We start from the raw sequence: 45564 nt of genomic DNA on the forward strand, positions 1-45564 counted from the left end.
AGAGGTATCGTATGGCTCATAAAGAAACGAATTTGACAGACAATGAGATATTGCGCCAGAAGATAGTGAACCTCCAACACGCATTGTCTTTGGAGAAGATGCGCAGCCGTGCCTATGAGAAACTCATAGAGATAGCCGAATCCGAGGAGGGTATCAGCATCTTAAAAAAAGATGGTGCCAAACAGTAACGGCGCTGCGTGAGGAGTTTCCCGGTGTATCCGTGGAATTCCTCTGTGGGCTGTTTGGCAAGAAACGCCAGTGGTATTACGCAAGCAGCAAGCTTGTGATTTCTGAGCGGCAAAGGCGTAAACTGATAGTTGACAATGTACTCTACTATCGTGCCTGCTGTCCCGGGATAGGCGGTGTGAAACTGCACGTCCTCCTCAAGTCGGAGCTAGGTGAAGATGTTACTCATGGTCGCGACTCCTTCTTAAAACTACTTGCTTCAGAAGGACTTATGCTTCCCAAGAACAAGCGAAGACGTACAACGGACTCCAATCATCCTTATAGGAAGTATCCTAATCTTGTACAAGGTGTTACGGCAATGTATGCTAACCACATTTGGGCAGCCGACATAACCTACGTTTGGATTTACGGCAACGTCCTGTACCTCCATCTCATTACAGATGTTTACTCACATGCTGTCATAGGCTGGTGCTTATCCGAAACCATGGAGGCTATAAATACGAAGGAGGCATTGCTAATGGCAGTTAAGGCAGCCGGAGGAGGCAACCTCTGCGGAACGATACACCACTCTGACAGAGGTTCGCAATACGCCTGCCACCTATATGTTGAAACTCTTATGTGCCACCATATCAGGGTTAGTATGACAGAACGGTACAATCCTACGGACAATCCTGTGGCGGAAAGGACGAATGGAACCTTTAAGGTTGAGTGGATTTACCAGCAGGAGATGTACCGAGATTATGACCAGGCCAACATGGAAATCTCCAAGGCAATAGCCTTCTACAACTACAGACGACCGCATATGAGCATAGGAATGAAATGTCCGATGGATGTCTATAGAGGCGAACAGCCCGGGAGAAATCTTTGGAAAAAGAGATAAATGCTTGCAAAAAAGAAAAATATAAAGTATCTTTGGAACGCCGAAAATATGGCGAACGACGGTCTTATGCCATCTTCACCAAAGGTCCCAGGGGGCATCGAGCCCCCTAAGACCTTGCCGAAAATATGACGGAACTTAGGTGTTGTCCATCTTCTTTTATGCAAGTGCACTGACTTCAAATTTAAACTATATAATGTTAATGTCAAGTCATTCAGTAAATAAGAAAATATTTGACAAGTAAAACAGAAATACATCGTCAGATCTGACAAGTGAATTCAGGAAAAGACAATATTCTTCATCCATCTATCCAAAGCTCACCTTTCACTTTCCAAAAGCTTACCTTTTGCAATGCAAAAGGTAAGGAATTGAAGTGCAAAAGCTTACCTTTTAAAATCAGATTAATATTATACTGATTATCAGTGAGTTATAGGCGGACTTTCGGATGTTGCATTTGTCATGTTATTTCGTAATGATGATAGAGGTGAATGCTCTGTGTCAAGAATCTGTTTGCCACCATCTGAATACGATTGGGGATATAAGGAGGTATACGCCATATTATAGTTAGAGAAAAACACATCACGTCTTAAGGTTTATGCGATGTAGTGTGAGTTTCCTAAAAAATATTAGAACACTATTGGATGTAACTGTATCTTTTTACGTTTTTTTCTTGGATTATCGTTTTTTTTGCAATAACTTTGCGATTATAAAAAGAAAGAACTGGTTTTATAAAGCAAGATGAAGCAAGCGGAAGATATAAAAAATGCTATAGAGGTAATGAAAAAAGGTGGCGTAATTCTCTATCCCACTGATACTGTATGGGGAATTGGATGTGATGCCACAAATCCGGATGCTGTAGCTAAAGTCTATAAAATTAAGCATCGCGATGACTCAAAAGCATTGGTCTGTTTGGTTGATTCTGATGCTCGGTTGCAAAAGTATGTCAGGAATGTTCCGGAGGCAGCTTGGCAACTTATTGATGCGGTGGTAAAGCCTACGACGTTGATACTTGATGGAGCTGTGAATTTGGCTTCTAACCTCATTGCACAGGATGGCTCGATAGGGATTAGAATTACGAAAGAAGCATTTTCAAAAGAATTGTGTTTCAGATTTCAGAAGGCTATCGTAAGCACTTCCGCGAATATCAGCGGTCAGCCTGCAGCACAGAATTACAAGGATATCTCGGAAGAAATATTAAACGCGGTTGATTATGTCTGCGAAACACGTCGGCAGGAACATTATCCCCATCAACCTTCTACCATCATTAGAGTGGGGACAGAGGGAGAAATCAATATCATTCGCAAGTAAAACCAAAGTGAACTGCCTTTTTTAGCATAAAGATAAATAACGATAAAGTTACGAATAAACAAGCAATGCTCGCTGAAAATGTCATTGTACAGATAAACGATTGGCGCAAAGAACACATTTCTGACCGTCAGTTCGTGTTGTTCTTGGCTTTTGTCGTGGGCTTTTTCGCTTCCGTGGCGGCATACGTACTTCATGTGATAATCAAGGAGATAGAAACACTTATCACTTCCGGATTTAGGGTAATGACCATTAACTGGTTGTATCTGTTGTACCCTGTTATCGGGATATGGCTCACAAGTCTTTTCGTAAAGTATGTGGTTCGCGATAATATCTCGCATGGCATTACACGTGTCTTGTACGCAATTTCCACCAAACGCTCAAAACTTAAAGGACACAATACTTGGACTTCGATAGTAGCTTCTGCCATCACCATAGGATTTGGCGGTTCCGTCGGAGCCGAGGCTCCTATTGTGCTAACGGGCTCGGCAATAGGAAGCAATCTGGGAAGCATCTTTCATATGGATAAGCGCACCTTGATGTTACTCGTTGGGTGTGGTGCTACTGCTGCCGTATCCGCAATTTTCAAAGCTCCCATTGCGGGACTCGTGTTCACGCTTGAGGTCTTGATGGTCGATTTAACCATGGCATCGTTGTTGCCCATACTGATAGCATCGGTAACTGCGACGTGCTTCTCTTATTTTTTCACGGGCAGCTCGGCAATGTATGATTTTAGGGTGGATTATTTGTGGAGCTTGAGCAGAGTTCCTGCCACCATTCTATTGGGTATAGGATGTGGCTTCCTCTCATTGTATTTCATGCGCGTGATGTCATGGTGTGAGGATGGCTATTCCAAACTTTCCACGCATCCTTATAAACGATTGCTTGTGGGAGGATTGGTACTTTCCTCTCTAATCTTTTTATTTCCGGCGTTGTACGGAGAAGGTTATGGCAGTTTGGGCATTTTCATTGAGGGCAAAACGGAGGCAGATTGGAATCGGGTGTTAGGCAACTCGATGTTTGCGGGTGAAAGCAAATTTCTTATTCTTTATGTGGGCTTGGTGATGATTACCAAAGTCTTCGCTACCAGTGCTACAAATGGTGCAGGCGGTTGTGGAGGAACATTTGCCCCATCGCTCTTTATAGGCGGTTTCGCCGGTTTCTTCTTTGCCAGAATATGGAATATGAATCAAGTGGGAGTTTATATCCCGGAGAAGAATTTCACGTTATATGGCATGGCAGGTGTAATGGCTGCCGTTATGCACGCTCCACTCACCGGAATATTCTTGATAGCAGAATTAACCGGTGGCTATAATTTGTTCATTCCACTTATCATTGTGACTATCAGCTCTTATCTTACCATTAACATTTTCGAACAACACAGTATTTATGCTGTTCGGTTGGCTCGACAGGGGAAACTCATTACCCATCATATTGACAAATCGGTATTGACATTAATGAGTATGGACAGTCTTATTGACAAGAATTTCACGTCCGTTGACCCGAATATGGAAATGGGGAAAATGATTCATGCCATTAGCGCGAGCAGAAACAGTTATTTACCTGTGGTTAATGATAATGGAACTTTGCTTGGTGAGGTGGACATTACTAAAATACGTCATGTAATATTCAGAACTGAATTATATAAACGTTTTGTAGTCGGACAATTAATGACACAGCCGGCTGCCTTGTTGAGCGTTAACGATCCTATGGCACAAGTAATGAAAGTGTTCGAGAAAACCGGAGCTGAAAATCTTCCGGTGATAGATGTGGACTCCAGACTTGTTGGATATATTTCTCGTACACGATTGTACAATACCTATCGTCGCTATGTCGCCGATTTCAGTGCGGAATAGATGAGGCTCATCATACTACTGATATGCAATAACTATGAATAAGGAAGACTTGAGAATTGTTTTCATGGGAACACCGGAGTTTGCCGTGAGTTCTTTAAAAGCGTTGGTCGCAAACGGATATCATGTTGTGGCGGTGGTTACTCAACCGGATAAACCGGTGGGGAGGCATCACGACACGGTTCAGTTTTCTGCCGTGAAGCAATATGCGCTTTCAATAGGATTACCGGTTTTGCAACCGGAAAGAATGAAAGATCTCCAGTTTATAAATGCCCTGAGGGAATATAACGCTGACATGCAAGTTGTTGTGGCTTTCAGGATGTTACCTTATGAGGTTTGGTCTATGCCACGATTTGGCACATTCAATGTTCATGCAGCTTTATTACCACAATATCGAGGTGCAGCTCCCATTAACTGGGCTGTCATCAATGGGGAATCTGAGACCGGGGTAACAACGTTCTTTCTTGACGATGACATTGATACGGGAAGAATTATTCTTCAGAAGAAATTCACTATCCCGCCAACGGCAAACGTAGAGTATGTATATGACGGATTAATGGCTTTAGGAGCAGAAGCTGCTTTGGAAACCATTGATTTGATATTGGCACGCGTAACTGCCGATATGAGCAAACAGGGGTTTGGAGAGGTCTTGAAGAATATCAGTAATCCTCAAATTGGGGATGATAAGGATTTAAGGATTGCTCCCAAGATATTCAAGGAAACTTGTGAGATAGATTGGAATTGCAGCTCAACGGATATCAATAATTTTGTACGAGGTTTGTCGCCTTATCCGGGTGCATGGTCTAAGTTACGTCTTATTGATGAGAAAAACTGTAAAACGAAATCTTTGCCTGATAGAAATGCAGTGATGAAAATATTTGAGGTTGCAAAAACAGACGAGAGAAGTATTGGTGAACCGGGAACATTTCACGTGCTTCGGAATAAGTTGTTTGTAAATACAGAAGATAACCTTTTGGAATTGAAGTGCGTTCAGATGTCCGGTAAGAAGCGCATGGATGCGCAGTCTTTTTTGAATGGTTTTCAATCTGTTTCAAGATATATGTTAGAAAGTGTAGGTAAAAAATAATAATTAAAAATATCTGTTATGAATAGTTTTATTGGTTCGTTAATTGTTGGTGGTTTAGCCGGATGGTTGGCAGGCTTTTTTGTGAAGAAAAACAAGTCGGGTTGCATCTGGAATATCATTATTGGTTTGTTAGGCGGTGTAATAGGAGGGAATATTCTTTCATGGCTGAACGTTGATTGGGGCGGTGGCTTTTGGGGTTCTTTGGGAACTGCCCTTTTTGGTTCTGTCCTGATGCTTTGGATATGGAATAAAGTTAAAAAGTAAGCTACACCCTGCTTATTGGTTTATTTTTTAGTGGCGAGTATCAAGCGAAACATCAAAGTATATGATGTAAGTTTGTTTTATTGTCGCCGCATCTGTTAGTCCCTCATCCGTGAAAGATTTTATAATACAAAATTATGGTCATGTTTAAGAAAATATTTGATTGGTATTTCACAAAGAACGCTCTTCCTTATTGGATAGTGTTGCTAATTGACTGTTTGATATGCTATTTTGCCGGAATTTTTGTTTTTTGGTTATATTACCATGGTGTTGTTACGTTTGCAAATCTTGGATTGTTGTCTAAAACAATCTTAATTTATATGACGCTTAATTTAATAGGTTTCCGCATTTTCAGAACCTATTCCGGTATCATTCGTTATTCTTCTTTAGCAGATATTCGGCGAGTAACCTATGCAATGCTTTTCTCATTGATTCTTGCGGAGATAATTCATTATTTTATTAATGAAGTGCATTACCCTTTTGTACATTTAGAGGGCAGGCAAATTATCGTCATGTACATATTTGCGACAATCGGTATGAGTGTATTCCGGTTATCAGTGAAGTCTCTGTATGATTTGATGATAAGTTCCAAGCAAGGTGTACGAACGTTAATCTATGGCATTCAGGAGGGAGGATTAGGATTGGCAAGAAACCTTGAGAATGATCGGCAGACAAAATACTGTCTTAAGGGCTTCATAGCTCATGATAGTACTTTTAAGGGGCGTGTCTTGATGGGGACAAAGGTATATTCCGTAAACGAGAAACTATCCGACTTTTTGAAATCCATGAATATTCAAGCGGTGTTGGTATCCCCCATACAGATAGATCGCTTCCGGGCAGATATGCAGTTGCAAGATATTTTGTTAAATGCGGGAGTTAATATATATTTAGCGCAAAGAACAAGGGAATGGTCAGAGACGGATGATGACCTTTCTCACATTCAACTCCAAGAAGTAAAAATAGAAGATTTACTTCCACGTGATGAAATATCTGTGGATATGAACGCCATAGAAAGCCTGTTGAAAGGGAAACGAATCATGATTACGGGTTCCGCAGGTTCGATAGGAGCAGAGATGGTAAAACAAGTAGCAGCTTACGAACCATCGGAATTGATATTGGTGGATCAGGCTGAAACGCCTCAACATGACATTCGCCTGATGTTAAATTTCAATTTTCCACATATCGAGGCTCATACCATCGTGGCAAGTATTGCGAATTATGACAGAATGGAAATGATATTTTCAGAGTATAAACCGGAATTCGTTTTCCATGCTGCCGCCTACAAGCATGTTCCGATGATGGAGAATAATCCTTCTGAAAGTATTCAGAATAATATTTTGGGTACTAAAGTGCTTGCTGATCTTAGCGTGAAGTCCGGAGTAAAGAAATTTGTTATGATTTCTACTGATAAGGCGGTAAATCCTACCAATGTGATGGGATGTTCGAAGCGAATTTGCGAAATCTATTGTCAGAGTTTGAATGCTAAGATAAAGAAAGAAAATTCGCCTTCCGGAACTCAGTTCGTTACCACGCGGTTTGGCAATGTATTAGGGTCGAACGGCTCGGTTATCCCTTTGTTTACGAAGCAGATAAAAAGTGGTGGACCTGTTACGGTTACCGATCCGAACATCATCCGCTTTTTCATGCTTATTCCTGAAGCTTGCAAACTTGTATTGGAGGCAGGAACACATGGGAATGGTGGGGAAATTTTCGTGTTCGATATGGGCAAACCGGTTAGAATTGCAGATCTTGCCATGCGTATGATTAAACTTGCGGGCGCGAAGGGCGTGAAGATTAAATATACAGGGCTGCGTCCCGGCGAAAAACTCTATGAGGAAGTTCTAAGCACAACCGAAAATACACTTCCCAGTTTCAATAAGAAAATTCGTATTGCCAAAGTAAAGGAATATGATTATGACAATATCAACCGGCAAGTAGAAGAGTTGATAAAAATCAGTCATGGTTATAACAATATGGATATAGTTCGAAAAATGAAAGCCATCGTTCCCGAATATATCAGTAATAATAGCGTATATTCCGTATTGGATAAGGAGGGAAAATAGTTGAAAAGGGGATAGGCACGAAAACTTCGTGACTCAAAAGCAAGTTCTTGTAAAGCAGCTCTTCTATCAACGTTCTTCATTTTTTCATGATAGACGTGAAGAGGTACTTTAAACATATTGTATGTTCAAGAGTTTACAACTCCCATTCAGTGCAGTCGCTTATTTGTTAATGCCGGCTTTCCAAGGTTTTGACACAGAATGCCGTATCTTGTTGAAACTACCACCTATTGGTAATCCAATTACCACCCATTGGTAATCCAATTACCACCTATCGGTAATGTAGTTGTTCTGTGGAAAGTGCAGTGGCGAAGCGACTGATTTGTCAGGATGCTATTATCTATTCCACCAATGTTTTTTCTTTTTAGGTTTCTCTCCGTACGATGGATTGGGGTGATTATAGCCCATGCTTTCCCACGTTTCGTGATTTTTCACCATTCTGTATATGGTTCCCCAATCGGGTAAGCCACCGAGGTTTCTGTCATCAATGAACATATCGGCTTTCAGTTTGCGTGAAAAATGATTGTTTTTTCCTTTCTCTTCTTCCGGGTAGTCTTTGTTTACGGCCCAGAAATCAACTCCTCTTTCGTGGCACCAGTCAATAGCCTCTTGGAGTAACTCTCCTTCTCTCACGCTCCATAGTATGAGCTGATGCCCATCTTTTATGAGTTCTTTTAATGTTTCTGTTGCAAAGACAATTTCTTTCCCAATCTTGGGATATTCATGTTCTACTATCGTTCCGTCAAAATCAACTGCTATTATCATTTTTATTTTGTTTAAAGCAAAAAGTGTGTTGCTCCAATATGAGCAACACACTTTTTAGATTTGTGTTTTTATCGTTTTACCGAATTATCATTCTTGTTGCTGTAATGGCTGTAGCTGTAGCCACCATATTTACCATATTTGCCGTATTTGGAAATGCCGTATTTACCATATTTGCCATAACCGTAGTAATAGCCATACTTCTTCTTCGACATATCTATTCCATTGAGTACCAGTGCCATATTTGGCAGCTTGTTTTCTGCTGATAGTTCGTTAATCATCTCAAATGTAGATTTCGGCGTGTAGTCGGCGCGGCACATATATACTGAAGCATCGGCAATTCGTCCTATTTGCAGTGTATCAGTTACCAAGCCGACGGGTGCTGTATCTATAAGTATGTAGTCATACTCTTGTTTCAGTATATCGAATATAATCTTTAGAGAATTTCTCTCAATTAATTCGGATGGGTTTGGAGGAACCGGTCCTGCCATCAAAAGGTCGAGGTTCTTGTTTACTTCGGATGGGAGAATTTGCTCTCTGACCTCCTCTGCGGTAGGCTGATTCTTGACAAGCAAGTTTGTTATTCCGTGTTTATGATCTCTGATGCCGAAGAGTTCTGCCAATCGAGGCCTTCTGATGTCAAGTCCAACCAAAATAACCTTTTTGCCTAAGAGTCCGAAACTGATGGAAAGATTGGAGGCAGTAAAGGTTTTACCCTCACCTGATGTGGACGAGGTGAACAAGATGACTTTCTGTCCTTCGGTGAGCATGAATTGTAAGTTGGTTCGCAAAGAACGGAAAACTTCTTCCATCTGGTTATTTCTGTTTTCATGAACCACGATGTCAGCCTTGCCTTTTGCCTGGTTGCTGGCAATTGGCACATCCGCGATAATCGGCAGTTTGGTAAGTTGTTCTACATCATCACGTCCCTCAATGCGATATCTGAAGAATTGTACGATGAATATGAATCCGGCAGGTAAGAATAATCCTAACAGGAAAGCACCAAGCATGATTATCGTAGTTCTCGGGCGCACCTTGCCTATAAATTGTGGTTCATCAATCAGTTTGCCTTTGTCCACGGTGGCAGCTAATGAGATGTTGTTTTCTTCACGCTTTTGTAGAAGCATAAGATAAAGTCCTGCTCTTACTTCTTGCTGTCTGCCAAACTGGGTGAGCATTCTTTCTTGTTGTGGTGTTTGGGCGACATTGCTGTTGTATTTGCTGAACTGTTCCGCAATGCCACTCTTTTGGACTTCCAAGTTTTTTCTTGATGTCTCAATGGCAGTAAGAATGTTGGTGTTTAAGGTGCGCAACTGGTCGGTGAGCGGCTCTACCACCGGAGACGTTTCCGAAGCACTCCTTAGCAATCTGTTCCTCTCGAGAACAATCTCATTGTATTTCTGTATTAAGTTGGACGTGCTTGCATCGTTGATTCCAACATTCGCAGGAATGACGTGTGAGAAATTCCTTGCAGCACTTCTCACCTCTGACGCGATATTGTTGAACAACTCTATTTGCACATCGGCATCGGCAAGTTTTTGCTCGTATGTGTTTTGGTTGGACACGTTGGCACTTGAGTTCATTTGCAGTTCAACCATACCGTGATCTTGTTTATAGTTCTGCATCTGTCCCTCAGTCTTTCCAAGCTCGCTGTTGATTTTCTGCAAGCGATTATTGATAAACTTATCGGTCCTTAACGCGATGAAATTCTTGTCCTCGTTTGCCTGACGATTATAGACAATAGCAAGTTGTTTCAAATAGTCGATGGCGCGTTGTGGTATCTTGTCCGTTATTTGTAGTTGGGCAATGGAAGTCATCTTGGATGTTTGTGCCACTTTTAATGCACCTACATATCTGCTTGCGACATACTTGGGGGATTCTATTCTTACCAATAGAGATTCTCCATCTTTCAAGCCATGTCCCGAATTGGTGTCAATAGTGATGACTCCTGCACGTGTGTTGATTCTCGCAGGTAGCGAGGAGAAACTTTTTTTCAAGGAGAATGGTCCCTCTGACTCTCGTTCATCAATGGGCACCGAATATATGCCGACAACATTATATACCGACCCTTTCCTTGTTATGGTTAAATCAATGGGTTTGTTCAGTAGTTCCAAGTGAGCGGCATCAATATCTACATTTAGGGGCTGGTTCTGGTAATAGGGTTGGTTTACCACTCGTCCCTTGCTGCTATAGCTTACATAAATTTTCATATCCCTAATGGCGTCTTGTGCCAATGAGCGCGAGGCCAATATTTCCATCTCGTTGTCAATACCTGTGGAATTAGATATGATGCCCAAATTCGCCATATTTTGTAGGGATGACTTCCTGCTGTAACCATTGTTGTCGTCCTGATCCTTGATTAATAATTTTGCAGAAGCCTCATAGATGGGTGTGGCATATCGCAAATAAATGGCAGCTAAACCAGTGCAAATAATGATTGAAAGTATGAACCAATACCAATATAGAATAACCGTACTGATGATTTTCATGAAATCAAAAGAAGATTTTCCTTCCTGTTCTCTGTTTTCCTCTTCGCTGTATTTTTTATCTTCCATAAGTTTCTTGTTGTTGCTTTTATTTATTATGTTCAACCATTTTCAGTAAGTATTGTCCATACTGATTTTTCGACATTATCTGTGCACTTTTAATTAGTTGTTCTTTACTAATCCACCCTTTTTTAAAAGCAATTTCCTCCAAGCATGCTATTTTTAATCCTTGTCTTTTTTCGATACATTCTATGAATGTGCTTGCCTCATATAAGCTGTCGTGTGTTCCTGTGTCCAACCATGCAAATCCTCTTTGCAATGTTTGAACTTTGAGCTTGTTTCTTTTAAGAAATTCTTGGTTTACGGAAGTGATTTCTAATTCACCTCTTGCTGAAGGCTTGATGTTCTTTGCGATTTCAATAACGCTATTGGGGTAGAAATAAAGTCCTACAACGGCATAATTGCTTTTAGGATTTTCCGGTTTCTCTTCAATGCTCAGGCAATTACCGGCTGCGTCAAATTCTGCGACCCCATATCTTTCCGGATCATTGACAAAGTATCCGAATACAGTTGCCTTGTTTTCTTTCGCAGCTGTATCTACACTACTTCTAAGTAAGCCCGTAAAGCCCGACCCATAAAAAATGTTATCACCCAAGACAAGGCAGACGCTATCATTACCTATAAACGGCTCTCCTATAATAAACGCCTGTGCTAATCCGTCAGGTGATGGTTGCTCGGCATATTGAAATTCAACCCCAAACGCACTTCCATCGCCCAATAATCTTTTAAAACTTGGTAAATCGCTGGGAGTTGAGATAATCAAAATCTCTTTTATTCCTGCCAACATCAAAACCGAAATAGGGTAGTAAATCATCGGTTTATCATAGATAGGAATCAATTGCTTACTGACACCTTTTGTAATAGGGTAGAGGCGTGTGCCTGAGCCACCAGCAAGAACAATACCTTTCATTTCAATGCTCTGTTAATTGTTTTCTGAAATAGATTAGACCTTTTGCTTTCATCTTTTTACGGCTGAAGCCATATAATACTTCGAGGCGTTCGGTCCTATCTGTTTCCGAGTTATTCATATACTGCTCGCAAAGGTAATAATTAAAATTGATATTTTAACATTGTAATAAAAAAAATATCCAAGGTAATCAAAATCTTATTTTATTTTATTAACTTTGCATTTGAAGAAAAACTAACGAATTAAAGAACATTATTAATAACAAACTTAAATGGGAATAATTTCTAAGATATTCAAGAAGAATAAAGGCGATGGTGAAAAAATCGGTGGCATGAATGACTACATGGCATTGGTGAGGGTCTATTTTCAAGCTGCTTTAGCTTCTAAGTTAGGCATCACCAATTTGGCGATGTTGCCGGATTTACGTACTTATAAACAAACTTTCCATGTTCCAACGGTCAATAATAAATTGGGGGTGGGAGAGAAGAATAGTGTGCGGAAGACAATGAAAAACCTATATGGGACAGAAGATCTGTTTTTCGACGAAATTGATGTGAGTATTAAGAAAAACTGTAAGAAGTTGCAGGATTCGCAAACTTATTTATATCAATTTCAGGCATTGACACAAGACTTGATGATGCTGATAGGAAATTTGATGAAATTTAAGTTGCGTATGCCCGGCTTTTTTAAGAAAGCGATTTACAGTATGACGGAGAAAACCGTGAACGATATCTTTGACAAGAACGACTATTCCGATTCTGGTGTGATAAAGACGATCGCTTCCATTCGTCAAATCAACAACAGGCTTGGATTTTCTAGAAAATGGATTACCGACTTCGTGTTCCAAATCATACTGTTAGCAAAAAAAGAGCCGAAGCCTGAAGCGGAAAACCAAAAAGAGATTAAAAGATAATAAGCAACTACGCTCTAATACTTTCAATTGAAAATAAGTGTTTAATAATTTTGTTAAATTAAAACTTTAATGTAAATTTGTAGCCAAAATTATTGTGAGTGTATGAATGCTAATGAGAAAACACTAAATACGTTTGCGACTCGTGTAAGGCAAATGATTCTCCAATACGAAGAGATGAAAAATGCAAATACCGAGTGGCGAGCAAAAGTGGAACAGAGTGAAAAGAAGATCAAAGATCTTGAAGCACAACTGACTCAAGCACACAATGACTACAATTCATTAAAAATGGCTCGGATGATTGAAATTTCTGACGGTGATATGGAGACTGCTCAGAAAAGAATCGCCAAGCTGATTAGAGATGTTAATAAATGCATCACACTCATCAGTGAGAAATAACCTTGAAATATGTCAGACGATAAGTTACATATAAGATTACACGTTTATGATACGGAGCTCTCTGTCAATGTACCTCGTGAAGATGAGGAATATTATCGTTCTGCATCCAAACTAATTACCGATACGGTAAATACTTATTCTACGCTTTTCAAAGGAAAGAAAAACGATAAGGATATCTTATATATGTCAATGCTCGATATAGCTTTGCGATATAAGAAAGAAGGTGCACGCAATGATACTGCACCTTTTAATGAAATTCTTGGTAAACTCACTTCTGAGATTGAGGATGTGCTTAAAGGGAATCAAGAATAATAATCAAAAACAATAATAAATGAGTCCAATTTTAGCAATTATCATTGCTGTTATATGCCTTGTGTTAGGCGGTTTAGGTGGGTATTCCTATTTACGCTATGTGGCAAAAGGAAAATATAATGAGCTAATGGAACAGGCTGATAAAGATGCCCAAGTAATAAAAGAAAAGAAACTTTTAGAGGTTAAGGAAAAGTTCCTTAACAAGAAAAGCGAACTCGAAAAAGAAGTTCATCAGCGAAATCAGAAGATTCAGCAAAGTGAAAACCGTTTGAAGCAGAGAGAAATATCTTTAAATCAACGGCAAGAAGAACTTGCTCGTCGGAAACAAGACGTAGAACAAATGCAGCAACGCATTGACAATGAGAAGAAATTACTCCAAGTGAAGCAAGAAGAACTGGTAAAAATGCAGCAGCTTGAGCGAGCTAAACTTGAGGAATTGTCCGGGTTGAGCGCAGATGAAGCAAAACACCGATTAGTAGAAAGTTTGAAAGATCAAGCCAAGTTGGATGCCGCTTCATATATAAATGAAATCGTTGACGAAGCCAAATTAAATGCCAATCAGCAAGCAAAGAAGATTGTTGTTCAAACTATCCAGCGTGTAGCAACGGAAACTGCCATAGAAAATTCGGTTAGTGTATTTCATATTGACAGCGATGAAGTGAAAGGGCGCATTATTGGTCGGGAAGGACGTAACATACGTGCGTTAGAGGCAGCTACGGGGGTTGAGATAGTTGTTGATGATACTCCTGAAGCTATCGTCATTTCCGCTTTCGATCCTGTACGGAGAGAGATTTGTCGTTTGGCTTTGCATCAGTTGGTTGCGGATGGCAGAATTCATCCGGCAAGAATAGAAGAAGTCGTTTCAAAGGTTAAGAAGCAGTTGGATAATGAAATAATTGAGACAGGAAAACGCACCGCCATCGATTTAGGCATTCATGGCTTGCATCCGGAGCTGATTAGGATAGTGGGAAAGATGAAGTATCGCTCCTCCTATGGACAAAATCTATTACAACATGCTCGTGAGACAGCCAACCTCTGCGGAGTAATGGCAAGTGAGTTAGGGTTAAATCCCAAAAAGGCAAAGCGCGCCGGACTGCTGCATGACATCGGGAAAGTACCTGATGAAGAAACAGAATTGCCTCATGCGCTCTATGGTGGCAAAATAGCTGAAAAATATAAAGAAAAACCGGAGATATGCAATGCCATCGCTGCCCATCACGATGAAATAGAAATGACCAGTTTGTTAGCTCCAATTGTTCAAGTTTGTGATGCGATTTCCGGAGCGCGTCCGGGAGCTCGACGTGAAATAGTGGAGGCTTATATAAAACGTTTGAACGATTTGGAAGCGATTGCAATGAGTTATCCCGGAGTAACTAAAACCTATGCCATACAGGCCGGGAGAGAGTTGCGCGTGATAGTGGGAGCAGACAAGATGGACGATATGGAAAGTGAGGAGTTGAGTTCTGAAATTGCGGAGAAGATACAGAATGAGATGACTTATCCCGGACAAGTCAAGATTACTGTTATTCGTGAAACGCGCAGTGTTTCTTATGCGAAATAATGTCTATTGAAGAGAAAGGGGACATGTTTTTTATGTCCCCAATTTTCTTTCATGGGTAGCACTTCTTTTTTCTAATTTGTTGTGAGTTGTTTTTATTATTTATTGTTTGGACAGCGATACCCTAAGATTATAGATGGATTGAAAGTCAGAAGAAATACGTGCGTCTCCCACTAAATTGCGGATATTACGATAGTTAAAAGTGTTTTGCTTTCTCATATATTATCAATTACATTAAACTTATAAAACACTACAAAGTCGATGAAGAATCAAAAAATGTACGAGGCTGATGATAAAATGATAAGCCTGATTGCCGATAATTACGCCTTGTTACAAGCCTTGGGAAGTTTTGGTATCAATCTCGGTTTTGGCGATAAGACCGTTCGTGAAGTGTGTGAAGCGCAAAATGTTGATACCTACACATTCCTTTCGGTTGTAAACTTTTCCATAAATGGGTACAAAGAGTACGATGATACTGATAGATTGTCTATACCGACTTTGGTTAACTATCTGAAAGCTTGTCACACTTATTATTTAGATTATGAACTTCCTTTCATTCGTAAAAAGTTACTTGATGCGTTGGATGTAAGTGATAATTTCGCGCGTCTGATATTGAAAATATACGATGAATATGCGTTTGATATTCATCATCACATGGAATATGAAGAGAAAACGGTTTTTCCTTATGTCGAATCTCTGTTGGCAGGTAATGCTGACGAGAAATATGACATTGAGACGTTTTCCAAGCATCATACGCAGACAGATGTGAAGTTGCGCGAACTGAAGAATATCATTATCAAATACCTTCCTTCAGATACCAGACACAACAACCAATTGACATCTACTTTGTATGATATATATAATTGTGAGAATTGGCTGGATTTGCATGCTCGGGTGGAAGATGAAATATTCATTCCGGTTATTCGTCATTTGGAAATGAAAAGTAAGCAAAATGATGTTTCTTTGAAAATATCCAATATGATTAAGCCGAGTGGTTCAACGGAAACTCTGAGTGACAGAGAAAAAGAAGTCATTATTTGTGTTGTGCAAGGTATGACGAATAAGGAAATAGCCAATCATCTCTGTATCTCTACGAATACGGTTATCACCCATCGACGGAATATAGCTCGAAAGCTTCAAATTCATTCTCCGGCAGGATTAACCATCTATGCCATTGTCAATAACCTCGTAGATATCAGCAGTGTTAATTTATAATTGTATTCACTTAAGAAAAGTATGAATAAATCTATGATGACAGAAGAACATTTTGAAATTGAGCATGGAAAAATGCCTCATGGTCATCCGCGTATGGCTATTATTGATCCCAATACATTGGCAGTATTGGGGTTAAAGTATATTCTTCAGAAAGTACTACCTATTCTTACGGTTGAGACTTTTTCCAATTTTAGTGATTTCTATCATGCTTCCCCCGATTCGTTTTATCATTATTTTGTAGCTCAAACTGTAGCTTTAGAAAATCGTGCTTTTTTTACTGATAGAATTAATAAGACTATCGTGTTATCCATGACTAATGATCCCAATTCTCAGCTGTCCGGGTTTCATAGTTTTTGCATTAATGTTCCGGAAGATGAGTTAGTGAAGAACGTTTTGAAAGTGGAGCAACACGGACATGCGGGGGGGAAGAATTTTCCTCAAATGCCTCAAATCTTCAAGAATAAGGTTTTGGGAAATCGGGAGATAGAAGTGCTTTCTTTGGTTGTTCAAGGCTACATCAATAAAGAAATTGCTGCAAAACTTTGTATTAGTCCCACGACAGTAATTACGCATCGAAAAAAAATAACGGAAAAGTTGGGAATAAAAAGTGTTTCGGCTTTGACTATATATGCTGTCATGCACGGATATGTTGATATCAATAAGATATAGTTTATAGAAATGCTGCCAGAAGGTGAGCCACCCATCCCTTGAATTTCTGCCATGGTGTTCTCCATTCATTCCAAGTTTTTTCCGTGAGTCTGAAACTCTTTTTCTTTTCGTTTTCGAAGAGTGTGTCCAGCTCTTTTGTTGTTTCTTTGTCAATGATGACGGCATTAACTTCTCTGTCCCACCTTAAACTTCTCGCGTTTAAGTTTGCCGATCCCACCGTGCAGAACTTCCCATCCACCATTATGATTTTTGTGTGATGAAATCCGGGCTTATAAATCCAGACGACACATCCTCCCTTCATTAGTTTATGCGCATTGTAAAAGCCACAATCCGGTGTTAAGGGAATGTCGCTTTTTTCACTCAATAAAATTTCTACCTTCACCCCTCTCTTTACCGCATTTCTAAGAGCGTTTATTAATTTCCGGCTCAATGTGAAATATGGATTGATGATTTTGATACTATCTTTCGCATCATTAATCGAGTTAATGTAGAAGTAGCGAATGATTTCATTTGAAATGCGTGGTTTCCTATTGATGATACCCACCATTTTTTTTCCTGCCGATTTACAAGTATCCGGTATTAGCCCTTTGATATAGTCGGCATTGGATATTCCGCGAAAATATTTACTGCCGATTATTTTTTCTCCTGCCACCATCCACCACATATCTATAAAAATCTTTTGAAGCGTGTTCACTTCATCTCCCTCTATGCGACAGTGCAAGTCGTGCCAAGAACCTATTGCTTTCTTACCTTTTATGTAATAATCGGCGACATTCATCCCACCCGTATATGCTATTTTACCATCTATGATAACGATTTTTCGGTGATCGCGATTAAAAATATCGTGTATCCAAGGAAATCGTATAGGTTTAAACTGATATATCTCTATACCTTTTTTTCTTATCGCATCCAAATGATGTTTTTTCATTGGGCGATTGTTACTGGCATTTCCAAATCCATCGAATATGGCTCTTACCTCAACTCCCTGACCGGCTTTCAGAGCCAATCTCTTCAAGAGCTCCCCATTGATAGAGTCGTTCCTGAAGTTAAAGTATTCCAAATGTATACTCGATTTGGCTTGTTCTATGGCTTTGAACAAGTCATCGAATTTCTCTTGTCCATTAGTTAGCAGCGTAACGGAATTATTTTTTGAGAACCGAATCCCCTTTGCGCGTAGTTGGTGTGCTATCAGTGAATCGGAACTTATGAATACACTGTCTTCTGTTGTGCGATGCGATGAGAGAGTTGATGAATTTGCCCAAATCGCAATCGCACACAAGAACAAGGTAAAGATATATTTTATCTTATTTTTCAATCTTATTTCTTTAATCTGTCATTTTTGTTCGGTTCGTCAAATCATGCAACTGTAATGATCCACAACCCCCAACAATTTCTTTTCCTCATCGCAGACAAGGACCGTGTGAATTTTATATTGATGCATCATTCTTTGAATTTCTGTTATTTTTGTTGTTGGTGCCACCATTTTGGGGGCGGTTGTCATGATGTCCTCAACTTTATGGTCAAAGAATTTCGCTTGCCATTTTTCCATTGCGCGTCTGATATCGCCATCGGTTATCAGTCCGATAACTTTTTCTTCTTCGAGTGAAACTCCTAAGCCCAATTTTCCTTTGCTCACCAATATGATAGCATCTCCCAAGTGGGTGCATTTTGGAATTATGGGCAATTCATCCGACCGCATTACGTCTTGAGCTGTAGTCAGTAAACGTTTGCCAAGCTCTCCTCCCGGATGAAATTGGGCAAAGTCTTTTGGTCGAAACTTTCTGACTTCCATCAGTGCCACAGCCAACGCATCGCCCATTACCAGTGCGGCAGTGGTTGAACTTGTTGGAGCGAGGTTCAGCGGACATGCTTCTTTTTCTACCCACACCTTTATGTGTACTGTGGAATATTTTGCCAATAAGGATTGTGCGTTCGCGCTCATGCCAATGATGGGGATGTTCATGTGGAGCACCATGGGGATGAATCGCAGCAATTCATCTGTCTGTCCCGAATTGGAAAGCGCAAGTACCACGTCATCTTTGGTCATAACTCCCAAGTCGCCGTGATATACGTCCAAGGGATTGACGAAGAATGCAGGCGTGCCTGTCGAAGACAAGGTCGCAGCTATCTTTGCGCCTATATTCCCACTTTTACCCACTCCGGTAACAATGATTTTCCCTTTGCAATGGAACATCAGGCTGACAGCTTTATCGAAGTTCTCATCCAGTTGGTCGATAAGTGCCAGAGTTGCATTTGCCTCTTCCTTAATGCATTGGCTTGCATATTCTCTCACCCTTTCAAGTCTGTCTTCTGCTTTTTTCATAGCAATTTTTCTATTGTTCTTTCAAGGTTTGACAATTCCAACATATTCGCAGCATCGCTCAGTCCCAAATCCGGTTCGGGGTGCACTTCAAAGAAATATCCTGTGGCACCAAAGGCCTTTGCTGCCAATGCCATTGCGGGAACAAACTTCCTGTCGCCTACGGTCTTTCCGTTTCCCGCGCTTGGTCGTTGAACGCTGTGCGTGCAGTCCATTATTACCGTGGGAACTATTTCCTTCATGTCGGGAATGTTCCTAAAATCAACGATTAGGTTATTATATCCGAAACTGTTGCCTCGTTCAGTGAGCCATATCTCTTGGGCACCGCTTTCCCGGCACTTCTCAACAGGATATCTCATGTCTTTTCCACTAAGGAATTGAGCTTTCTTGATATTTACCACCTTTCCGGTCTTTGCAGCCGCTACCAGTAAGTCGGTCTGCCGGCACAAGAATGCCGGTATTTGTATCACATCTGCCACTTTGCTTACGGCTTCAGCCTGACTGCTCTCGTGAATATCGGTCAGGATTTTCAAACCATATTTCTCTTTTACGGCTTTTAGCATTGCCAATCCTTCCTTTAGTCCCGGTCCGCGAAAGGAGTGTAGGCTTGTACGGTTTGCTTTGTCGAAACTGGCCTTGAAAATAATGTCAGTATCAAATTTATTATTCAGGCGAACAAGTTCCTTCGCAACCGTATCAAGAAGTTGCATATTTTCTATCACGCAGGGACCTGCGATAAAAATGTTGTTTCTTTTCATATCTTAATGGATAAACTCCCAAAATGCAGATGTTTGCACCTGTCTTCTTCAATTCTTCATGCAAAGATACTAAAGTTTAATGTTTTACATTGAGCAATATCGTTTTTTTTATTACTTTTGCAATAAATACACATACTTATGATACTTGTAGCCGATAGCGGAAGTACGAAGACGGATTGGGCATTATGCTCCAATACTGTTTCAAGAGAAAAATTCAAACCGGATGTTTTACGAATTCAGACGCAGGGGATTAATCCTTTTCATCAATCTCGTGATGTCATCATGGGGATTATTCGTGAGGAATTGCTGCTGAAATGTTTCGAGAAGTTTCAACTGAACCGGATATCAGAAACTATTTCAGAGGTTGCCTTTTATGGTGCCGGTTGTAACACAACCACAATTCCTTTGATGCGCTATTGTTTACAAGAGGTGTTTCCCCAAGCTGTTATCGAGGTTGCCGGAGATATGTTAGGTGCGGCTCGGGCACTCTACGGAAAGAGCGGCGGGGTGGCTTGCATTCTCGGAACGGGGTCGAACAGTTGTTTCTATGATGGTAGAAAAATAGTGCGCAACGTTCCTCCGCTTGGTTATATTTTGGGTGATGAAGGAAGTGGAGCGGCATTGGGAAAACTTTTTCTTAATGGTATTTTCAAAGGCGATATTTCCGGTAGAATACGTGATAAATATCTGGAGCAAGCCGGACTTACCTATACCGACGTGATAGAACGTGTCTATCGCAAACCATTGGCAAACAGGTTTCTTGCCAATACATCAAAATTTATACTTGAGAATATTCAGGAAGACGACTTGAAGCGTTTGGTGAAATTTAATTTCTATCAATTCTTTTCAAAAAACATTCGTCATTATGATGATTTGGGAAATAATAAAATTTCCGCCATAGGAAGTGTTTCTTATTATTTCAAGGATTTTTTTCAGGAAATAGCTGATGACTTTGGTTATGAAGTGGTAAAGATTGAACGCTCTCCGTTAATGGGTATGTTGAATTATCAATTACTTTCATTCTGATTTTTTTTGTAAAATAAAACGACTGTTTTTTAACATTTGCAAAATCGTGAAATAGCTCTGAAATTTTGAGTTCTCATCGGTTGAAACCCATTTTCTCGATGTTTTTTATACTGAAAACTGTTTTTAGTGTTGCAACAGCTTACCTTTTGCGAGCCAATAGATGAGCAATTACTCAACGATTGATAATCTTTTAGACTGTAATGGCTAAGCTTTTGTGGGCTTTTCTATACAGAATAAATATGGCTTTTTTATATGTTTCGTCAATATATTGAAATACAGCAAGTTATGAAAGCATTGAGATTGCGCTGTTTTCTCACCGTTTCACATTCCTTTCAGAAAACGTTTGTAATTTTATGTCGGTTGTAAATAAAATTCACATCGCAGACTTATATAAACAATAAATGGAGTAGAGGATGCGTTATCAAAATATGTTGAAAAAAAATAAGTCGATACTCATCATCATCTTGTCCCTGCTAATCAGTTTTTCTGCATTTGGACAATCGTTCACGCTTCAGGGCAAGGTGTCCGACAAGGATGGTAACCCGATAGAATTGGCTTCCATCATGGTGGTTTCTCAAGGCAAATTAGCCATGAGTAACTTGAAAGGTGAATTCAGTCTGACTTTGCGAAGTGAAGATTCTGTGAAGGTCAGATTTTCCATGATAGGCTATAAGACTAAAATAAGAACTTTGCATCGACCTCGGGGAAAGCAAACCCTGCTTGTGCAATTGGCCGATGATAACGAGTTGCAAGAAGTGGTGGTTGAGGGGAAAGCGCGCGTTCATGGAACAACGGAGAACCTTGATTTGGAAAAGAACAAGCAAGCTCCATCAGCGACAGGAAACGCGGTTGAGGAATTGGTACAAACACAGGCGGGTGTTTCCACACATTCGGAATTGTCATCTCAATATAACGTGCGAGGGGGGACTTTTGATGAAAATTCGGTATATATCAATAACGTCGAAGTGTATCGCCCATTCTTGGTGCGTAGCGGACAACAGGAAGGACTTTCTGTCATTAATCCCGATATGGTGGAAAGTGTTGGCTTTTCTACCGGTGGCTTTGAAGCTAAATATGGCGATAAGATGAGTTCGGCATTAGACATTCAATACAAACGTCCTAAAGAAACCGAAGCTGCCCTCTCGGCATCGTTGCTCGGCGCAAGTGGATATTTGGGATTAGCCACTAAAAAGCTGACATGGAGTAATGGCTTACGCTATAAAACTAATAAATATTTGTTGGGAACATTGGAAACAAAAGGTGAATATAAACCTTCCTTTCTTGATTATCAAACTTACTTGTCATGGTTGCCTAATCGGCGTTGGAGAATAGATTTCATTGGGAATATTTCCAACAACGAATACAATTTCCAACCCCAAGACCGAGAAACACGCTTTGGAACCATGGAAAACGTGAAATCGTTCAAGGTATATTTTGATGGTAAGGAAAAGGATGATTTCCGTACATTCTTTGGCACGCTCAGTGTTACCAATCATCTGTCCGCAAAAACTGAAATATCGCTCATTGCTTCCGCTTTCTCAACTAAAGAAAATCAAAGCTATGACATACAAGGACAATATTGGCTTACTCAAACTGAAACATCGGAAAATCTTGGGGTAGGTACGTATTCGCAACACTCTCGAGATTATTTGCGAGCAAATGTACAGAGCCTCAAGTTGATGTTGAAGCATAAGGCAGGGAAACATAATATTGAAGGTGCGTTTACTTATAAGATAGAAAGTATTAAAGAGAACTCATCAGAATACGAATATCGTGATTCCGCAGGGTATAACATACCGCATACGGGGAACGATCTGAATCTGATTTACTCACTCCGTGCGCGTAATAAACTTGACGCAAAAAGAATAGAAACATATTTGCAGGATACATGGCATTTCCAAACTCGCGATTCAATTCCCACGTTGTTCACGCTTAATTACGGAGTACGTTTCGCGCATTGGAATTACAATGGAGAAAGCATCTTCTCGCCACGTGCCTCTTTATCCGTCACACCCGGATGGAATCGCAATCTGTCGTTTCGTCTGGCTGGCGGATTATATTATCAAGCACCTTTCTACAAGGAGTTGCGCGATACAACTGTTGTTAATGGCATTACTTACGCATTGTTGAACAAGAAAATAAAGTCTCAACGTTCCATTCACATTCTTGCCGCAATGAATTACAACTTCCGAATGATGAACCGACCATTCAAATTCACGGCGGAACTATATTATAAAGTTCTTTCACGGCTCATCCCCTATTCTGTGGATAACGTGAAAGTTACCTATTATGGCGATAATCGCTCTTCCGGTCATGCAGCGGGCATTGATTTGAAGTTATTCGGAGAGTTTGTCCCCGATGCTGATTCATGGCTCACTTTTAGCATTATGAATACAAGAATGAAACTGAATGGCAGGAATATTCCATTACCTACAGATCAGAAGTTTTCCGTAAACTTGTATTTCACCGATTATTTCCCGGGAACCACACGCTGGCGGATGTCGCTAAAATTGGCTTATGCCGATGGACTTCCTTTCTCAGCACCTCATAGAGAGTTGGAGAGAAATTCTTTCCGAGCACCGGCATACCGGCGTGCCGATATAGGTATGAGCTATCGGTTGTTTGATAATCACGACCGTTCAAAACATTCGGTTTTTCGCAATATATGGCTTGGGGTAGATTGCCTGAACCTTTTGGGGATTAATAACGTAAATTCTTATTATTGGGTTACGGACATTGCCGGGCAACAGTATGCTGTTCCTAACTATCTTACCGGCAGGCAGATTAATGGAAAAATAACGGTGGAGTTCTAACCCCTCCTAACATACACAGAGCTATACAGGGAAAATCTTATGTCTTTTCATAAGTCGTCGGATCTTTTACACCTGCGGCAAGGAAAGCTTCATGACGCTCTATGCACGTGCCACATGTGCCACAATGTTGTTCCCCACCTTTATAGCAGCTCCAAGTCATAGAATAATCCACACCTAATTTTATTCCCTTGCGAACAATATCAGCTTTTGTCAGCAAAGTATAGGGTGCTTCAATCCGAATGTTGTTGAAAGTGCCGGCGGAACCGGCAGCTCTTATGGCAGCGATGAACTCCGGTCTGCAATCAGGATAAATCGTATGGTCGCCTCCGTGGTTGGCAATGTAGATGCGTCGCATTTTTCTACTTTCGGCAATACCTATGGCGATGGAAAGCATGATACCGTTACGAAAAGGGACAACAGTAGATTTCATGTTCTCCTCATCATAGTGCCCATTCGGAATCTTGTCCGCACCTTCCATCAAAGAACTTGTGAAGTACTGTTGCATGAAATTGAGGGGAATGACAATATGAGGAATTCCTAACTTTTCGCAATGATATTTTGCCAAAGGCAACTCTTTGCATGCGTGATTTTGCCCATAATCAAAAGAAATTCCAAGTGATATTTCTTCTTGCTTCTCATAAAGTAAAGTAACGGAGTCAAGTCCGCCACTAATAATGATAATAGAATCTTTCATTGAAGTGTATTTTCTGCAAAAATACAAAAAAGATTGTATTTGATTTCATAAATCAATTAAATATGCTTATTTTTGCGGTAAAGATGTATTCAATTCTAACTACAAAACATAATCAGATGAAAATTAATGATTTTAACTTCGCAGGACTGAAAGCTATCGTTCGCGTTGATTTTAATGTGCCATTGGATGAAAATGGCAACGTAACTGATGATACTCGAATCCGTGGAGCTTTGCCAACATTGAAGAAGGTGTTGGCTGATGGCGGTTCCCTGATAATGATGAGTCACATGGGAAAACCGAAAGGTAAAGTAAAACCGGAGCTTTCATTGCGACAGATTGTAAAAAATGTGAGCAATGTCCTTGGGGTAGAAGTAAAATTCGCAAAGGATGCCGCGAATGCTGATGCAGAAGTAGCAGCCTTAAAAGCCGGAGAGGCATTGTTGTTGGAAAACTTGCGCTACCATGCAGAGGAAGAAGGCAAGCCCGTCGGTATAGAAAAAGGTACACCGGAATATGACAAAGCCGCAGCGGAAATGAAAGTCAGACAAGCTGATTTTGCGAAAAAACTGGCATCTTATGCGGATGTATATGTTAATGATGCTTTTGGAACCGCACACCGAAAACACGCCTCTACTGCTGTTATAGCCGACTCTTTTGACGCAAATCACAAAATGTTGGGCTTCTTGATGGAAAAGGAAGTTACGGCCATCAACAATGTTTTGAAAAATGCACAGCACCCATTTACCGCGATAATAGGAGGCTCCAAGGTTAGTTCCAAACTTGGTGTTATCAAAAACTTATTGGACAAAGTAGATAACCTTATTATTGGTGGCGGTATGGGCTACACTTTTATTAAGGCTCAAGGAGGAAAAATTGGGAACTCTCTTCATGAGGATGATTTAATGGGAGAAGCTCTGAATGTTATTGCCGCTGCCAAGGAAAAAGGCGTTAATCTTTCGCTGTCCGTAGCTACCTTGTGCGGAAAGGACTTTTCTAATGATACCGAGCGCAAGGTATTCCCAATAAACCAAATCCCGGACGAGTGGGAGGGAATGGACGCTTCGGAAGAAAGTTTGGCAATCTGGAAGAAAATCATCCTTGACTCAAAAACAATTCTTTGGAATGGTCCGGTAGGTGTGTTTGAGTTGGAGAATTTTGCTCACGGTACCGGTGAAATTGCAAAATATGTAGCTGAGGCTACAAAGAAAAACGGTGCATTCTCACTGATTGGTGGTGGCGACTCGGTTGCCGCGGTCAACAAGTTTGGACTGGCAGGGGAAGTTTCCTATGTTTCCACCGGTGGCGGTGCCATGCTTGAAGCTATTGAAGGCAAAGTGTTGCCGGGAGTGGCTGCCATAGAGAAATAACCTGTTATATATAATTAAAGAGGGCGTATCATAACTCGTCTTTATGATACACCCTCTTATAAATTATCACTCGTATAAATCCCTGTTTATGCAACCCTTTTGGTCAGAGGGCATCAGGTTCACCCATTTTGAAGATAAGAAAGGAACATCCCTCGGTGGAAGCCATGTTGCAGCCTTTGAGTTTACAATAGCCGAGTATCTGTTCCGAAGGTCATTGGAGTTGTCACATATAGCGGGTGATGTGGTTCTTTATTTCTTCTGTAAAGCGCGGTTCTTGCGAAGACGCTCTTATGGACACTTGCAAGCATCTGCGCATGAGAGTAACTATACGTTTCATGTTTATTGCGATTGCGCTTAAATTCCCGACTTACGACAGATTTGTTTAGAGTACTATTGTTTTGTTTGTGAAATAATGCGACAAAAATTTGCACGTTTAGAAATTATATAGTATCTTTGCACCGCATTTATAAAATGCTTGGCTTCTCGGTTCTAACTTATTTCCGGAAGGATGGGTGAGTGGCTGAAACCAGCAGTTTGCTAAACTGCCGTGCGCGTTAGCGTACCGGGGGTTCGAATCCCCCTCCTTCCGCTTTTATTGGTCGGTTCATCTAACGGTTAGGATACAAGATTCTCAATCTTGGCATACGAGTTCGATTCTCGTACCGACTACTTGAGGTGTGATTAAAGTATTTGATTATAGGTAATAGCGGGTCAGTCGTAAAACCCAGTTGCATCCCCCTCCCTCTCATGCACATAATTTTATAAGCCTGTAAAGGAAGAAAGGAATATCCGTTACTCCCCTGAACTGTGCCCTGAAGGCTTTGACTTTTGCGTTGAAGGATTCAGCATTGGCATTTGTGACTCTATTGACAAAGAAATTGAGTATGGTATCATAATGGTTCTTAAAGGTGTCAATCACCGTATAGAAGTTGTCCACCCCCAACTTCTCTACCTCGTTAAACCACTTAGCCAGTTTCAGCCTTGCCGCGTCCTTGATGCTTTCGGCATTATAAATATCGGTAAGTTCCATGGCCAGGTCATAGGCTTTTTTGAGTTCTGGGTAGTTTTCAAAGATTATTTCCACCCTTAGCCTTTGCGATTCCGTCCACTTGGACTTGTGTTTAGTCAGTATAAACTTCGCTCTGGCAAGCAGTTGCTTGCGTGTGTCACCGTTGCTGTATCTGAATGGTTTGTAGGTTTCATTCTTGGCTTTGGCTTCCTTCATCTCCTCATTTTCTCTGTCCCTTGCCATCCACCGGTAGGCTATGCGCATGTCGTCCAAAGCGTCATAGTAAAGTTTCTGCACATGAAACCTGTCACTGGTGATGAGTGCCTTGGGGAACACCGTGCGCGCAATGATCATCATAGAGGAAGACAAGTCGAGCGTTATCTCCTTGACAGTCTTTCTTTTGGAAAGGTCAATCTTTTCCAGAACACGGATCACATCTTCGGCTTTTGTTCCCCTGACCACAGCTACCAGCGTACCCCTGCCACCTTTGCCGGCCTTGTTGGTCAGAAACGTATAGACCTCACCGCTGCTCAGACAAGTCTCATCGATACTCAGGCTCTCTCCCAGGTTCTCATCAAACAGCAGCCAGTCTCCCGCATGCGACAACTGCTCCCACTGGCGATAATCACTGAAATGCTCCTTGTATTGTGTGGAAAGCTGCTTACCGTCTACGCCATAATGAGAGCCGATACCTGTAATGCTCTCCGCAGTAGACTCAATTCTATTCTTTTAAAAAAGAAACGAACTCAGGGGATAGTTTGCTGCCCTCAGCCGTCAAGTCATCGTAAGAATAACTGAATATCTCACCCGTGGAACTGTCATGCCATTTTCGACGGCGGACATGAAGGTAAACGGGCTTGCCACGAAGGGGAAAGTCATGGACAACCCGTTCGGCGGTAAAGCCGTAACAGCTTACTTTGCCGGCCTTGCGGTCTGCCTCTTCCATAAAGTTACGCTCATCCAACCAGAAGTCTATCCGGGAAATGCTCTCTTGGATATCTATCACATCAAAATAATCTGCAAGTATCTCTGGAAAGATACAACGCAACAATTGCTCGGTCTTCATGATGCAAAGATAACAAATACTTATGAAATTATGTGCATGAGAGGGAGGGGATGCAACTGGGTTTTACGACTGACCCAAAACAACCGCTTTAGTAACTATAATTTGGCGTTAGGGAAATAAACGATACCTTATGTTATATGTTCTTCATGTTGTTAATGATGTGAAAGCTTTTGCTTTAAAATGTATGAAATAGTCTTACTTTAGGTTGTATCTCGTGATTTTTCTCTATCTTTGCAATCTATAAAATAATTTTAAAAGTTTATATAGTATGAAAGCATTTGTTTTTCCAGGTCAAGGTGCTCAATTTGTTGGTATGGGTAAAGAACTCTATGACTCTTCTCCATTGGCAAAGAAACTTTTTGATGAAGCTGACAAAATACTCGGCTTTAAAATTACAGATATTATGTTTGCAGGAACCGATGAACAGTTGAAAGAAACTAAAGTTACTCAACCGGCAGTATTCCTCCATAGTGTCGTTTCAGTTCTTTGCCTGGGAGAGAAGTTTAAGCCGGATATGACAGCTGGTCATTCTCTTGGCGAGTTTTCTGCCCTTGTAGCTTCCGGAGCTTTAAGTTTTGAAGATGGTTTAAAGTTGGTTTCGGCTCGTGCGAATGCGATGCAGAAAGCATGTGAAAAGAATCCCGGCACAATGGCTGCGATTATTGGGTTGTCTGATGAAAAAGTAGTAGAAATTTGCAAGCAGGTCAGTGATAACGGAAGCCTTTGTGTAGCTGCAAATTATAACTGTCCGGGTCAGTTGGTGATTTCTGGTATAAAAGAGGGTATAGAAAGTGCTTGTGATAAGTTGAAAGCTGCAGGTGCGAAACGCGCTTTGCCTTTGAAGGTAGGTGGTGCTTTCCATTCTCCCTTGATGCAACCTGCAAAAGATGAACTACAGGAAGCTATAGAGACAACACATTTTATGATACCAAAATGTCCTGTTTATCAGAATGTGGACGCGAAAGCGCATACTGATGCTGCTGAAATTAAAGCCAATCTTATCGCACAACTAACATCAAGTGTTCGCTGGACTGAAAGTATTCTAAATATGATAGCATCAGGTGCTGATGAGTTTATTGAGTGTGGACCCGGGAAAGCTTTGCAAGGTATGATAGGGCGTATCAACAGGGAAGTTGTTGCTCATGGTTTGGTGTAGATCGTATATCTTTTTCGTTTGAAGGAAACGATAAAGGCGTATAAAGTGTTATTCAAATGTTTCCTCTAAACGATAATATCCTAATAATTCTAAGAGGAAGATTTAAATAACACTTTTGTCCCCTTTTTGCCACTTTGGATAATTATAATATGAAGCAAGAGAAACTAATAATTTATCAGGTTCTGACCCGAACATTCGGTAATAAAAATCAAACCCGGAAAAAAAATGGAAGTCTGCACGACAATGGGGTGGGGAAGATGAATGATTTCAGTTATAAGGTTCTACGGCAAATTGCAAATCTTGGTGCAAATAGTATTTGGTTTACCGGCATATTACGTCATGCAACCACAACCAATTATGCGTCTTATGGTATCCCACTTCAAACACCAATCATTGTCAAGGGAAAGGCTGGCTCGCCCTATGCTATAACTGATTACTACGACATCGATCCAGACATATCTGTGAATGTTCCTCGCAGAATGCAAGAGTTTGAGGCTTTAATTCATAGATGCCATCATATAGGTTTGAAGATAATAATAGATTTTGTCCCTAATCATGTCGCTCGTGAATACAAAAGTATTGCGAAACCGGATGAGGTGAAGGATTTGGGCGAATCCGATGATAAAAGTAAACATTTTGATGCTCAAAATAACTTCTATTATTGTCCGAATGAGCACTTAGACTTGTCTGCTGTTACCAATGATTGTGATTTTTTGTGCACGCCTTATGAAGAATATCCGGCCAAGTGTACCGGCAATGATAAATTTGATGCGTATCCACAACGGAATGATTGGTATGAAACAGTTAAGCTTAATTATGGTGTGGATTATTGTGATTTAGGAGGGAGGAGTTCCCACTTCTCTCCCATACCATCTACTTGGCTAAAGATGACAGATGTCTTGCTTTTTTGGGCTGGAAAAGGAATTAATGGTTTTCGATGTGATATGGCAGAGATGGTACCAAAAGAGTTTTGGTCCTATACCATCAAAAGAGTAAAAGAGCGTTATCCCGACATTCTATTTATAGGCGAAGTGTATAATCCTTCCTTGTATCGAAGTTATCTACATACCGGCTTTGACTTTCTTTATGATAAAGTGGGTATGTATGATTGTCTTCGTGAAGTAATCTGTAACAGACTTCCTGCATCATCTATAACTCAAGTATGGCAGAACACGGATGATATTCGGGATCACATGCTTTACTTTCTTGAAAATCATGATGAACAGCGTGTCGCATCCAACTTTTTTAGTGGGAATGCTCTAAAAGGTATCCCTGGCATGATAGTTTCGGCTTTGTTGCGTACTAATCCATTCATGATATATGCTGGACAGGAATTTGGCGAGCGAGGCATGGATGAAGAGGGCTTCTCCGGATTAGACGGTCGCTCCACGATATTCGATTATTGGTGTGTTGATGGTGTATATAATGGCTATTTTTCACGTAAAAACCTTACCCCCCGGCAGCTTTATCTGGAAACTATGTACAAAAAAATATTGAATATCTGTAATGTTGAGAAAGCTGTTCGCGAGGGTAAGACCTTTGATTTGATGTATGCGAATTTGGATAATCATAATTTTAATGATAAAAAACTCTTTGCGTTTCTTCGGAAATCCGTTGACGAAACCTTATTTGTTTTGGCGAATTTTGACAATGAAGCACACCAATCTGACATAATCATCCCTACTCACGCTTTTGACTATCTTGAACTGAAAGAAGGAAATGTAAACATGACAGATCTTTTATCAGGAGAAAAGCTCAAAGTTAGACTTTCTAAAGATGGCTTTTGCAAGATTCAGGTTGATGCATTGTCAGGAAGAATTTATAAATTTTAAGAATATGTTTTTAAGCGATTATCAATTTAATTCTCATTGCAAAGAGGATTTTCCACCTGCACATACATGCGAACATCTTCTCAATCAGCTGATGATAAGAATGTTTGGTACTACGAGAAGCCACAATTCTCACATTGAACGCAAGAAAAGTATGATGTCTTTCGTGCTTGAAACGAAACCCGGACGAAAGGAAGAGAAAGTAATTGAACAAGAGATGAATAGGCTCATAGATTTGGACATGCCCGTAATTTGCGAAATGGTGAATACATCTTCAATGGCAGAAAAGTTTCCTATTGAAAATAACTCTTTAAATGCTTCTGAGAAGATACGTGTAGTGAAAATTGGCGACTATGATGTGTGTCCTTGCATTGGCAAGCATGTACGTTCGACTCGACAGATAGGACGGTTTGAATTGTTAGGTACAAATTGGGACGAATATTCAAAGACGTACAAGTTACGTTTTAAAGTCATACCATCATGAACTTCAATCAAAACAATGACGATACACGTAAGGCGGAGTTGATTAGAATGATTGAGCACTCGGTGGAAAATTTAACCATTGATGAACTCGAAGCTCTTTATTATGACCTTGTAGCGAAAGATTACATTAGATATTGAAAAGAGCGCGGTTACAGCCTCTCGCCGTCCCCACGCCTTAAAGTTAAACTTAAACCACAAAGAGTCATTCCGAACAATCTCCTTACCAGACTAATACTTCTTTCGTTCTTAATTTACTTTACCAAACTATTTAAACACTATTATGATTGAATGACATTGCAAAGATAATAAAAAAAGCACTACTATTAATATAATAAATACGCCTTTTATTGCATATTCTACGGAAATGTTATATTATGACGTGTAAAATAAATAATTATATATAAATTATGCATTATGCCTATTGAATTATAAGTATGACTCTGAAGGTGAAAGAAATATTGAATTTGGCATTGCCATCTATTGTCAGTAATATAACAGTTCCATTATTAGGTCTTGTCGATTTATATATTGTTGGACATATTGGTAATGAAACTTATATCAGTGCCATTGCCGTGGGATCTATGATTTTTAATATTATCTATTGGGTTCTTGGCTTTTTGAGAATGGGTACAAGTGGGATGACTTCTCAGGCGTATGGAAAGAAGTCGTGGGATGATACATTGCGAGTACTTTTACGTGCATTGACAATAGGTTTTTGCATGGGTGTCTTGTTTATTCTATTCCAAAGGTTCATAGAATGGAGTATGGTACTTCTTATGGGCACACCGATTAGTTCTGTTTCATTAGTGAGTATTTATTTTCGTATTACAATATGGGGGGCACCTGCAATGTTGGGGTTGTATGGTCTTACCGGATGGTTTATAGGAATGCAGAACACAAAAGTCCCAATGATAATAGCCATTGTCCAAAATATTACGAACATTCTTGCATCTTTGTTTTTCGTCTTTGTGTTGGATTGGCAGATAAAAGGTGTTGCAGCTGGTACAATGATTGCCCAGTGGACAGGTTTCTTAATGGGGCTTTATATATTGCGTAAGAGTTTGTACCGAAAAAGTATTTTTAATTCCAAACGGAACGAATATTTCTCATTACGTTTTATACGCTCTACTTTGTCTTATTGTGGCGCATGGAAACATTTCTTTACTGTAAACAGAGATATCTTTTTGCGAACCCTTTGCCTTGTAGCTGTTAATATGTTCTTTACGAGTGCTGGAGGTAGGCAAGGAGCAATGATACTTGCTGTGAATACTCTGTTAATGACTCTTTTCACTTTATTTTCCTATGTGATGGATGGGTTTGCTTATGCAGGCGAGGCTTTAAGTGGTAAATATTATGGCGCGAAAGATAAAGAAGGATTTTCAAACATGTTACGACAGTTGTTTTGTTTCGGAATGGGTATGGTTGTTTTCTTTACTGCCGTGTATGTTTTAGGAGGTTTACGATTTCTTCGTTTTCTAACCGATGATGCGGCTGTAATCATTGCATCAAAGCCCTATTTGCCATGGGCATGTCTGATTCCCATTGCCGGTGTTTCCGCCTTTATATATGATGGAATTTTCATTGGAATGACGGAAACGAAAGGTATGTTAATCTCCTCTTTAGTTGCGATGTTGTGTTTCTTTGGATTTTACTTTCTTACAACATCTCTCATGGGCAATCATGCACTATGGATAGCTTTCTTGATATTTCTCTCATTTAGAGGCATCCTTCAGTATTTTTGGGCTGATTTGTATCTATTTAAACGGTTCGAAACCGATAAATGATTTAACCAATTCACATCTTTCACGGTAAGCATCCAATATTGGATGCTTACGATACACCGGAAATTAATTTTCGAATTAGTAAAGAAAACGCCATCCACGAACTTCGAGGATGGCGAATATATTGATTTCAATCAATAGTTATTTTTTCATTCCTTTATATGCCTTGTTTAAGCCTTTAACAACATCGTTTGTGATATTGTATGTCTTATCTGCATAAAGGATATTGTCTCCACTTTTGGCAAGAATCATAGAATACTTCTTGTCTTTGTTATACTCCACGAGGAAGTGGTGAACACTATCTGAGAGTGCCTTGTTGTATTTAGCAACCTCATTTTGGTATTCGCTCCCCAATCGCTGTTGCAAAACGTCGGCATCCTGAGCTTGTTTTTGAATACTCGCCTGAATTTGTTCAGCCTGTGCCTGAGTATATTTGTTTGAGCGAATATCTTGTTGGAAGTTCGCAGCTGCTTTCTGGATGGACTGCTGCTTATTGGCGAGTGTTTTCTGAATATTAGCCTCCTTGGCTTTCATTATTTTGGTTACTTCTTTCCAATACGTATATTGACTCATGATGGAATCAATTTCCACATAAGCAACTTTTTGTTCATTTTGAATGGAAGCAGCGGATTCTGTCTTTGTAGATGCTTTTGTGTCATTCGATTGTGGCTTATTATTACATGACATTATTCCAAATGTCGTTACTGCAATTGCCATGGCACTTAAAAATTTCTTCATAGGTGTATATCTTTTTTTTTGTTATTATTTTCTTTTCTCATAAAAAAATATTAGTAATGTCAGCATGCACGATTGAGTGCTCTTGCCTCTTTGTCTTGGTCTAACACGCAGTGAATACCTTGATTTCTTAAGGCTTTGTTATCGTGAATATGCTGGGATTTGAATTGCCCTCCTTTTTTAAAAAGGATTCTTATGCTCAACAATACTATCGCAATTGCAATTATTAACATACTCAATAATAATGTCTCAACCATTTTATATATCTTTGCAATAAATATTTTCGGCAAAGGTAACATAAATCGCGAAGATATCAAAACAAAAACCTATTAAAAATGACAAACAAAGAATTAAAACCTGCTCAAGTTTTCGAGCAATTCGCAAAGATTAACGCAATTCCCCGTCCCTCAAAGCATGAGGAAAGAATGATTGAATATTTGGTGGAATTCGGTAAAAGTCGCAACCTTGAAACAAAGGTAGATAAAACCGGCAATGTGCTTATCTGCAAACCGGCAACCAAGGGAATGGAAAATGTTCCCACCGTAATCCTTCAGAGCCACATGGATATGGTCTGCGATAAGTTGGTAGATGTCGATTTCGATTTTTACAATGACCCGATTAAAACTAAAGTTGAAGGCGAATGGCTAACAGCCGAAGGGACAACACTTGGTGCTGACGATGGAATTGGTTGTGCTTACGAATTGGCTATCTTGGATTCAGATGACATTGAACATGGTCCCATCGAATGTCTTTTCACCGTGGATGAAGAAACAGGGCTTACGGGAGCTTTCGGACTTGAAGCAGGATTTTTGTCGGGCAAGTATCTTATCAATCTTGACTCAGAAGACGAAGGTCAGCTTTTTGTCAGCTGTGCCGGAGGCATTACCACGGCAGCTACATTCTCCTTCGAGAGAGAGGACGCGCCAATGGACTATTTCTTCATGGAAGCAAGCCTGAAGGGTCTTATCGGCGGACATTCCGGAGATGATATCAACAAGCAACGCGCCAATGCCATTAAGATTTTGTCGCGTTTCCTCTATATGGAGCAAGAGAAAATGGACTTGCGATTGGCTCAATGGAACTCAGGAAAGATGCACAATGCCATTCCTCGTGACGGAAAAGTTATTTTCGCGGTTCCAACCAACAAGAAAGAAGAGGTAAAGGCTGATTGGAACATCTTCACAAACGATGTTCAAGACGAATATCACGTGTCTGATCCCAACATGGTTTGGAATATGGAAAGTGCTGACACCCAAAAAGTAATGGAAAAGAAAGTAAGTCGAAATCTCATCTCCGCCATTCAAGCGATGATAAATGGTCCTATTGCCAATTGTCAGGACGAGATTATTTCCTATCTCGTTGAAACCTCAAGCAATATTGCCAGCGTTCAGAGTGAAGACAACAAAGTAGAAGTGGTAGCCTCGCAGCGATCAAGCGTAATGAGCAACCTAAAGAACATTGCTAACAGCATAAAGGCATGCTTTGAACTTGCCGGTGCTAAGGTTGAACAAGGTGACGGATATCCGGCATGGAAAATGAACCCTGACTCAAGGCTTGTAGAGGTTGCAGTCGAAGAATACAAAAAGCTTTTTGGCAAAGAACCGAAAGTACTCGGCATACACGCAGGATTGGAATGTGGTCTTTTCTCTGAAAAATATCCGGATTTAGACATGGTTAGCTTCGGTCCGACACTGCGCTTCGTTCACACTCCGGAAGAACGCTTACATATACCATCGGCTCAGATGGTGTGGGATCATTTGCTTGCAGTATTGAAAAACATCAAGTAACCCATTAGCTGAATAAGATTTAGACATCGCTCGCTTCATGCAAAAAACTTGAAGCGAGCGTTTTTCAATAGTGCCATAAATAAATTCAGGCGTAATGGACATTTGGTAGGCTGAAAAGCTCCAAATGTCCATTATTTATTACCCTTGTACCATTTGAAAGCCTATGAATAAAAACACGTGTCTTCTGTAGCAGTTCAAATGCTAAAACGTATCATATAATAAGATTCAGTTGCTCATATGGGACATATTCTTATCAGCTTATCCGAATTGGCATTTATCTATGTCCACCAAATGTGGAGCGATTGTTATTACCACCTACTGAACGTGTACCACCTCCAAAACTCCTATTTTGTGTTCCAAAAGAACGATTTCCTCTTGAAGGCGAAAATGAGCGACTTGGTGCCTGTCTGAAATTACCGTTTCCAACACTTCGACTGCCACCGAATCTTCCACTTTCGGGTGAATTGAATCCGAAATTTCCCGTTCCTTGGTTCACAGTCGTGCGTGTGGAACTTCTTCTCGGTGCGTTTATATTGCCAAAGTTGCGACTTCCTCCAAAGTTCCTATTTTGTTGATTGCCAAACGAACGTCTTCTGTTGTCTTGTGGATTTTGCGATAGTGTGTTGAAACCATCTCGATAATCTCCTCTTTGAAATCTATCTCGCATACCAAATGAGTTGCCATTACCTCTCGAACCATAAAGATTACGTCCGTTATACCAACTACGTCCGCCATTCATTCTCCAGCTGTGTCCGCCACGATAGACGGCGTAAAATCTCGGCATGCCGAAATAAAAATAGTTGCGCTGGGGATAGCGTGCGTAAATTCCGAAGTGCCAGTATCCGGCATCCCACCACAGCGGTCTGTAAAAATAGGCAGCACTGGTATAAGTTCGGAATTGCCAATCCAATAAGATATAACTTAAATCCAAATTGCGTTGAGCCCAATATGCTCCAAAAAGATCGTCTGCCGAGGTGATACTCATCAGATAATCTAAATTAATTTCGTATGCGGCTTCATATTGCTCTTCCGTAAGATTGAGTTCGTATGCCATCTTATCAGTCAAGAATAATGCTTGATTGCGTGCCTGCTCATAGCTCATTGCATCTGCTGAGACAGATATTGTGAATACTGCGACGAGTGTAAATAAAAACTTCTTCATAGTGATGTTTCCTTTCTTGTTTAATCAATTTTGTGCATAAAGCACTATGATGTTACAATGCAAAAGAACAAATAAAAGATGGGCAATTAAAGGGATTTTCCCTAAATGGGAAAGGAAATTCCCTAAATTCGCGAATTGATTATCCAAACTGAATATAATACATCTTATATTGATTTATATCCCTTGTCTCAATTTTATTGTCATCATCATTTTTTTCTAATAAATCACTTGACAAAGTGCTACAAATATTAATTCATCTGATGGGTATCAATAGTGTACTAAATATTTTTCGACAACTCACGAAGCATCGCATAAATCATAAGACTTGACGTGTTTTCTCTCTCATCATACATGGCGTATATCTCCAATTCACATTCAGGTGGTGTATGGCAGACGCTTGACAGCGAACATTCTACCTGTCCGACATCATGAAATTATATTACAAAAACCATATTGGGAACACACTTTGTAATCTGTTGATAATCAGGATGATATTAATTGCGATTTAAAAGCTTGGCTTTTGTATTCCAATTCATGACCTTTTGCAGTGCAAAAGGTAAGTTTTTGGAAAGTGAAAGCTAAGCTTTGGGTGGATGAATGAAGAATATTTAGGACATTATTGGACCGGTATCTGTTTTGTCAAGTGATTTGCGAGAGTGCTAAAATGGATAGTTGACTGAAAAGAATGGGGTTTCTATCATAAGTTGCACTCAAGTTCTCAGCAAATATGGTGTTATTTCGCTATGCGCTTGTCTTTTTCCTCCCAAGCCATAAATCCTCCCAATAAGTTGGTTGTTTTATATCCTTCTTTATTAAGTATGGAGCATGCTTTGGCTGATCGTTTTCCGGAACGACAATACACTGCTACCATATGCTTTTTGTTAAGCTGTTTTTTACTTATGGTTTCAAATGTTGAATTTAATACATCTATGTTAATAGCACCCGGAATATGCCCTTCTGTGTATTCTTCAGGTGTTCTCACATCCACCAATTGCACTTTTTTCTTGGCAATGATCGCCTCAAACTCGTTTACGTTTACATTTTCGGTCTTTACTTGCATGGATGAGCCACAAGATGAGAGTCCGATTAAGGCAAGTAATGCCGTCAGGACTTTTCCCATGATAAAATTTTGTTTCAACATGATAAAATTTTTGTTTCAAATGATTTATTTGTTCATTAGATGTTTTATTGCTTTCACCGGATGATAGAAGAACATTCTTGGACCTGCCCATCTCATGATTTTTCTTATTTCTTCACGTTTTTCTTTAGCATAACAATGTGATGAGCAATTCTTGCAAGCAGGTTTCTTTTCTCCCCAACGGCAATGTTCCAATCGTTTATCACAATAATCAGCCAACTCTTTCAGTTCTCCGGTCAGTTCTTTACAGCCTTTTTTATGTGTTGCGTAAAGTTTTATTATCTCACGCACGGTCTGTTTCTGTCTTTCTATTTTTGTCATCTGCTACCTTTTCCTACGTTGTTCGGAAATTATACATTTCTCACTCTGTAATGGCAGTATCCTTCTCATTGTTTTCAACATTTTCTTTTGCCATCATTCTGCCAAATAAGAACGCTATCGCGAATGATTTCCAAGTATGGATGCAGAGGATAATAACGCTTGTGACGAAAGTTGTTAGATATAGCAAGATGGTAAAAAAGGTTGTTTGCGAATTTTCATCTCCTTGAATTATTGAGTTTTGATTGGCTATATAGCAATACAACAATATGAACAGGGGTGTGGCAATAATCATATAGATTGTTAGCGATATGGTGCTCGCCAATAGAGAAAAAGAAAGGTATCCGGGAAAACTTCTTGAGATTAACGATAGTCTTTCTTTAAGCATCGGGACATTCTTTATAAATCTCAAGGATTTATAATTGAAAGCGCTAAAAAGAAATACTGTCAGGAGCAATGCCGGTTGCCAAAAATACCATACGCTCTCAAGCAGTAGGATGATGGTTATAGACATTGCAAGAGCGGTTGTGAGTAAATGCCATATAGTGTATCTGCACAAACTCATGAAATTTTTATTCCATAGATTATGTCCGGCTGATATACAACTCGAAATACTTCTGTTTTTTACTAAATTTTCAATTACCATCGTATTTTTATCTCCTTCTAAATTCAGCGCAAGTGATCGCCGTTGCAATTGCCACATTAAGCGATTCCGCTTTGCATTCCTGTTTTGAGAAATTTGGAATGAGTAATTTCTTGTTTATTTTGTTTCTTATCTCTTTTGAAATTCCTTTCCCCTCATTCCCCATAATAATAATCCCATTTGGTGTAAGCTCCTCATTGTAAATGTCATTTCCATCAAGTACCGTTCCGTAGATGGGGTAATGGGGTGGGAGAGAGTCTATAAATTCATTCAAGTCAAGGTAATGAACTTCAACTCTCGCAATACTCCCCATCGTGGCTTGAATCACTTTCGGATTCCAGCAGTCCACTGTTCCTAATGAACAAAATATGTGTTTAATTCCGAACCAGTCAGCAATCCTAATGATGGTTCCAAAATTTCCCGGGTCTTGGACGTCATCTATACCTATTGCCAATTCTTTTTCGGGGGAGAAACTGCGAATGTTTCCAGACTTTAGTTTGAAGATTCCCATCTTATTTTGCGGATGTTGCAAAAAAGATATTTTTTTTATATCCTCAAATTCATCAAAGATCTCTACGGCTTCAAATCCGGAAGCCAATAAGTCATTGACGACTTTCGGACCTTCCGCCACAAATAGTTGCGCTTTTTCTCTTCCTTTCTTATATTCTAATGATCGGATAAGTTTTATTTTATTATTGGAAATCATATGGCAAATTTACAAAAAACTCTTTATCCAAGCTACATATACCTTAACTTTTTAGTATATTTGCGCAAAAATAAGAAAATAGAGATGCATCGTTCAAAACCATTGACTTTTTTCATTCCGATTTTATTTATCGCTTTATTTTTGTTGAATTCCTGTTCAGCTGATAAGTTTGTTGGTGAAGGAGACTATTTGTTGGACAAAGTGGAGATAAAATCCAATAAAAAGAATTTTGATGCTTTACAGTTTGAACAGTATGTCAGACAGAAAGCTAATTCAAGATGGTTCTCGCTCTTTAAAATACCTTTGGGAATTTATGCCTTATCCGGGCAAGATACTACAAAGTGGATTAATAAAACTCTGCGAAAAATGGGAGAGGAACCCGTAGTGTATGATACCTTAGAGACTCGATTGTCGGCGGAAGATTTAAAAACCGCGTTGAATAACATGGGATATATGAAGGCAAAGGTGGAATTGCAGACCAAAGTGAAAGGGAAAAAGTTGACAGCTATTTACATTCTGCATCCCGGCAATCCTTATATGATTAATAGCTTTGTTTATGATATTCAAGATTCTATAGTGGAAAAGGTACTAAATCCGCACTTAAACACAAAATTGAGTAATCGGACGCCACGTCAGTTCACAGTTTCCGCTTTGGATAATGAAAGGAAAAGATTGACCAAAATATTGAATGATTCTGGATATTATCGTTTTAATAAGGATTTTATCTATTATACTGCCGATTCCGTGCAAGGTTCTAAATTTGTTGATATCACCTTACATCTGACAAAATATAAAGCAAGTAGTACAGAAGAATTATCGCTGCACCCCAGATATCGTATCGGTAAAGTGAACATACTCCCGGGCGATTCCACCGGATTACAACTTAGGAATAGTATCATCACGGATAACAATCTTATCGAGACCGGTAAATTTTATTCTGCAAGCGATTTGCAAAAGACGTATAATAATTTTGCACGTTTGAGTGCCATAAGATATACGAATATAGAGTTTAGAGAGCACCAGGATATTGAGAAAATCATCTTAGGTAGGACTTTAGGAGGTAAGCCTTCTCACATTCATTATTTAGATGCCAATATTCACCTATCGAACAACAAGCCACACTCAATATCTTTTCGTCCTGAAGGTACCAATACAGCTGGAAACTTTGGAGCTGCCGCTACGCTAACTTATCAGAATAGAAACCTATTTAAAGGTAGCGAACTTTTTAGTTTGGAATTACGAACGGCATTCGAAGCTATTTCAGGATTAGAAGGATACGATAATCATAATTACGAAGAATACAGCGTGTTGTCTCGTCTGAAATTTCCACGTTTTCTCTCACCTTTTTCAACAAGAGAGTTTCGACGAAGAAGCAATGCCACATCCGAAGTATCGATTAGTTGGGACTTACAAAACAGACCAGAATTTCACAGACGTGTATTCTCGGCTTCATGGAAGTATCATTGGGCAGAACCAACGAAGTTCTTGAATTTTGAATTTGATGTCCTTGATTTAAGCCATGTCTATATGCCTTGGATTAGTGCGACCTTTAAGAAAGATTACTTGGATGATGTAAATAACAGAAATGCTATATTACGCTATAACTATGAAGATTTATTTATCATGAAGATGGGTTTTTCTGTTGTTTATAATAATAACAATAATGCCATTCGAATGCAAATCGAATCAGCGGGAAACGTTCTAAACGGAGCTTCAAGTTTATTTCATCTCAAGGAAGATTCACAAGGACAATATAAACTATTTAATACCGCATACGCTCAATACGCAAAGTTTGATATTGATTATACTAAACTTCTTCTTTTTGATCCTAAAAATTCTCTTATTCTTCATGGTAGCATAGGTATCGCATGGCCTTATGGCAATAGCAAAGTGCTACCTTTTGAAAAACGTTATATCGCGGGAGGTCCAAACTCTGTGCGAGGATGGAGTGTTCGCGAACTTGGACCTGGAAGGTTTAGGAGAACGGACGGAAGAATCGACTTTATAAATCAAACGGGAGACCTTAAACTCGACTTGAACATGGAATACCGTACGCACCTGCTTTGGAAATTTGAGGGGGCTGCATTTATAGATGCCGGAAATATTTGGACGTTAAGAAATTATACGGAGCAACCGGGTGGGCAGTTTAAGTTAAGCAAATTCTATAAACAAATCGCCATGTCGTACGGCTTGGGAGTGCGTTTGAATTTCGATTATTTTATTCTTCGCTTCGATGCGGGCATGAAAGCCATTAATCCGGCTTATGAAACCACGAAAGAACATTATCCGATAATTCATCCAAACTTTGCACGCGATTTTACTCTTCATTTTGCGGTGGGATTGCCATTCTAACGTTTTGTTTCCAATTCGTATTCAGACGGTGGTAAACAGATTCTTGATACCGGACATGCGACCTGATTATCACTGTGAAATTACATGACAAAAACAGCATCAAAAGTACTCAAGAAAAAAAATACGGTTGTCTTAATGCCGAAAAATGTATCTTTATTCTGACTTTTGTAAAAGGCAGAATGTCGAAAACGTTAGGAAAAAACATTTCCGGCACCAAGCCTTTTTACGATAAAGTTAGATTAGGATTTTTGCCCTATTGGGATTTTGTAGTCGGAAACCAGCTTCGTGTGTTATTGGCAATCCTTACTAACATCAACATCACCGGAACTTCGACCAGCACGCCCACCACCGTAGCCACTGCAGCCCCGGATTGTAAACCAAAAAGAGAAATAGCCACAGCAACCGCCAATTCAAAGAAATTACTTGCCCCAATCATTCCGGCAGGTGCGGCAACATCATGGGGTAATTTCCACCATTTCGCCCAACCGTAAGCAACGAAGAATATCAGAACTGTTTGCAACACAAGCGGAACTGCAATCAATAAGATATGCAGAGGATTGTTCAGTATCGTTTCTCCTTGAAATGAAAACAGGATAATAAGCGTTAATAACAACCCGCCTACCGTATAATTATCAAATTTCTTAATAAATACGTTATTGAAATACTCCACACCTTTGCGGCGGATAACCATTATTCGGGTAATGATCCCGGCAGCAAGTGGTATCACAACAAACAGCCCTACGGATAACAACAGAGTGTCCCACGGGATTGATACGCCGCCAACTCCCAGCAAGAAAGCAACGATAGGGGCAAACGCTACCAATATGATTAAATCGTTCACAGCCACTTGTACCAGTGTATAAGCGGCATCCCCTTTAGTAAGGTAACTCCACACGAACACCATAGCTGTACAAGGTGCAGCCCCCAATAGTACCGCCCCAGCTAAATATTCTTCGGCTAATCCGGCAGGTATAAAGGCTTTGAAAACTACATAGAAGAACAAATAGGCTATTCCGAACATGGTAAATGGCTTTATCAGCCAATTTGTAACGCAAGTGACTATTATTCCTTTCGGACGCTTGCCGACATTCTTAACACTTTGAAAATCCACTTTTAGCATCATCGGATAAATCATTAACCAAATCAGGATTGCCACAGGTATAGACACGTTGGCATATTCAAATTTGCTTAATGTTTGCGGAACTGCTGGAAGCCATTGTCCCACGGCAATTCCAATAATGATGCACAAGGCAACCCAGATAGTCAGGTATTTTTCAAAAAATCCAATTCCTTGTTTCTTTTCCATAATAACAAATATTTAGCTTAATTGTGGTTTTAATTCGTCCAGGTAGAAATCATAGAAACGGGCTTTTATTTCATCCCGTACCCGATGAAATTCACTGTTTATAAACTCTGGCGTTCCGATTGCTTCCGAGGGGTCGTCAAATCCTATATGCAGTCTCTTCCCGACTTTACCAGTAAACACTGGGCAGCTTTCATTTGCCCCACCGCAGACCGTAATCACATAATCCCATTCCTGCCCTATATATAGGTTTACACTTTTAGGGATATTATGGGCTAAATCTATACCTATTTCTTCCATAACCTTTACCGCCATCGGATTAACCTTTTCAGCAGGTTTTGTTCCTGCTGAGAAGACATCCAGTTTATTGTCAAATGATTGTAGAAAGCCATGTGCCATTTGGCTGCGGCAGCTATTCCCTGTGCAAAGAATTAAAATCTTCATGTTTTTAGTTATTTTTCCAAGCTATTAGGGCAGCATTTCCCTTTGACAATTCTTCTACTTTCTTAATCCAAACCAATTCATTTTGCGCCTTTGCTCGCAAGAAAGAATTTTCAGTGTCAGTTAATGACAAGCAAGCATTCACGATCCACCATTTATTATTAATCCTGGCACGTTGTAAATCCATTTGCAAACGTTCGGCTTCAAATACGGGTGTTGCTTCGGGTAGGGTCACAATAACGACTTCTGTTTCCTGCGGGCTTCTCAAACGCGGTAACAGCTTTCTTACGGAAGCGGGAGTGTCGCCATGTGTACGTTGAACTTCTTTATGGTAACTTTCCGTTGCATCCAGCAACAACAAAGTGTGTCCAGTAGGTGCGGTGTCAATTACTACGACTTCATTTTCTGCCTTATCGACAATTTCAGCAAAAGCCCTAAATACTGCAATTTCCTGCGTACACGGTGAACGTAAATCTTCCTCTATATATTCCATATCATCGGCTGTCATTGTTTCCGCTGCCTTGCTGCGAACCTCGTTTTTATAGGCTTCCAACACTTCCGCTTCGTCAATACGGCTTACCGTAATGCCAGCCTGAACAGCAAGGTTATAATTCAGATGGTTTGCGGGGTCAGTGGTGGTAAGATGTACCTTTGCACCAAGTTTTGTTAATTTCAGGGCTATTTCAGTGGCTAAAGTGGTTTTTCCCACGCCGCCTTTTCCCATAGTAAAAACAACCCTTTTTCCTGATTGATAGAGGTCGTTTACCAGTTCATCCATCCCTATGGCATCGGTAATCCGCTGATAGCTCGCATCATTTGTTAAATTATCACTGTAAAGCATCCGGCAGATATTCGCAATATTAGATAAATTGTATGACCGTAAAGGGACATAATAAGACGGATATTCCAGCAACTCCGCAGGAATCTGTTTCAGGGCATTTTACGACTGACCCCTTATAGACCCAATTTTAACTATCTGAAATTATAAAAATATCAGGAGGGATACCCATCCTGATATTTTACTATACAATAAGAGGTGCCTAGCAGAATCGAACTGCTCTACACGGTTTTGCAGACCGTTACCTAACCGACCGGCCCAGGCACCATGATATTCCATCTGAAATGCGGATGCAAATTTAGCAATAATATTTCATACTGCCAAATTTTCATTAAAGAAAAATCAAAAGTTTCAATAATTTTAGGTCTTACAAGTATTCAAGGAGTGGATTCCAACTTTTAATGAACCAAAGGGATTATCCAATACCATTTGTTGGTTGTAAATCGAGTTCTTGAGGGGTGGCTTGATCGTAAAAATTCGATCCGACCAGTACCGCGAAATTATATTACAAAAACTACGCCCGAAGCACGTCTCATAACTTGTTGAAAATCAGTATGATATTAATTATTTTGTAAAAGCTTATCTTTTGCACTCCAATTCCTTACCTTTTGCATTGTAAAAGGTAAGCTTTTGAAACGTGAAAGGTAAGCTTTGGATAGATGAATGAAGAATAATCTGTCTTTTCCTGAATTCACTTGTCAGATCTGACGATGTATTTCTGTTTTACTTGTCAAATATTTTCTTATTTACTGAATGACTTGACATTAACATTATATAGTTTAAATTTGAAGTCAGTGCACTTGCATAAAAGAAGATGGACAACACCTAAGTTCCGTCATATTTTCGGCAAGGTCTTAGGGGGCTCGATGCCCCCTGGGACCTTTGGTGAAGATGGCATAAGACCGTCGTTCGCCATATTTTCGGCGTTCCAA

The 45564-nt window shown here is 40.0% G+C and carries 39 protein-coding genes, 3 tRNA genes and 1 pseudogene; 25 read left to right on the forward strand and 18 right to left on the reverse strand.

Going from position 1 to position 45564, the window contains the following annotated elements; translation table 11 throughout:
• Window positions 1-11 precede the first annotated feature (11 nt).
• The 7 genes from E0E16_RS13440 to E0E16_RS02355 all read left to right on the forward strand — a co-directional run bounded on the left by E0E16_RS13440 (window position 12) and on the right by E0E16_RS02355 (window position 7632).
• Window positions 12-188: a hypothetical protein gene (locus tag E0E16_RS13440; protein WP_165444179.1), complete on the forward strand. Its 177-nt coding sequence runs from the start codon at window positions 12-14 to the stop codon at window positions 186-188.
• A gap of 32 nt (window positions 189-220) precedes the next feature.
• Window positions 221-1066 carry an IS3 family transposase gene (locus E0E16_RS02330; RefSeq protein WP_240048166.1) on the forward strand — a complete coding sequence of 282 codons (846 nt, stop codon included), beginning with the start codon at window positions 221-223 and terminating at the stop codon, window positions 1064-1066.
• 735 nt (window positions 1067-1801) lie between these two features.
• Window positions 1802-2371: an L-threonylcarbamoyladenylate synthase gene (locus E0E16_RS02335; protein WP_130828657.1), complete on the forward strand. Its 570-nt coding sequence runs from the start codon at window positions 1802-1804 to the stop codon at window positions 2369-2371.
• Between the two features lie 65 nt (window positions 2372-2436).
• The gene (locus tag E0E16_RS02340; protein ID WP_130828658.1) at window positions 2437-4224 is read left to right on the forward strand and encodes a chloride channel protein; all 1788 of its coding nucleotides are present in this window, start codon (window positions 2437-2439) and stop codon (window positions 4222-4224) included.
• 34 nt (window positions 4225-4258) lie between these two features.
• Window positions 4259-5308, forward strand: coding sequence for a methionyl-tRNA formyltransferase (gene fmt, locus E0E16_RS02345; protein ID WP_130828659.1), 1050 nt, complete (start codon window positions 4259-4261; stop codon window positions 5306-5308).
• An 18-nt stretch (window positions 5309-5326) separates the two neighbouring features.
• Window positions 5327-5572, forward strand: coding sequence for a GlsB/YeaQ/YmgE family stress response membrane protein (locus E0E16_RS02350; protein ID WP_130828660.1), 246 nt, complete (start codon window positions 5327-5329; stop codon window positions 5570-5572).
• A 134-nt stretch (window positions 5573-5706) separates the two neighbouring features.
• Window positions 5707-7632, forward strand: coding sequence for a polysaccharide biosynthesis protein (locus E0E16_RS02355; protein WP_130828661.1), 1926 nt, complete (start codon window positions 5707-5709; stop codon window positions 7630-7632).
• Between the two features lie 333 nt (window positions 7633-7965).
• On the opposite strand, the gene E0E16_RS02360 is transcribed toward E0E16_RS02355, so the two are convergent.
• The 3 genes from E0E16_RS02360 to rfbA all read right to left on the reverse strand — a co-directional run bounded on the left by E0E16_RS02360 (window position 7966) and on the right by rfbA (window position 11847).
• Window positions 7966-8394: a BT0820 family HAD-type phosphatase gene (locus tag E0E16_RS02360; RefSeq protein ID WP_130828662.1), complete on the reverse strand. Its 429-nt coding sequence runs from the start codon at window positions 8392-8394 to the stop codon at window positions 7966-7968.
• A gap of 68 nt (window positions 8395-8462) precedes the next feature.
• A complete protein-coding gene (locus E0E16_RS02365) occupies window positions 8463-10946 on the reverse strand; it encodes a GumC family protein (protein WP_130828663.1) in 2484 nt (827 codons plus the stop codon).
• A gap of 19 nt (window positions 10947-10965) precedes the next feature.
• Window positions 10966-11847, reverse strand: a complete 882-nt coding sequence (gene rfbA / locus E0E16_RS02370; protein WP_130828664.1) for a glucose-1-phosphate thymidylyltransferase RfbA — start codon at window positions 11845-11847, stop codon at window positions 10966-10968.
• 268 nt (window positions 11848-12115) lie between these two features.
• Here rfbA and E0E16_RS02375 point away from each other — a divergent pair, with 268 nt between their 5' ends.
• From E0E16_RS02375 to E0E16_RS02400, 6 genes are all read left to right on the forward strand, one after another.
• Entirely contained in the window at window positions 12116-12757 is a 642-nt protein-coding gene (locus E0E16_RS02375; protein ID WP_130828665.1) for a DUF8491 family protein, read from the forward strand.
• Between the two features lie 102 nt (window positions 12758-12859).
• Window positions 12860-13153, forward strand: coding sequence for a coiled-coil domain-containing protein (locus E0E16_RS02380; protein WP_130828666.1), 294 nt, complete (start codon window positions 12860-12862; stop codon window positions 13151-13153).
• Between the two features lie 9 nt (window positions 13154-13162).
• Window positions 13163-13465: a cell division protein ZapA gene (locus tag E0E16_RS02385; protein ID WP_130828667.1), complete on the forward strand. Its 303-nt coding sequence runs from the start codon at window positions 13163-13165 to the stop codon at window positions 13463-13465.
• A 19-nt stretch (window positions 13466-13484) separates the two neighbouring features.
• Window positions 13485-15026, forward strand: coding sequence for a ribonuclease Y (rny, locus tag E0E16_RS02390; RefSeq protein WP_130828668.1), 1542 nt, complete (start codon window positions 13485-13487; stop codon window positions 15024-15026).
• Between the two features lie 258 nt (window positions 15027-15284).
• Window positions 15285-16238 (forward strand): helix-turn-helix transcriptional regulator, encoded by a 954-nt coding sequence (locus E0E16_RS02395; protein ID WP_130828669.1) that lies wholly within the window; start codon window positions 15285-15287, stop codon window positions 16236-16238.
• A gap of 72 nt (window positions 16239-16310) precedes the next feature.
• Window positions 16311-16907, forward strand: coding sequence for a response regulator transcription factor (locus E0E16_RS02400; protein WP_394348691.1), 597 nt, complete (start codon window positions 16311-16313; stop codon window positions 16905-16907).
• Between the two features lies 1 nt (window position 16908).
• On the opposite strand, the gene cls is transcribed toward E0E16_RS02400, so the two are convergent.
• The 3 genes from cls to kdsA all read right to left on the reverse strand — a co-directional run bounded on the left by cls (window position 16909) and on the right by kdsA (window position 19985).
• Window positions 16909-18114, reverse strand: a complete 1206-nt coding sequence (gene cls / locus E0E16_RS02405) for a cardiolipin synthase (RefSeq protein WP_255418131.1) — start codon at window positions 18112-18114, stop codon at window positions 16909-16911.
• 144 nt (window positions 18115-18258) lie between these two features.
• Window positions 18259-19230, reverse strand: coding sequence for a KpsF/GutQ family sugar-phosphate isomerase (locus E0E16_RS02410; protein ID WP_130828671.1), 972 nt, complete (start codon window positions 19228-19230; stop codon window positions 18259-18261).
• Window positions 19227-19985, reverse strand: a complete 759-nt coding sequence (kdsA, locus tag E0E16_RS02415; RefSeq protein ID WP_130828672.1) for a 3-deoxy-8-phosphooctulonate synthase — start codon at window positions 19983-19985, stop codon at window positions 19227-19229. Before kdsA ends, E0E16_RS02410 begins: the two co-directional genes overlap by 4 nt.
• Window positions 19986-20123: 138 nt before the next feature.
• Here kdsA and E0E16_RS02420 point away from each other — a divergent pair, with 138 nt between their 5' ends.
• Window positions 20124-21011: an ATPase gene (locus E0E16_RS02420; RefSeq protein ID WP_130828673.1), complete on the forward strand. Its 888-nt coding sequence runs from the start codon at window positions 20124-20126 to the stop codon at window positions 21009-21011.
• A 428-nt stretch (window positions 21012-21439) separates the two neighbouring features.
• Window positions 21440-23824 (forward strand): TonB-dependent receptor, encoded by a 2385-nt coding sequence (locus E0E16_RS02425; RefSeq protein ID WP_130828674.1) that lies wholly within the window; start codon window positions 21440-21442, stop codon window positions 23822-23824.
• Between the two features lie 37 nt (window positions 23825-23861).
• Here the strand turns inward: E0E16_RS02425 and queC are convergent, their stop codons facing one another.
• Window positions 23862-24518 (reverse strand): 7-cyano-7-deazaguanine synthase QueC, encoded by a 657-nt coding sequence (gene queC / locus E0E16_RS02430; RefSeq protein WP_130828675.1) that lies wholly within the window; start codon window positions 24516-24518, stop codon window positions 23862-23864.
• A gap of 116 nt (window positions 24519-24634) precedes the next feature.
• Here queC and E0E16_RS02435 point away from each other — a divergent pair, with 116 nt between their 5' ends.
• From E0E16_RS02435 to E0E16_RS02445, 3 genes are all read left to right on the forward strand, one after another.
• Window positions 24635-25885: a phosphoglycerate kinase gene (locus E0E16_RS02435; protein ID WP_130828676.1), complete on the forward strand. Its 1251-nt coding sequence runs from the start codon at window positions 24635-24637 to the stop codon at window positions 25883-25885.
• A 502-nt stretch (window positions 25886-26387) separates the two neighbouring features.
• Window positions 26388-26474: transfer RNA gene (locus E0E16_RS02440), tRNA-Ser, on the forward strand.
• A gap of 8 nt (window positions 26475-26482) precedes the next feature.
• Window positions 26483-26554, forward strand: a tRNA-Glu gene (locus E0E16_RS02445).
• A gap of 76 nt (window positions 26555-26630) precedes the next feature.
• Here E0E16_RS02445 and E0E16_RS02450 read toward each other — a convergent pair.
• Window positions 26631-27614, reverse strand: coding sequence for an ISAon1 family transposase (locus tag E0E16_RS02450; protein ID WP_439650603.1), 984 nt, complete (start codon window positions 27612-27614; stop codon window positions 26631-26633).
• A gap of 1 nt (window position 27615) precedes the next feature.
• On the reverse strand, window positions 27616-27960 hold the full coding sequence (locus tag E0E16_RS02460) for an ISAon1 family transposase N-terminal region protein (protein WP_130828679.1): 345 nt from the start codon (window positions 27958-27960) through the stop codon (window positions 27616-27618).
• 268 nt (window positions 27961-28228) lie between these two features.
• Here E0E16_RS02460 and fabD point away from each other — a divergent pair, with 268 nt between their 5' ends.
• From fabD to E0E16_RS02480, 5 genes are all read left to right on the forward strand, one after another.
• Entirely contained in the window at window positions 28229-29116 is an 888-nt protein-coding gene (fabD, locus tag E0E16_RS02465) for an ACP S-malonyltransferase (protein ID WP_130828680.1), read from the forward strand.
• 149 nt (window positions 29117-29265) lie between these two features.
• On the forward strand, window positions 29266-30948 hold the full coding sequence (locus E0E16_RS02470; protein ID WP_130828681.1) for an alpha-amylase family protein: 1683 nt from the start codon (window positions 29266-29268) through the stop codon (window positions 30946-30948).
• A 4-nt stretch (window positions 30949-30952) separates the two neighbouring features.
• Window positions 30953-31429, forward strand: coding sequence for an alanyl-tRNA editing protein (locus tag E0E16_RS02475; RefSeq protein ID WP_130828682.1), 477 nt, complete (start codon window positions 30953-30955; stop codon window positions 31427-31429).
• Entirely contained in the window at window positions 31426-31566 is a 141-nt protein-coding gene (locus E0E16_RS13445) for a hypothetical protein (protein ID WP_165444184.1), read from the forward strand. The genes E0E16_RS02475 and E0E16_RS13445 overlap by 4 nt, the downstream gene beginning before the upstream one ends.
• A 296-nt stretch (window positions 31567-31862) precedes the next feature.
• Window positions 31863-33212: an MATE family efflux transporter gene (locus E0E16_RS02480; RefSeq protein ID WP_130828683.1), complete on the forward strand. Its 1350-nt coding sequence runs from the start codon at window positions 31863-31865 to the stop codon at window positions 33210-33212.
• Between the two features lie 138 nt (window positions 33213-33350).
• On the opposite strand, the gene E0E16_RS02485 is transcribed toward E0E16_RS02480, so the two are convergent.
• Window positions 33351-33947 (reverse strand): OmpH/Skp family outer membrane protein, encoded by a 597-nt coding sequence (locus tag E0E16_RS02485; protein ID WP_130828684.1) that lies wholly within the window; start codon window positions 33945-33947, stop codon window positions 33351-33353.
• Between the two features lie 332 nt (window positions 33948-34279).
• Between E0E16_RS02485 and E0E16_RS02495 the strand changes: the two genes are divergently transcribed.
• Complete coding sequence (locus tag E0E16_RS02495) at window positions 34280-35731, forward strand: aminoacyl-histidine dipeptidase (RefSeq protein WP_130828686.1); 1452 nt, start codon at window positions 34280-34282, stop codon at window positions 35729-35731.
• 274 nt (window positions 35732-36005) lie between these two features.
• Here the strand turns inward: E0E16_RS02495 and E0E16_RS02500 are convergent, their stop codons facing one another.
• The 4 genes from E0E16_RS02500 to E0E16_RS02515 form a co-directional block, all read right to left on the reverse strand.
• Window positions 36006-36893 (reverse strand): hypothetical protein, encoded by an 888-nt coding sequence (locus E0E16_RS02500; RefSeq protein WP_130828687.1) that lies wholly within the window; start codon window positions 36891-36893, stop codon window positions 36006-36008.
• A 733-nt stretch (window positions 36894-37626) separates the two neighbouring features.
• Window positions 37627-38034 carry a rhodanese-like domain-containing protein gene (locus tag E0E16_RS02505; protein ID WP_240048092.1) on the reverse strand — a complete coding sequence of 136 codons (408 nt, stop codon included), beginning with the start codon at window positions 38032-38034 and terminating at the stop codon, window positions 37627-37629.
• A 24-nt stretch (window positions 38035-38058) separates the two neighbouring features.
• Window positions 38059-38352 carry a nitrous oxide-stimulated promoter family protein gene (locus E0E16_RS02510; protein ID WP_130828688.1) on the reverse strand — a complete coding sequence of 98 codons (294 nt, stop codon included), beginning with the start codon at window positions 38350-38352 and terminating at the stop codon, window positions 38059-38061.
• A 650-nt stretch (window positions 38353-39002) separates the two neighbouring features.
• Window positions 39003-39698: an RNA methyltransferase gene (locus E0E16_RS02515; protein ID WP_130828689.1), complete on the reverse strand. Its 696-nt coding sequence runs from the start codon at window positions 39696-39698 to the stop codon at window positions 39003-39005.
• Window positions 39699-39782: 84 nt separating this feature from the next.
• On the opposite strand from E0E16_RS02515, the gene tamL reads away from it, so the two are divergent.
• Complete coding sequence (gene tamL / locus E0E16_RS02520; RefSeq protein ID WP_130829719.1) at window positions 39783-42050, forward strand: translocation and assembly module lipoprotein TamL; 2268 nt, start codon at window positions 39783-39785, stop codon at window positions 42048-42050.
• 253 nt (window positions 42051-42303) lie between these two features.
• Here tamL and arsB read toward each other — a convergent pair whose 3' ends face one another.
• From arsB to E0E16_RS13450, 4 genes and pseudogenes are all read right to left on the reverse strand, one after another.
• Window positions 42304-43356: an ACR3 family arsenite efflux transporter gene (gene arsB / locus E0E16_RS02525; protein WP_130828690.1), complete on the reverse strand. Its 1053-nt coding sequence runs from the start codon at window positions 43354-43356 to the stop codon at window positions 42304-42306.
• A 12-nt stretch (window positions 43357-43368) separates the two neighbouring features.
• A complete protein-coding gene (locus E0E16_RS02530; protein WP_130828691.1) occupies window positions 43369-43797 on the reverse strand; it encodes an arsenate reductase ArsC in 429 nt (142 codons plus the stop codon).
• Window positions 43798-43801: 4 nt separating this feature from the next.
• Window positions 43802-44731, reverse strand: a pseudogene (locus tag E0E16_RS02535) (ArsA-related P-loop ATPase); the annotation flags it as partial.
• Window positions 44732-44828: 97 nt separating this feature from the next.
• Window positions 44829-44899, reverse strand: a tRNA-Cys gene (locus E0E16_RS13450).
• Window positions 44900-45564: the final 665 nt, after the last annotated feature.

Source organism: Prevotella rectalis, from assembly GCF_900607215.1.
Classification (GTDB): Bacteria; Bacteroidota; Bacteroidia; order Bacteroidales; family Bacteroidaceae; genus Prevotella; species Prevotella brunnea.

Excerpts from the sequence above, each read along its gene's own strand:
- E0E16_RS13440 (WP_165444179.1), top strand. The coding sequence starts at position 12 with ATGGCTCATAAAGAAACGAATTTGACAGACAATGAGATATTGCGCCAG.
- E0E16_RS02335 (WP_130828657.1), top strand. The coding sequence starts at position 1,802 with ATGAAGCAAGCGGAAGATATAAAAAATGCTATAGAGGTAATGAAAAAA.
- E0E16_RS02340 (WP_130828658.1), top strand. The coding sequence starts at position 2,437 with ATGCTCGCTGAAAATGTCATTGTACAGATAAACGATTGGCGCAAAGAA.
- fmt (WP_130828659.1), top strand. The coding sequence starts at position 4,259 with ATGAATAAGGAAGACTTGAGAATTGTTTTCATGGGAACACCGGAGTTT.
- E0E16_RS02350 (WP_130828660.1), top strand. The coding sequence starts at position 5,327 with ATGAATAGTTTTATTGGTTCGTTAATTGTTGGTGGTTTAGCCGGATGG.
- E0E16_RS02355 (WP_130828661.1), top strand. The coding sequence starts at position 5,707 with ATGGTCATGTTTAAGAAAATATTTGATTGGTATTTCACAAAGAACGCT.
- E0E16_RS02360 (WP_130828662.1), bottom strand. The coding sequence starts at position 8,394 with ATGATAATAGCAGTTGATTTTGACGGAACGATAGTAGAACATGAATAT.
- E0E16_RS02365 (WP_130828663.1), bottom strand. The coding sequence starts at position 10,946 with ATGGAAGATAAAAAATACAGCGAAGAGGAAAACAGAGAACAGGAAGGA.
- rfbA (WP_130828664.1), bottom strand. The coding sequence starts at position 11,847 with ATGAAAGGTATTGTTCTTGCTGGTGGCTCAGGCACACGCCTCTACCCT.
- E0E16_RS02375 (WP_130828665.1), top strand. The coding sequence starts at position 12,116 with ATGGGAATAATTTCTAAGATATTCAAGAAGAATAAAGGCGATGGTGAA.
- E0E16_RS02380 (WP_130828666.1), top strand. The coding sequence starts at position 12,860 with ATGAATGCTAATGAGAAAACACTAAATACGTTTGCGACTCGTGTAAGG.
- E0E16_RS02385 (WP_130828667.1), top strand. The coding sequence starts at position 13,163 with ATGTCAGACGATAAGTTACATATAAGATTACACGTTTATGATACGGAG.
- rny (WP_130828668.1), top strand. The coding sequence starts at position 13,485 with ATGAGTCCAATTTTAGCAATTATCATTGCTGTTATATGCCTTGTGTTA.
- E0E16_RS02395 (WP_130828669.1), top strand. The coding sequence starts at position 15,285 with ATGAAGAATCAAAAAATGTACGAGGCTGATGATAAAATGATAAGCCTG.
- E0E16_RS02400 (WP_394348691.1), top strand. The coding sequence starts at position 16,311 with ATGCCTCATGGTCATCCGCGTATGGCTATTATTGATCCCAATACATTG.
- E0E16_RS02410 (WP_130828671.1), bottom strand. The coding sequence starts at position 19,230 with ATGAAAAAAGCAGAAGACAGACTTGAAAGGGTGAGAGAATATGCAAGC.
- kdsA (WP_130828672.1), bottom strand. The coding sequence starts at position 19,985 with ATGAAAAGAAACAACATTTTTATCGCAGGTCCCTGCGTGATAGAAAAT.
- E0E16_RS02420 (WP_130828673.1), top strand. The coding sequence starts at position 20,124 with ATGATACTTGTAGCCGATAGCGGAAGTACGAAGACGGATTGGGCATTA.
- E0E16_RS02425 (WP_130828674.1), top strand. The coding sequence starts at position 21,440 with ATGTTGAAAAAAAATAAGTCGATACTCATCATCATCTTGTCCCTGCTA.
- queC (WP_130828675.1), bottom strand. The coding sequence starts at position 24,518 with ATGAAAGATTCTATTATCATTATTAGTGGCGGACTTGACTCCGTTACT.
- E0E16_RS02435 (WP_130828676.1), top strand. The coding sequence starts at position 24,635 with ATGAAAATTAATGATTTTAACTTCGCAGGACTGAAAGCTATCGTTCGC.
- E0E16_RS02460 (WP_130828679.1), bottom strand. The coding sequence starts at position 27,960 with ATGAAGACCGAGCAATTGTTGCGTTGTATCTTTCCAGAGATACTTGCA.
- fabD (WP_130828680.1), top strand. The coding sequence starts at position 28,229 with ATGAAAGCATTTGTTTTTCCAGGTCAAGGTGCTCAATTTGTTGGTATG.
- E0E16_RS02470 (WP_130828681.1), top strand. The coding sequence starts at position 29,266 with ATGAAGCAAGAGAAACTAATAATTTATCAGGTTCTGACCCGAACATTC.
- E0E16_RS02475 (WP_130828682.1), top strand. The coding sequence starts at position 30,953 with ATGTTTTTAAGCGATTATCAATTTAATTCTCATTGCAAAGAGGATTTT.
- E0E16_RS13445 (WP_165444184.1), top strand. The coding sequence starts at position 31,426 with ATGAACTTCAATCAAAACAATGACGATACACGTAAGGCGGAGTTGATT.
- E0E16_RS02480 (WP_130828683.1), top strand. The coding sequence starts at position 31,863 with ATGACTCTGAAGGTGAAAGAAATATTGAATTTGGCATTGCCATCTATT.
- E0E16_RS02485 (WP_130828684.1), bottom strand. The coding sequence starts at position 33,947 with ATGAAGAAATTTTTAAGTGCCATGGCAATTGCAGTAACGACATTTGGA.
- E0E16_RS02495 (WP_130828686.1), top strand. The coding sequence starts at position 34,280 with ATGACAAACAAAGAATTAAAACCTGCTCAAGTTTTCGAGCAATTCGCA.
- E0E16_RS02500 (WP_130828687.1), bottom strand. The coding sequence starts at position 36,893 with ATGAAGAAGTTTTTATTTACACTCGTCGCAGTATTCACAATATCTGTC.
- E0E16_RS02505 (WP_240048092.1), bottom strand. The coding sequence starts at position 38,034 with ATGTTGAAACAAAATTTTATCATGGGAAAAGTCCTGACGGCATTACTT.
- E0E16_RS02510 (WP_130828688.1), bottom strand. The coding sequence starts at position 38,352 with ATGACAAAAATAGAAAGACAGAAACAGACCGTGCGTGAGATAATAAAA.
- E0E16_RS02515 (WP_130828689.1), bottom strand. The coding sequence starts at position 39,698 with ATGATTTCCAATAATAAAATAAAACTTATCCGATCATTAGAATATAAG.
- tamL (WP_130829719.1), top strand. The coding sequence starts at position 39,783 with ATGCATCGTTCAAAACCATTGACTTTTTTCATTCCGATTTTATTTATC.
- arsB (WP_130828690.1), bottom strand. The coding sequence starts at position 43,356 with ATGGAAAAGAAACAAGGAATTGGATTTTTTGAAAAATACCTGACTATC.
- E0E16_RS02530 (WP_130828691.1), bottom strand. The coding sequence starts at position 43,797 with ATGAAGATTTTAATTCTTTGCACAGGGAATAGCTGCCGCAGCCAAATG.